Origin of the sequence: Pantoea sp. Cy-639 (assembly GCF_011752525.1) — a bacterium.
Taxonomy (GTDB): domain Bacteria; phylum Pseudomonadota; class Gammaproteobacteria; order Pseudomonadales; family Pseudomonadaceae; genus Aquipseudomonas.
This window is the reverse complement of sequence record NZ_VWXI01000003.1, coordinates 1-57,671: the sequence shown is the minus strand read 5'-3', so window position 1 is coordinate 57,671 and position 57,671 is coordinate 1. Positions and strand designations below refer to the sequence as shown.

Genomic DNA, 57,671 nt, shown 5'->3' with positions numbered 1-57,671 from the left:
GATGTTGGCCAGCAGTACCTGGGCGGTGCAGATGTTGCTGGTGGCTTTCTCGCGGCGAATATGCTGCTCGCGGGTCTGCATGGCCAGGCGCAGGGCACTCTTGCCGAAGCGGTCGATCGACACGCCGACCAGGCGCCCGGGCATGTCGCGCTTGAACGCGTCGCGGGTGGCGAAGTAGGCCGCGTGCGGGCCGCCGAAGCCCAGTGGCACGCCGAAGCGCTGGGCGCTGCCGATGGCCACGTCGGCGTCGAATTCGCCTGGCGGGGTCAGCAGGGTCAGCGCCAGCAGGTCGGCGGCCACGGCCACCAGGGCGTTGGCGGCGTGGAAGCGCTGCACCAGATCGCGGTAGTCGAACACGTCGCCATTGCTGGCTGGGTACTGCAGCAGGGCGCCGAAGAACGCGCCGACATCGTCCAGTTCGCGTTCGTCACCGACGATCACCTCGATGCCCAGCGGCTCGGCACGGGTGCGCAGCACGTCGAGGGTTTGCGGGTGGCAGTGGCTGGAAGCGAAGAAGGCGTGGCTGGCCTTGTTCCTCGACAGGCGCTTGCAGAAGGTCATGGCCTCGGCGGCAGCGGTGGCTTCGTCGAGCAGGGAGGCGTTGGCGATCGGCAGGCCGGTGAGGTCGCTGATCAGGGTCTGGAAGTTCAGCAGCGCTTCCAGGCGGCCCTGGGAGATTTCCGGTTGGTACGGGGTGTAGGCGGTATACCAGGCCGGGTTCTCCAGCAGGTTGCGCAGGATCGGCGCCGGGGTATGGGTGTTGTAGTAGCCCTGGCCGATGTAGTTCTTGCACAGTTGGTTCTGGCTGGCGATGGCTTTCAGCGCGGCGAGGGCGTCGGCCTCGCTCTGGCCGTCGGCGTTGCCGAGCACGCTGGTGCCCTTGATGCTGTCGGGGATGACCGCAGCGCTCATGGCGTCCAGCGAGTCGAAGCCGAGGGTGGCGAGCATGGCCTGCTCGTCGGCGGCGCGCGGGCCGATATGACGCGGGATGAATTCGTTGGCGGTGCCGAGGTTGATGGTCATGTCAGGTTCCTCAGGCGTCGTCGTTGGCTTTGAGCAGACGGTCGTAGGCGTCCTGGTCGAGCAGGGCGGCCACTTCGCTCATGTCGGCAGGAACGAAGCGGAAGAACCAGCCTTCGCCGAGAGGATCTTCGTTGACCCGTTCCGGGCTGTCGTTGAGGTCTTCGTTGACCGCGACCACCTCACCGGCCAGTGGCATGTACACGCCGCTGGCGGCCTTGACCGACTCCACGGTGGAGGCTTCGGCACCCTTGTCGTACTGCTGCAGCTCCGGCAGTTGCACGTAGACCACGTCGCCGAGGGCGTTCTGGGCGTAGGCGGTGATGCCCACGGTGACGCTGCCGTCGGCTTCGACGCGCAGCCATTCGTGATCTTCGGTGAAACGCAACTCGCTCATGGGAATTCCTCGGGAAGCAGGGGGCGTTGGGCGCGGTAGGTTCCGCGCTCTTAAGGTTGGGATTCCTTTAGCAATAATGCGGCCACTCTTATAAAAGCCTTATAAATCAATTAATTAATGTGTTTTATGGGTCGTTTTTTCATTTTATTGGAATGAAATCGATACAGGGCGAGGGCAATTCAAAAGCCCTGAGGGATCAAACCCTTGTGCATACGCATCCCAAAGAGTGTGTAGCGAAATCGTTACGACGTAATGATTTTATTACGACCAGCCTCTGGGGGACTATCAGGGGCAAGCCTGCTCCCACGTTGTGAAACGCAGAGCAAAGGTTGGAGGCACTTCGCAGGCAGGGCGTGGGAGTGGGCTTGTCCGGCGAAGCTGCATCAGACCTTGTTTGGAATACCGTACTTGCGCAGGCGTTGGGCTATCGCGGTATGCGAGGTCTGCAAGCGCCCGGCCAACTGTCGGGTCGAGGGGTAGCTGGCATACAGGCGTTGCAGCAACTCCCGCTCGAAGTCGCCGACCGCCTGTTCCAGGCTGGCCACCTCGCCATCCTGGCCGCGCGCCACCGAGGTGCCGGCGATATCCAGATCGTCGATATCCACCAGGTTGCTTTCACAGATGGCTGCGGCGCGGAAGATCACGTTCTGCAATTGGCGCACATTGCCTGGCCAGGGGTTGGCCAGCAGTGCCGGGTGCGTGGCCGGGGCCAGGCGGCAGGGCGGGCGCTGGATCTGCGTGCAGGCCTGCTGCATGAAGACGTGCGCGAGCGACAGGATGTCCTGGCCGCGCTCGCGCAGTGGCGGCACTTGCAGGTTGAGCACGTTGAGGCGGTAGAACAGGTCTTCGCGGAACGTGCCTTCGCCGACCATGCGTTCCAGGTCACGGTGAGTGGCGCTGATGATGCGTACGTCCACCTTCACCTCACGGTCGCCGCCGACCCGGCGGAAACTGCCGTCGCTGAGAAAACGCAGCAGCTTGGCCTGCAGGTACGGCGACATCTCGCCGATTTCGTCGAGGAATACCGTGCCTTGGTTGGCCAGTTCCATCAGCCCCGGCTTGCCGCCGCGTTGTGCGCCGGTGAAGGCGCCGGGGGCATAGCCGAACAGTTCGCTTTCGGCCAGGCTTTCGGGCAGTGCCGCGCAGTTGAGGGCGAGGAACGGTGCGGCATGGCGGCTGCTGGTGGCATGGCAGGCGCGGGCCACCAGTTCCTTGCCGGTACCGGTCTCGCCATGCACCAGCAAGGGGGCGTCGAGGGCAGCCACGCGCAGGGCTCGGGCCTTGAGGGTGCGGATCGCCGGGGAGTCGCCGAGCATGGCGTCGAAGCCATCGGCGTGGTCGTGGTGCAGCGCCGACAGGCGTTCGCCCATGCGGTTCGGTGGGTACAGGGTGAGCAGTCCGCCGGCGTGGGTGATCGGCGTGGCATCGAGCAGCAGGCTCTGGCCGTTGAGCTGCATCTCGCGCATGGGCAGGTGGAAATTGTTGTCCAGCAGGGCCTGGAGCAGCTCGGGGTCGCCGAACAGTTCGCCTACCGAGCGTCCGGCCGATTCGCGGCCGCACAGGGCGATCAGCGCCGGGTTGGCCAGCAGCACCAGGCCTGCACTGTCCACCGCCAGCACCGGGTCGCTCATGGCGGCGAGCAGGGCGTCGAGTTGAAGGTGGCGGCGCTGGCCGGGGAGGATGTCGACCACCTCCACCGACTGCACGCCGTGCACCTCGAACAGGGCGTCGTGCAGCTCTTCGAGCACGGCCGGGCTCAGGGTCGGGGCGTCGATGTAGACGTTCGGCGGGACCATCTCCACGGCATCGAGGTTGAGGTGACGGGCCCCGAGCAGGGCGAGGACTTCCTGGGTGATGCCGACGCGGTCGATGAAGCTTACGTGGATGCGCATGAGAAGATCGGGGCAGTGGCCAAGCGAGTGCGCCAGTATGCCTTGGGAACAGGGTCAAACCCAATCGCGGGGCAAGCCCGCGCCCACGAAGCGGCTCCTTGGGTCGACTGCGTGGGCGCGGACTTGCCCCGCGATTGCGCTCAACCCAGGTGTTCAGGCTTGATCGGATCGCCCGATTTCACATCGAGCTTCTGGCGGATGTCTTCGAACATGTAGTCGTAGAGCTTGTGCGGCGAGCCGAGATTCTCGAACTTCTTCGGGGCTGGCAGGTACGACTGGGCCTTGCGGCTGAGCTGCATGAGGAAGCTCGGCAGCACCTGGTCCTTGGCCAGGAAGAACTTTTCGTCGACGTTCTTGCCTTCGATGCTGCCGTGCATGCGGAACTGGATACCTCTGCCTTCGTTGGGATCCGACACGGCCTCGTAGTCGATGCTCAGGTCGTAGCTGTGGTCGTTGCTGTTCAGCGCGGTGCGCTCGATATGCACGTGACCGGATTGGTACTGGGCCATGGTGGCTCCTCCGGAAGGTTGAAAACGGCCGGCGCCAGGCACCGGCCAACTGCATTCAACGGTAGCTGATGCCGGGCTTCTGCGTGGAAACCCGCGTACCGGCGGTACCCTTGACGATGTCCTCGATGTTCTCCAGCGAGCTGATCACCGCGACCTTGCCGGTATGCCGGGCGAAGTCGCAGGCGGCCTGGACCTTCGGCCCCATGGAGCCGGCGGCGAAGCCCAGCTTCTCGAGCTCGTCGGGGTGGGCCTGGGCGATCGCCTTCTGCGTCGGCTTGCCGAAATCAATGTACGCCGCGTCGACGTCGGTGGCGATGATCAGAAGGTCGGCTTCCAGTTGCTCGGCCAGCAGGGCAGAGCACAGGTCCTTGTCGATCACTGCCTCGATACCCTTGAGCTGGCGGTTCTCGTCGTACATCGTGGGGATGCCGCCGCCACCGGCGCAGATCACGATGCTGCTCTTTTCCAGCAGCCACTTGATCGGGCGGATCTCGAAGATACGCTTGGGTTTCGGACTGGCCACCACGCGGCGGTACTTGTCGCCGTCGGGCTTGACCACCCAGCCTTTCTCCTTGGCCAGGCGCTCGGCCTCTTCCTTGGCGTAGACCGGGCCGATGAACTTGGTCGGGTCCTTGAACGCCGGGTCGTTGGCGTCCACTTCGACCTGGGTGAGCAGGGTGGCGAACGGCACCTCGAAGTCCAGCAGGTTGCCCAGCTCCTGTTCGATCATGTAGCCGATCATGCCTTCGGTCTCGGCGCCGAGCACATCCAGCGGGTAGGCTTCGTCGGGCTTGTAGGCCAGGCCCTGGAGCGACAGCAGGCCGACCTGAGGGCCGTTGCCGTGGGCGATCACCAGTTCGTTGCCAGGATGGATCTTGGCGATCTGCTCGGTGGCGGTGCGGATATTGGCGCGCTGGTTGCCGGCAGTCATCGGTTCGCCGCGGCGCAGCAGGGCGTTGCCGCCCAATGCAACAACGATACGCATGGGGAATGTCCTTCTGATGGGTGACGCGGTCCCTGTAGGAGGCGGCTTTGCCGGCGAATGCCACTGGCATCGGTGAACCGGATCGCCAGCAAGGCTGGCTCCTGCAGGGGAGCGCGGGCTTACAGGTCGGCCAGGGTCGACACCAGGATCGCCTTGATGGTGTGCATGCGGTTTTCCGCCTGCTCGAAGGCGATGCACGCTGGCGACTCGAACACGTCATCGGTCACTTCGATGCCGTTGGCCAGGTCCGGATACTGTTCGGCGATCTGCTTGCCGACCTTGGTCTCGGAGTTGTGGAAGGCCGGCAGGCAGTGCATGAACTTGGTCCGTGGGTTGCCGCTGGCCTTCATCAGCTCCTTGTTCACCTGGTAAGGCTTGAGCAGCTTGATGCGTTCGCCCCAGGCTTCGATCGGCTCGCCCATCGATACCCAGACGTCGGTGTGGATGAAGTCGACGCCCTTGACCGCGGCCTTGGCATCTTCGGTCAGGGTGATGCGTGCGCCGCTTTCCTCTGCGTACTTCTTGCAGCGCTCGACCAAGTCGTCATGGGGCCAAAGGTCCTTCGGCGCGGCGATGCGCACGTCCATGCCGAGCTTGGCGCCGATCAGCAGCAGCGAGTTGCCCATGTTGTTGCGGGCATCGCCCAGGTAGGCGTAGCTGATGTCGTGCAGCGGCTTGTCGCTGTGCTCGCGCATGGTCAGCACGTCGGCGATCATCTGGGTCGGGTGGTACTCGTCGGTCAGACCGTTGAACACCGGCACGCCGGCGAACTTGGCCAGTTCCTCGACAATCTCCTGCTTGAAACCACGGTACTCGATGGCATCGTACATGCGTCCGAGCACGCGGGCGGTGTCCTTCATGCTCTCCTTGTGGCCGATCTGCGAGGAGTTGGGGTCGATGTAGGTGACGTTGGCGCCCTGGTCATAGGCGGCGACTTCGAAGGCGCAGCGGGTGCGGGTCGAGGTCTTCTCGAAGATCAGCGCGATGTTGTTGCCTTTCAGGTGCTGCTGCTCGGTGCCGGTGTACTTGGCGCGCTTGAGGTCGCGGGACAGGTCGAGCAGGTAGCGCAGCTCGCGGGTGCTGTGGTGTTCGAGGCTGAGCAGGTTGCGGTTGTGGATGTTGAACGCCATGACGATGTCTCCTTGGATTCGGTGAGTGTCCCGGCCGGCACCGGGTGGGTGCGGCCGGGTAGGCAATGGGCGTTGCTCAGTAGTCGATTGGGTCGCGGATGATCGGGCAGGTCATGCAGTGGCCGCCGCCGCGGCCCCGGCCCAGTTCGCCGGCGCTGATGGTGATGACCTCGATCCCGGCCTTGCGCAGCAGGGTGTTGGTGTAGGTGTTGCGGTCGTAGCCGATGACCACGCCCGGCTCGATGGCCACCACGTTGTTGCCGTCATCCCACTGTTCGCGCTCGGCGGCGAAGCTGTTGCCGCCGGTCTCGACGACCCGCAGCTTGACCCCCAGCTGCTCGCCGACCACCTCGATGAACGACTTGTTCTCGCGGCGCACGTCCATGCCGTAGGGCTTGCTTTCGTCCGGGCGGATGATGAACGGCACGATTTCCCTGACCACTTCCGGGAAGACCGTGACCAGGTCGCGGTCGCAGAAGCTGAACACGGTGTCCAGGTGCATCGCGGCGCGGGACTTGGGCAGCCCGGCGACGATGACTTTCTCCACCGCGCCCTTGGCGAACAGGTTCTGTGCCAGTTGGCCGATGGCCTGGCGCGAGGTGCGCTCGCCCATGCCGATGAGCACGATGCCCTTGCCGATCGGCATCACGTCGCCACCCTCGAGGGTGGCGTTGCCGTGGTCCTTGTCCGGATCGCCGTACCAGACCTGGAAGTCGCCTTTTTCGGTGAACTCCTTGTGGAACTTGTAGATGGCAGTGGTCAGCAGGGTTTCCTGGCGTCGCGCTGGCCAGTACATCGGGTTGAGCGTCACGCCGCCGTAGATCCAGCAGGTGGTGTCGCGGGTGAACTGGGTGTTGGGCAGCGGCGGCAGGATGAAGCTGGAGTGGCCAAGGTAGTCGTTGTACATCTTGACCACGCTGGCGCCTTCGCTTTCCGGCAGGTCCTGGCCAGCCACGCCGCCGATCAGGAACTCGGCCAGATGGCGCGGGTCGAGGCCTTCGAGCCAGCTGCGCACTTCATTGGTGAGGCCGACGCCGACGGTGTCGGAGGTGATCTTGCGGTCGAGAATCCACTTCAGCGCTTCGGGCTGCTGGACGATGTCGGTCAGCAGGTTGTGCATTTCCAGCACATCGACGCCGCGCTCGCGCATCTTGGTGACGAAGTCGAAGTGGTCGCGCTTGGCCTGGTCGACCCAGATCACGTCGTCGAACAGCAGCTCGTCGCAGTTGCTCGGGGTCAGGCGCTTGTGCGCCAGGCCCGGGCTGCAGACCATCACTTTGCGCAGTTTGCCGGCTTCGGAATGGACGCCGTATTTCTGTTTCTCAGTGGACATGGTGAATCCTCCTGTAAAGCAAAGTCGTGGGGTTCAGAGAGTCAGGAAGCCGTCGTAGAGCCCGTAGGCCGCCACCAGGGCGCCTACCACCACGGCGGCGAAGATCAGTTTCTCGACGCTGGTGAAGATCGGTTGGCCGACCTCGCGCTTGGCCTTGGCGAACAGGATCACGCCGGGGGCATAGAGCAGGGCCGACAGCAGCAGGTATTTCACGCCCCCGGCGTACAGCAGCCAGATCGCGTACAACAGGGCGATGCCGCCGATGACCAGGTCCTTCTTGCGCTCGGCCAGGGCTTGCTCGTAGGTCTCGCTGCGCACCGCCAGCAACACCGCGTAGGCCGCCGACCACAGGTAAGGCACCAGGATCATCGAGGTGGCGAGGTAGATCAGTGACAGGTAGGTGCTGTTGGAGAACAGGGTGATGACCAGGAAGATCTGCACCATGGCGTTGGTCAGCCACAGGGCGTTGGCCGGCACATGGTTGGCGTTCTCGCGGCGCAGGAACTCCGGCATGGTGTGGTCCTTGGCGGCGGCGAACATGATCTCGGCGCACAGCAGCACCCAGGAGAGCAGCGCCCCGAGCAGCGAGATGATCAGGCCCACGCTGATCAGCACCGCGCCCCAGTGGCCGACCACGTGCTCGAGCACCGCGGCCATCGACGGGTTCTGCAGCTTGGCCAGCTCGGGCTGGGTCATCACGCCCAGCGACAGCACGTTGACCAGCACCAGGAACAGCAGCACGGTGACGAAGCCGATGACCGTGGCCTTGCCGACGTCGGAGCGTTTTTCCGCGCGGGAGGAGAAGATGCTCGCGCCCTCGATGCCGATGAACACCCACACGGTGACCAGCATCATGTTGCGCACCTGGTTCATCACGCTGCCCAGCTCGGGCGTGCCCACGCCCCAGATGTCGGCGGTGAAGATGTCGAGCTTGAAGGCGAACAGGCAGATCAGCGCGAACAGCGCCAGCGGCACGACCTTGGCCACGGTGGTGACCAGGTTGATGAAGGCCGCCTCCTTGATGCCGCGCAGGACCAGGAAGTGCACCGCCCACAGCAGCACCGAGGCGCCGATCACCGCCGCGGGGGTGTTGCCCTCGCCGAAGACCGGGAAGAAGTAGCCCAGGGTGCTGAACAGCAGCACGAAGTAGCCGACGTTGCCCAGCCAGGCACTGATCCAGTAGCCCCAGGCCGAGGAGAAGCCCATGTAGTCGCCGAAGCCGGCCTTGGCATAGGCGTACACACCGCCGTCAAGGTCAGGCTTGCGGTTGGCCAGGGTCTGGAATACGAAGGCGAGGGTGAGCATGCCCACCGCGGTGATGGCCCAGCCGATCAGCACGGCACCGACGCCGGCGCTGGCGGCCATGTTTTGTGGCAACGAGAAGATCCCGCCACCGATCATCGAGCCGACGACAAGTGCAACAAGCGCACCCAGTTTTAGTTTTCCGGGAGAATCAGACATTTAACGACTCCGTACCAGGAGAAAGTTGACCTCAGAATAAATCTGACGCCTTGACCATTCGCTGACTTAGATCAGTTCAAGCCTGCATGAAGATCAGAAAAATCCTTCACGCACCTCCTGGAGGATGCCGACAGCTCCTGCGCAGGCCTTGTGTGCTGGCACCTCCATGCCTTTACAGGGCAAACGCCCTGTTTCGCCTGCGAACTGTGAAGTTAGACTCTTTTAGGCTTTTCGCAAATTTTTCACACTAAATCGCGACAGGTTCTCGCTATCCCGCGAAGTGCCGAGCAACAGTGATTTTTAACGGGGGTTACCCATAGACAGCTCAGTTATGAGTGCTATAGCTTTAATGGCACTAATTAATAAAAAACTTGTAACATTTCTGTTGGTACATTCGTTTACGCGCGTCCGCGCACGAGGAACCCCATGAGCGAACCAGGACAGAAGCTGCGCCTTGGCGCGCTGATCGCGTTGGTGGTCGGTTCGATGATCGGCGGGGGGATCTTCTCGTTGCCGCAGAACATGGCCGCTCGCGCCGATGTCGGTGCCGTGCTGATCGGCTGGGCCATCACCGCGGTGGGCATGCTGGCGCTGGCCTTCGTGTTCCAGAGCCTGGCCAACCGCAAGCCGGAGCTGGACTCGGGCGTGTATGCCTACGCCAAGGCGGGTTTTGGCGAGTACATGGGCTTTTCCTCGGCCTGGGGCTACTGGATCAGTGCCTGGCTGGGCAACGTCGGCTACTTCGTGCTGCTGTTCAGCACCCTGGGCTTCTATTTCCCCGCGTTCGGCGAAGGCAACACGCCGCTGGCCATCGGTTGCGCCTCGGCGTTGTTGTGGGCGGTACATTTCCTGGTGTTGCGCGGCATCAAGGAGGCGGCGTTCATCAACCAGGTGACCACCGTGGCCAAGGTGGTGCCGCTGCTGATCTTCATCGTCATCGCCGCCGTCGCCTTTCGCGCCGATATCTTCACCCGTGACATCTGGGGGTTGAGCAACCCGCAGTTCGGCAGCGTGCTGGAGCAGGTGCGCAACATGATGCTGGTGACGGTGTTCGTGTTCATCGGTATCGAAGGCGCCAGCGTGTACTCCGGTCGTGCCCTGCACCGCTCGGATGTGGGCAAGGCCACCGTGGTGGGCTTTCTCGGCGTGCTGGCGTTGCTGGTGCTGGTCAACGTGCTGTCGCTGGGGGTGATGACCCAGCCGGAGCTGGCGGGGTTGCAGAATCCGTCGCTGGCGTCGGTGCTGGAGCATATCGTCGGGCCCTGGGGCGCGTTGCTGATCAGCATCGGCCTGGCGGTGTCGTTGCTGGGGGCCTTGCTGTCGTGGGCGCTGTTGTGCGCCGAGATTCTCTTTGCCACGGCCCGGGACAAGACCATGCCGCGTTTCCTGGCGCGGGAGAACGCCAACCAGGTACCGGCCAACGCCCTGTGGCTGACCAATGTGATGATCCAGGGCTTCCTGTTGATCACCCTGTTCTCGGCAGGCACCTACACCAGCCTGATCTACCTGGCTTCGTCGATGATCCTGGTGCCCTATTTCTGGTCGGCAGCCTATGCGGTGCTGCTGGCGCTGCGTGGCGAAACCTACCAGGGGCAGGCGGGACTGCGGCGCAAGGACCTGCTGGTCGCGGTGATCGCGCTGATCTATGCGATCTGGCTGCTGTATGCCGGCGGCCTCAAGTACGTGTTGCTGTCGGCACTGCTGTATGCGCCCGGGGTGATCCTGTTTGCCCGGGCCAAGCATGAGCAGGGGCAGGCACTGTTCACCGGGTGGGAGAAGCTGATCTTCGCAGCGGTGCTGGCGGGGGCAGGGTTGGCGGCGTATGCGCTGTATGCCGGGGTGCTGAGTCTGTAGTCCGTAGGGGCTGCTGGGTTCGAGGCCGCTCGCGCGGTGCTGGTGGGCGATCAGGCAGTGCCGTTGCGGCTTGCTCTGCGAGCACCGACAGCACCGTATCGTGGGGCAAGCCCGTAGTCAGGATCACCACCGCGCCGGCGCCGACCCCAGTTCCGAGGCCCCAGTCTCCCAGCCCATCAGTGCTTTGCCCACCTTCAACGGTGCCCTGATCCGCTGCGCCTCGCCCCAGGGCGTGCGTTCAATCGCAGGCTCGAGATCCTGCGTCGACTCCGCCGCCAATGGCAGGTCTTCTTCCACCGTTCCTCGTTCGACCATTAGCTTCGCGGTGCGCGCCAGCGAGAACCGGCTGCGGCATCCCTCGCCGCTGCGCAGGCGTTCGCCCAGCGCGCGGATCACCTCGGCAGCCATCAGGTGGCCGGTGGCCTGGTCCAGCGCCTGCACCGGCAAGGGCACTGGCCGTTGCGCCTGTTGCCAGCGCATGCCCTCGCGAGCGATGCCACAGCTCATCTGCACCAGGCTGTCGAAGCCGCGACGATCCTGCCAGGAGCCGCTCCAGCCATAGGCGTTGAGGCTCACGTCGACTAGTCCGGGGTTGAGCCGGCGGCGGTGTTCGGCGCCCAGTCCCAGGCGTTCGAGAGCATCGGCGCGGTAGCCGTGGACCAGCACGTCGCTCTCGGCCAGCAGATGCTCGAAAACTCGCCGGCCTTCGTCTGAGCGCAGGTCCAGGCGCGCGCAGCGCTTGCCCAGGGTCACTTCGGCGACCAGCGCGGGTTCGTCCCAGAGCAATGGGTCGATACGCAGCACCTGGGCACCGAAGCCGGCGAGCAGGCGAGTCGCGACGGGGCCGGCGAGGATCCGGGTCAGGTCGAGCACCTTGATCCCGGCCAGTGGCCGGGCCGCGCTGCCGGACCAGGGCCGAGGCGCTGCGCTGAAGTGTTCGCGCAGGACCAATGGCTCGCGGTTGACCGCCTGGCCCTGGGGATGGGCGCACCAGTCCAGCCAGCCACGCATCCGTGCCGCGCAGCCACCGGCTTGCACCACCGCGCTTTCCAGCGCGTCGGCCGAGCAGTGCCGGATATGCCGGGCAACCTCGGTCCGCTCAGCGGCGCAGCCGAGCACCTTCAAGGCGGCGGCGCGATGGTGAGGGGCATTGGTATGCAGGCGGATCCAGCCGTCGCGCGCCAGGTAGTCGCCCGCGATGGCATCCCATGGCGAGGGCACTTCCCAGCCATGCGGGCGCAAGCTGCCGGCGAACCACAGTGACGCCAGGCGCCGGTCGACATGGATCGGCGGGCGGTCGCCGAGCTGGCCCTGGAGCAGGCTGGCCAGGGCCAGGCCGTTGGCGGCGACGCTGGCGGCGGCCAGTTCGCTGACGGCGAAGACCGAGGGTAGGGCGCCGATGCCGTGCCAGTGCACGCGGGCGCCTTCGAGGTTGAGTGAGCGGGTGATGGTGTCGAGCAAAGGTTGCATGCCGGATCCTCCTGCGTGGATCCCATTGCAGTACATCCGGCGCCGCGGCGCAAATCGCTCAGCGTTGCAGTTCGGCGGAGCCTGGCGTGGTCGGGCGTTCCGGGCGCGACCAGATCCACAGGTTGCCCAGGGCCATGCCGCCGATGGCGAGGAACACCGGCCAGTGGTGCTCGAGGAAGGTCAGCATCACACCGGCACACAGCAACATGCTCAGGGTCGCGCTGACCTTGGCCCGACGCTGGATCACCTTGCCGTTGCGCCAGTTGTACAGGATCGGGCCGAACAGCCGATGGTTCTCCAGCCAGGCGGACAGGCGTGGCGAGCTGCGGGTCGCGGCCCAGGCGGCGAGGAGGATGAACTCGGTGGTCGGCAGGCCGGGAATGACGATGGCGACCAGGCCTATCCCCAAGCTGACATAGGCCAGGATCGCGTACAGCAGGCGGGACAGTTTCGAGCGGGCGATTCGGGTCATGGTCTCACTGCAACGGTGCGGCCGCCCGCAGGCGGCCGGGTAAAGCGTCTCAGGCCAGCGCAGCGTCGGCGGCGTAGGCGTGCTTGAGCAGTTCGGTGAAGCGCTCGAAGGCGGCGACGGCGCCGCGCTCGGCGGCGGCTTCCTCTTCGGCCGACAGCGCGAGGCCGTCGAGGATACGGGTGAACTGCTTCCAGCCTTCGGCACGGCCACCGGCCGGCTCGCCGAGGTGACGGGCGCCGAAGCTGTCGGACAGCTCAAGGGCCACGGCACGCTTGATCAGGAAGGCGGCGCCCAGTTTGGAGCCTTCGGAGACGAAGATCCAGCCCATGGCTTCACCCAGGCTCGGATTGCGCAGGGCGCCGACGACCGGCGCGGGGACTTCGGTGTCGAGGTCGGCCAGGTCCAGGCGTGCCTGTTCGGCGCGGCAACGTTCGGCCAGGTCAGGGACGATGGCGATCAGTTGCGGGTCGTTGTACAGCGCCTGCAGCTCGGACTGGAACAGGTACTGGGCGACGACGAAGCGGGCGAAGCTCTCGCGGCTGTCGAACGGCTTGTGCGATTTGACCAGGGCGTCCAGCTCGGTGTGCGGGGCATGGGTGACCTGGTTCAGGCGTTGGGAGCGCAGGGCGGCGCGTTCGGAGGAAGGGGCGGTCATGGGGGCATCCTTGGAAAATGGGGCTGTCTAGTGACAAGACGATCAAGAAGACGCGGAACAGTAAAAAAACCTCACCTGCGAAGTTAAATCATTCTCATGGGGTGGCGCAGTGCTCCCACAGGCCCCATTTCGGGGCTGTGGGAGCGGGCTTGCCCCGCGAGGACGATCTCGATCGGTCAGATGTCCCACACCAGGTTGATGGCGAAGTTGCGGCCCGGCATGGTCAGGCGGTCGAGGTTGGCGGGCTGGGTCACGCCGGCTTCGCCCAGGGCGTCGTAGCCACGCACGTCATCCCACTGCCAGTATTTCTTGTCGGTCAGGTTGTAGAGGCCGGCGTTGACGGTGATGTCGTTCGTCACCTTGTAGTAGCCGGTCAGGTCCAGAACGCCGTAGCCAGGCGTGCGGAACTGCTTGCTGGCGCCATCGGGGGCGAAGAAGGTGGTGTCGTCCACCCGGTCCTTGCGCTTGACCAGGGTCCAGCTCAGCAGCCCGCCATAGTTCTGCTGCTCGTAGCCCAGGCCGAGGACCGCGGTCAGCGGGTTGACGCTGTTCAGCGGCTGGCCGTTGTCGTCGTTGCGGCCGCGGGCATAGGCCAGCGAGCCCTGGGTGTACAGGCCCTGGGCGGCACCGAAGTGATCGAGGTTCAGGCGGCCCTTGAACTCCGCGCCCTTGATGGTGGCGTGCTTGATGTTGTTGGCCTGGAAGGTCGAGCCGAGGTTGGCTGACTGCACGGCGTCTTCGTTGATGAAATCGCGGTACTTGTTGTAGAACACCGCCACATCGAAGTTGCCCGCCTCGAAGTTGCCGCGCAGGCCGGTTTCGTAGCTCTTGCTCTTCTCTGGCTCGAGGTCCGGGTTGGGCTTGACGCTGTAGCCCAGGCTCGGGTTGTCGAAGCGGCCGAACATGGCCTTGGCGGTTGGTGTGCGGAAGCCTTCGGCGTACTGGCCGTACCAGGTGTAGTGGTCGTTGAAGGCATAGGTCACGCCGAGTTTCGGCGAGACGCGGTGCCACTTCTTGTCGGCGTCGTCGATGTCGACCGGCGCGCTGCCGTTGCCCTGCACGCCACGCAGGAACTCGTTGGTCATCTTCGGTTCCATGCGCGTGTAGTCGTAGCGCGCGCCTGGCAGGAAGGTCCAGTTGTTCCAGCGGATTTCATCCTGGGCGAACAGGCTGTAGGTGTTGACCGTCGGATCGGGGAAGTCGCTGACCCGCACCTGGCCGTCGTTCGGGCTGTTCTGGCCGATCGCCCGGCAACTGCCGCCGACGTTCAGGCAAGTACCGGTACCGCTGCGCGAGCCGGTGATCTTTTCATGCTTGAGGGTGGTGCCGTAGGTCAGCAGGTGGTCGGTGGCACCGATGCTGAAGGCCTTGTCCAGCTGGGCGTCGAAGACCCACTGGCGATCCTTGTAGGTGGTCTGGCGGTCGCGGAACACCTGGCGGCCGCTGGCGTAGTACAGCTCGTCGGTGCGTTGGTCGGTCTTGGCGATCTGGTAGTTCAGGCTCCACTTCACATGGTCGGCGACCAGGCTGTCGAGGCCGAACTCGTGGTTGATGCCGAAACGCTCGCGGGTGATGGTGTCGTTGCCCTGGCGCATGCGGTACATGTTCGAGGCGCCACGACCGGGAATGAACGGTCCGCCCACGGCACTGAGGATGTTCTGGTCGCGGTCGTCCTTGTAGTGCTCGTAGGTGAGGCCGAAGCGGGCATCGTCGGCGTAGTTCCAGCCGAGCTTGGCCAGGACGTTGGTGGTGCGCACATCCTCGGGGTTGGCTTCGCTGCGGTTCAGGCCGGTGCCGCCGTGGCTGCCGTACGACTCGGTCTCGTGGCCATTGCGCTGGCTCAGGTGCAGCAGGCCGTCGAAGTCGCCCTGGCGACCGGCGACGGTAGCCGAGGTCAGCCAGCTTTCGTCGGCGGAGCTGTAGCCGGTCTTCAGGCGTGCGCCGACGTCCTTGCCGGGCTTGATGATGTCGTCGGGGTCGAGGGTGAAGTAGCTGACCGCGCCGCCAATGGCGTTGCTGCCATAGAGCACCGAGGCCGGGCCGCGGAGGATCTCGACGCGCTTGACGATCTCTGGATCGACATAGTTGCGCTGGGTCTGGGCGTAGGGGCCGTAGAAGAAACTGTCGGGAATCGACACACCGTCGACCTGGGTCAGGATACGCTCGCCGTCGATCCCACGGATGTTGTAGCCGTTCAGGCCGCTGCGCTGGCCGACGCCGCCGACCGACACGCCGGGCTCGTAGCGCACCAGCTGCTTGATGTCGTTGACGTTCTGCCGGTCCAGTTGCTCACGGGTCTGCACGCTCACGGTGCTTGGCACCTGGCTGACGTCCTGGGCGCTGCGGGTGGCGCTGACGGTCACCTGCTGCAGGGCGATGGCGTTGCCCGCCGACTGGCGCTCGAGGACCACATTGGCGTTGCCGATCTTGCGGTAGGCCAGGCCGGTGCCGCGCAGCAGGCGTTGCAGCGCCGCTTCCGGCGCCAATGCGCCCTGCACGCCCGGCGAAGCCACGCCTTCGGCCAGTTCTGCGCTGAAGCCGACCTGCCATCCGGTGACCTGGCTGAACGCGTTGATGGCCGACACCAGCGGCTGCTGGCCAATGGCAAAACGATAGTCGCCCATGCGCGGGCTGCTGGCCTGGGCCGGCTCCGCGGCCAGCGCCGGCAGGCTGCACGCACCGCTGGCGAGCAGCGCCAGGGTCAGCAGGGACAGTTGGCCGCGGCGGCGGGAAGAGGAGGACGGGCGAGGTTGACCTGTGGACATCGAAAGCGCTCCCTGTCGCGCGAATAGTTATAGTCGATAGATGTTCTCGTTTTCTAACGAGAATCAATCGTATTGGCTATGACGAGACGAACGAGGAGCGCCGATCGCGTAAAAAAACTTTCAGCTCAGTTGAGAATCACCAGCGCGGGGTACTCGTGCAGCTGTGCCGAGGTGATGTGGGCCAGGGCGCGCAGGGTTTCCAGCGGTTGATCGAGGCGGTAGTTGCCGGTGACCGCGACCTGGTCGAGGTGTGCGTTGCGGCTGATGATCCAGCCTGGGTAGTAGCGGCGGACCTCGGCCAGCACCTGGTTCAGCGGGCAGTTCTCGAACACCAGGCGGCCTTCGATCCAGGCCAGGTCCTTGTGCAGGTCGGGGCGCTGGCGCTGGCCGAAACCGCCGGGGCCGACGCTGATGCTGTCGCCGGCGCTGAGGCGGATGCGCTGGTCGCGGCCGCCCTGCAGGTCGATATCGCCCCGTTGCACACGGACCTGGGCCTCGCCGTCGAGGTAACGCACGGCGAAGTCGGTATCGCGCACGCTGGCGCGCAGCGGCCCGGCCTGGACCTCCAGCGGTGGCTGGCTGCCGGCCACGACCTGGAAATACGCCTCGCCCTGCAGCAGTCGGGCAACCTGGCGGCCGTCACGGATATCGCTGGCGAACGCCGAGTTGGTGTTGAGCAGCACTTTGGCGCCGCCGTCCAGTTGCAGGCGCTGGCGTTCGCCGACCACGGTCAGGTGATCGGCCTGTAGGCGCAGCGGCAGGTTGCCGAAGGTGAACAAGCCGACCAGCAGCACGGCGGCGGTGGCCAGGGGTTTCCAATGACTGCGCAGGCGCCCGCCGAACGAGTGGCGCCGCCGCTGCTGCAGCGAGCCGGCGGCCTGGCGTAGCGCTGCACCGTTCCACAGCGCTTCGGCTTCGACATAGGCTTCGGCGTTTTCCGGCTCGGCGCCGAGCCAGTGTTCGAAGGCGCGGGTGTCGTCCTCGTCGGCGCACTGCAGGCGGATCAGCCAGTCCAGGGCCTCTTCGCGGGCACGGGCGCGGGCGTCAGGCGCGGCGGGTGACGGGCGAGGGGGCAGGTGGTCGGTCACGAGGGATCCTTGCGGGGCATTTCTTGCGCATGATCAGCGCAGGCCCGGCCCATGGCAAGGGCTTTGCGGAGCGGGCGCGTCACTGGTGACGGTCGGCCACGCCGATGCAGATGGCCATGATCAGCTTCAGTTCCTTCTGCACGGTGCTGGCCGAGACCTTCAACTGCTCGGCGATTTCCAGGTAGCTGGCGCCGTGCAGGCGGCTGAGGATGAAAATCCGCTGCTGGCGCTCGGTCAACTGGCCCAGGCTTGCGCTCAGGTGCTTGAGCAGTTGTTCGGCGTGGGCGGCGTCTTCGCTGCTGGCGGCAGGTGCGGCGACGTTGTGCAGGACCTGCTCGGGCACATCGTCCACCAGCGTGCGGGCTTGTACCCGGCGGGCGCGCAAGTGATCCAGGGCGAGGTTGCGGGCAGTCTGGAAGACGAAGGGCTCGAGGTGTTCGATGGGGCGCTCGCCCAGGGCGCGAGTGACCCGCAGGTAGGTTTCCTGCAGCAGGTCCTCGGCGGTGCTGGGGTTGCCCACCATGCGCTGCAGGGTGCGCAACAGAGGGAGGCGCTGGGTGAGGAACACTGAGTTGAACCGGGACTGACTCACGGGGGGACCTGGCCATCGAAGGGTGAATGATAATGCTTATCATCACCGTGCCAGGTCAAGTGCGCAAATGTCATGAATGGGTAAAGCTTGTGGAGTGGCCCTGTGGGAACAGGCTTTCGTGGGCGCGGGCTTGCCCCACGAAACTACCCACTGCAAAACCAGCTACGCACCTATTTCCACAAGCCTGTGCCCATGAATGCCTGGTTCCTGCCTGGCGTGGTTCCTGTCTCAACGGGCGTTGAACAGCGCCAGGCAGTTGTCCAGCATACGGTTGGAGAAGCCCCATTCGTTGTCGTACCAGGCCAGTACCTTGAGCATGCGTCCGCTGGCACGGGTGTGGTTGGCGTCGAAGATCGACGACAGCGGGTTGTGGTTGAAGTCGCAGGACACCAGCGGCAGGGTGTTGTAGCCCAGCACCCGCGAGTGGCGGCTGGCTTCGAGGAACAGCTGGTTGACCTCTTCGGCGCTGGTTTCGCGCTGCAGGTTGACGGTCAGGTCGACCAGCGACACGTTGATCACCGGCACGCGCACGGCCATGCCGGTGAGCTTGCCGGCCAGCTCGGGCAACACCAGACCCACGGCCTCGGCGGCGCCGGTCTTGCTCGGGATCATCGACTGGGTGGCCGAGCGGGCGCGGTATGGGTCGCTGTGGTAGACGTCGGTGAGCACCTGGTCGTTGGTGTAGGCGTGGATGGTGGTCATCAGCCCCTGTTCGATGCCGAATTCGCGATGCAGCACCTGGGCGACCGGCGCCAGGCAGTTGGTGGTGCACGAGGCATTGGAGATGATCTGGTGCGAGGCGCGCAGCACGTCGTGGTTGACCCCGTACACCACAGTGGCGTCGGCACCCTTGGCCGGCGCGCTGACGATCACCTTGGCGGCGCCGGCGGCCAGGTGCGCGGCGGCCTTGGCGCGCTCGGTGAACAGCCCGGTGCACTCGAACACCACGTCGATGGCCAGGGTTTTCCATGGCAGTTCGGCGGGGTTGCGGATGGCGCTGACGGCGATGCGGTCGCCGTTGACGGTGAGGCTTTCGTGGTCGGCCTCGATTGTGGCGTCGAAGGTGCCGTGGACGCTGTCGAACTTGAGCAGGTGGGCGTTCATCGCGCTGTCGCCCAGGTCGTTGATGGCGACGACTTGCAGGTCCTGACGGTAGCCGTGCGTGTAGAGTGCGCGCAGGACGTTGCGTCCGATGCGGCCGAATCCGTTGATGGCGATGCGAAGGGTCATGGCTTTACCTCTGGCAGTCGGGTGAAGGCTGTGGCACAAAGAGCAACTTCACTGAAACGGTTTTGTTATTGGAATTACAAGATTATTCACTGGCAGATAGAAAACAAGCCTTTTTGCTGGCAGTATTTTGTTAAATCTACAACGAGTGGTCGGGCAGGCCGCTTCACGAACGCGCTGGGCATCTTCACTTCAAGCCTAGGTCGCAATCGTTTGGAGGCAAAACGCCCGGTAAAACCGCCCCTACAGTTAGCCTGGAGTCCAGTACATGCATCCGCGCATCCTTGAGGTCACCGAACGGCTGATCGCCCGCAGCCGCCGCACCCGTGAACGCTACCTTGAGCTGATCCGCGGCGCGGCCAGCGATGGCCCCATGCGCGCCAGCCTGCAGTGCGCCAACTTCGCCCACGGCGTGGCCGGCTGCGGTACCCAGGACAAACAGGCCCTGCGCTTGATGAACGCGGCCAACGTGGCCATCGTCTCGGCCTACAACGACATGCTTTCGGCGCACCAGCCGTACCAGCACTTTCCCGAACAGATCAAGCAGGCCCTGCGCGAGATCGGCTCGGTCGGCCAGTTCGCCGGTGGCGTGCCGGCCATGTGCGACGGCGTGACCCAGGGCGAGCCGGGCATGGAGCTGGCCATCGCCAGCCGCGAGGTGATCGCCATGTCCACCGCCATCGCCCTGTCGCACAACATGTTCGATGCCGCGCTGATGCTGGGCATCTGCGACAAGATCGTGCCGGGCCTGATGATGGGGGCGTTGCGCTTTGGCCACCTGCCGACCGTCTTCGTCCCCGGCGGGCCGATGGTCTCGGGGATCTCCAACAAGGAGAAGGCCGATGTGCGCCAGCGCTACGCCGAGGGCAAGGCGACCCGTGAGGAACTGCTCGAATCGGAGATGAAGAGCTACCACAGCCCTGGCACCTGCACCTTCTACGGTACCGCCAACACCAACCAGCTGGTGATGGAGGTGATGGGCCTGCACCTGCCGGGCGCCTCGTTCGTCAACCCTTATACCCCGCTGCGCGATGCCCTGACCGCCGAGGCTGCGCGCCAGGTCACGCGCATGACCAAGGCCAGCGGCGATTTCATGCCGATCGGCGAGATCGTCGACGAGAAAGCGCTGGTCAATGCCATCGTCGCCCTGCACGCGACGGGCGGTTCGACCAACCACACCCTGCATATTCCGGCCATCGCCCAGGCTGCCGGTATCCAGCTGACCTGGCAGGACATGGCCGACCTGTCCGAAGTGGTGCCGACGCTGTCCCACGTCTATCCCAACGGCAAGGCCGACATCAACCACTTCCAGGCCTCCGGCGGCATGGCCTTCCTGATCCGCGAACTGCTCGATGCCGGCCTGCTGCACGAGGATGTCAACACCGTGGCCGGCCATGGCCTGCGCCGCTATACCCAGGAGCCATTCCTCGAGGATGGCCGGTTGGTCTGGCGCGACGGTCCGCGCGAAAGCCTCGACGAGAGCATCCTGCGCCCGGTGGCGCGGCCGTTCTCCGCCGAGGGCGGTCTGCGGGTGATGGAAGGCAACCTGGGCCGCGGAGTGATGAAGGTCTCCGCCGTGGCCCCCGAGCACCGTGTGGTCGAAGCGCCGGCCCGGGTGTTCCACGACCAGCAGGCGCTGGCCGATGCGTTCAAGGCCGGCGAGCTGGAGCGCGACTTCGTCGCCGTGGTGCGCTTCCAGGGCCCGCGCTGCAACGGCATGCCAGAGTTGCACAAGCTGACGCCGTTCCTCGGTGTGTTGCAGGACCGCGGCTACAAGGTGGCGTTGGTCACCGATGGGCGCATGTCCGGCGCCTCGGGCAAGATTCCCGCGGCCATCCATGTGTGCCCCGAGGCCTTCGACGGTGGTCCGCTGGCGCGGGTGCGCGATGGCGATATCGTGCGTGTCGATGGCGCCGAAGGCACGTTGCGCATCAGCGTGTCGGCCGAGGAGCTGGCCAGCCGCGAGCTGCCCGCGCCGCCCCAGGGCAACGACCTGGGTTGCGGGCGTGAGCTGTTCGGGTTCATGCGCGTGGCGTTCAGTTCGGCCGAGAAGGGCGCCAGCGCCTTCACCTCGGCTCTGGAGCACCTTGCATGAAGGCCTTGCTGGTAGGCGACATCGGTGGCACCAATGCGCGCCTGGCGCTGTGGCGCGACAACGCGTTGCAGGCCGTGCAGGTATTCGCCACCGCCGACTACAGCAGCCCCGAGCAGGCCATCGAGGCCTACCTGGCCGACCAGGGCCTGGCCCGTGGCGACTTGGCGGCGGTGTGCCTGGCGGTGGCCGGGCCGGTGGATGGCGATGACTTCCGCTTCACCAACAGCCACTGGCGGCTGAGCCGCACGGCGTTCTGCCAGACGTTGCAGGTCGAGCGCCTGCTGCTGATCAACGATTTCACCGCCATGGCCCTGGGCATGACCCGCCTGGGCCAGGGCGAGTGTCGCGAAGTGTGCGCAGGTAGAGCCGACCCGACGCGCCCGGCACTGGTGATCGGCCCGGGCACTGGCCTCGGGGTCGGCAGCCTGCTGCGCCTGGGCGAGCACTGGCATGCGTTGCCGGGGGAAGGCGGGCATGTCGACCTGCCGGTGGGCAACGCTCGCGAGGCGGCGATCCACCAGCAGATCCATCGGCAGATCGGCCATGTCAGTGCCGAAACCGTGCTCAGCGGTGGTGGCCTGGTGCGCTTGTACCAGGCCATGTGCGCGCTGGATGGCGACACCCCCAGGCACAAGAGTCCGGCGCAGATCACCGATGCCGCGCTGGGCGGTGAGCCGCGGGCGCTGGCGGTGGTCGAGCAGTTCAGCCGCTTCCTCGGGCGGGTGGCAGGCAACGCCGTGCTGACCCTGGGCGCGCGGGGCGGGGTCTACATTGTCGGAGGCGTGATCCCGCGCTTTGCCGAACTGTTCCTGCGCAGCGGTTTTGCCGCGAGCTTCGCCGACAAGGGGTGCATGAGCGGTTACTTCGCTGGGGTGCCGGTATGGCTGGTGACGGCGGAATTTTCCGGGTTGCTGGGAGCCGGGGTGGCTTTGCAGCAGTCACAGGAGTATTGATCGACATCGCTCCCACGGGAATGCACAGCAGGCAGCAAGACCTGCTTTATCGAAGAGGACTGACCATTGTGAGCACTGCCGGCAAATCGATCCTGATGGTCGACGACGACCAGGACATCCGCGAACTGTTGCAGACCTACCTTGCCCGCTGCGGCCTGCACGTGCACGCCGAACCTGACGGCCAGGGTTTTCGCCGTGCCCTGGACGCCACTTCCTACGACCTGGTGATCCTCGATGTGATGCTGCCCGACGAGGACGGCTTCAGCTTGTGCCGTTGGGTGCGTCAGCATCCGCGCCAGGCGCGGGTGCCGATCATCATGCTCACCGCCAGCTCGGACGAAGCCGATCGGGTCATCGGCCTGGAGCTGGGCGCCGACGACTATCTGGGCAAGCCGTTCAGTCCCCGTGAACTGCAGGCGCGGATCAAGGCCCTGCTGCGTCGCGCCGAATTCGGCCAGGCGGCGCCGGCCAGTGCCGTACTGGCCTTCGATGACTGGCGCCTGGACACGGTCAGTCACCGCCTGTTCCACCGCGACGGCGAGGAGGTGATCCTTTCGGGCGCCGACTTCGCCTTGCTCAAGCTGTTCCTCGACAAGCCACAGCAGATCCTCGACCGCGATACCATCGGCAATGCCACCCGGGGGCGTGAGCCGATGCCGCTGGACCGCATCGTCGACATGGCGGTCAGCCGCCTGCGCCAGCGCCTGCGCGACACCGACAAGCCGCCACGGCTGATCCGCACCGTGCGGGGCAGCGGCTACCTGCTGGCGGCCCATGTCTGCCCGGCCTAGCGAACGGCGCTGGCGCCTGCTGCCGCGTTCGCTGCTGGGGCGCATGCTGCTGCTGACCCTGCTGGTGGTGGTGCTGGCCCAGGGGCTGTCGAGCCTGATCTGGGTGGCGCAGTTGCGCGCCAGCCAACTGCAGGGCCTGCGCGCCAGTGCCAGCAGCCTGGCCCATTCGATGAGCGCCAGCGTCAGCTACTTCCGCTCGTTGCCGGTGGCCTACCGGCCGATGGTCCTCGACCAACTGCGCAGCATGGGCGGCACGCGCTTCTTCGTCTCGCTCAACGTCAAGCCATTGGACATGCCGGTGCTGCCGGTGACCCCGCGCAAGCAGGCGGTGATCGAGGTGTTCCAGCAGGTGCTGCACGAACGCCTCGGCGCACAGATGGAGATCTCCGTCGCCTTCGTCCACCCGGACGAGCTGCGCATCTTCAACAGCGGCCTGAAACTCGACGAACTGCCGCGCTCGTGGGCGCACTATTCGCTGACCCTGGAGCCACTCAAGCCGCCGGTGCTGGTGACCCAGATCCGCCTGGACGAAGGCGAGTGGCTGTACATCGCTTCGTTGCTGCCCGAGCCTTACACCAGCCTCGAGGCCGAGCGCCTGCCGCGCCAGCAGATCGGCTTCATCGCGCTGACCACGGTCATGCTGCTGTTGTTCATCGGGCTGCTGGTGCATTGGCAGAGCCGACCGCTCAAGCGCCTGGCGCGGGCGGCGCGGGAGATGTCGCTGGGGGCCGATGTGGCGCCGGTGGCCGAAGGCGGTGGCAGCGAGGTGGTGGAGGTAGGGCGAGCGTTCAACAGCATGCGTGAGCGCATCAGCCGCTACCTGACCGAACGCGCCCAGTTGTTCAGCGCGGTGTCCCATGACCTGCGCACCCCCATCACGCGCTTGCGCCTGCGGGTCGAACTGCTCGAGGACGAGGCGTTGCAGGCCAGGTTCAGCCGTGACCTCGACGAGCTGGAACTGCTGGTCAAGGGCGCCTTGCAGTGCGTGAAAGACACCGACATCCACGAGAACATCGAGCCGGTCGACCTCAACCAGGTCCTGGAAATTCTCGCCGAGCCCTACCTGGGCGACGGCCGCGTCAGCGTCGAGGGGCGGGCGCTGGCGCCTTACCCGGGCAAGTCGCTGGCGCTGCGCCGTTGCATCGGCAACCTGGTGGACAACGCCATCAAGTACGGCGAGCGGGCGCACCTGCGGATTCTCGACAGCGCCGAGAGTTTTGTCCTGCAGGTCGACGACCGTGGGCCTGGGGTGCCGGCGCAACGCCTGGAGCAGGTGTTCGAGCCGCATTTTCGCTTGGCCGGGCAGCAGCAGGGGTACGGGCTGGGGTTGGGGATCGCGCGTAACATCGCCCATAGCCATGGCGGCGAGGTGAGTCTGCTGAACCTGCGTGAGGGCGGATTGCGGGTGACCCTGTACCTGCCACGTAGCATCGAGTGAAGCGCCTCTGGCAGGCGTGACACCAGGCCGCTCCTACAGGGGGAGTTAAGTCACCCAGTGGTGACAATTATGCCGGCCTTCGTGACATGCCCGCCCGGATGGCTGGCTAGAATCGGCTGACAACAACAAGGATGACGCCCATGACCCACCGCTGGCTCGATTCCCTCGCCCATCAGGCCTGGCTCGCCAGTGAGGCCCGTCGCCTGCTCGCCTTCGCCCGGGCCGCGCGCCTGCCCGACGGGTTCGGCAGCCTTGACGATCAGGGGCGCCTGCCCCGAGGCGCCCTCGCCGAAACCCTGAACACCGCGCGCATGACCCATTGCTTCGCCCTGGCCCACCTGCTGGGCCTGCCTGGCTACCGCAGCCTGGCCGAGCATGGTGTCGCCGCCCTGCGGGGGCCGCTGCGCGATGCACGGCATGGAGGGTGGTTCGCCCGCCCCGAAGGGCATGGCGATGCTGGCAAGGCGGCCTACCTGCATGCCTTCGTCGCCCTGGCCGCCAGCTCGGCGCAGGTGGCGGGCATCGACTCGGCGCAGGGCCTGTTGCAGGACGCGATCGGGATCATCGAGGGATATTTCTGGAGCGAGGAGCAGGGCGCCTTGCACGAGTCTTTCAGTCGCGACTGGCAGCACACCGAGGCCTATCGCGGCGCCAACAGCAACATGCACGCTGTCGAGGCCTTTCTCGCCCTGGCGGACGTGACGGGCGACCCGCGCTGGTTGACGCGCGCGCTGCGGATCGTCGAGCGACTCATCCTCAATCAGGCCGCCCCCAAGGGGTTCAGGGTCGTCGAGCACTTTGACCCGGTTTGGCAGGCGCTGCCGGATTACAACCAGGACAACCCCGCCGACGGTTTTCGCCCCTATGGCACCACCCCCGGCCACGCTTTCGAATGGGCACGCCTGGTGCTGCACCTGGAGGCCGCCCTGCAACGCATCGGCCTGAGTACGCCGGCAGGCCTGCTGCCGGCCGCCAGGGGGCTGTTCGACAGCGCGTGCCGACATGCCTGGCATGTCGATGGCGCGCCTGGCCTGGTCTACACCCTCGACTGGGATGACCGCCCGCTGGTGCGTGAGCGCCTGCACTGGGTCCATGCCGAGGCCAGCGCCACTGCCGCGGCCTTGCTCCGGCGTACCGGCGAGGCTGGCTACGAGCGCTGGTATCGCTGCTTCTGGGAGTTCATCGGCGAGCATTTCATCGACCCGGTCCACGGCAGTTGGCACCACGAGCTCGACATGCACAACCAGCCCAGCGCACGCATCTGGAGCGGCAAGCCTGACCTCTATCACGCCCTCCAGGCCTTGCTGCTGCCAGGCCTGCCGCTGGCGCCAAGCCTGGCCAGCGCCCTGGCCATGTAACCAACCGATGACAATTGCCCATCCGTTCGTTACCTGGTGACGGCGGTGCGCTCCTTACACTCGATGCAACGCAGGCTTCGTCTTGCCACGCATAACAACAAGAAAGGTATTCGCATGAACTCTTCGATGCTTCGTCTCGCCGCCGCGATTTCCCTCGCCTCCCTGTTCTCCCTGAGTACCCAGGCCGCCGACAGCAAAGGCAGCGTGGAAGTCGTCCACTGGTGGACGTCGGGGGGTGAAAAGGCCGCAGTGGATGTGCTCAAGGCCCAGGTCGAGAAAGATGGCTTCACCTGGAAGGACGGCGCGGTGGCCGGTGGCGGTGGCGCTACCGCCATGACCGTGCTCAAGAGCCGCGCGGTGGCCGGCAACCCGCCGGGCGTGGCGCAGATCAAGGGGCCGGATATCCAGGACTGGGCCGCCACCGGGCTGCTCGATCCCGACGTGCTCAAGGGCGTGGCCAAGGACGAGCAGTGGGACAACCTGCTCGACAAGAAGGTGGCCGACACCGTGAAGTACGACGGTGACTATGTGGCCGTGCCGGTCAACATCCACCGCATCAACTGGCTGTGGATCAACCCGGAGGTGTTCAGGAAGGCTGGCATCGACAAGGCCCCGACCACCCTCGACGAATTCTACGCCGCCGCCGACAAGCTCAAGGCTGCCGGCTTCATCCCGCTGGCCCACGGTGGCCAGCCTTGGCAGGACAGCACCGTGTTCGAAAGCGTGGTGCTCTCGGTCATGGGCGCCGAGGGTTACAAGAAGGCCCTGGTCGATCTTGACGAAAAAGCCCTGACCGGCCCCGAGATGGTCAAGGCCCTCACCGAGCTCAAGCGCGTCGCCACCTACATGGACCCGGACGGCAAGGGCCAGGACTGGAACCTGGAGGCGGCCAAGGTCATCAACGGCAAGGCCGGCATGCAGATCATGGGCGACTGGGCCAAGAGCGAATGGACCCTGGCGAAGAAGACCGCCGGCAAGGACTACCAGTGCGTGCCGTTCCCCGGCACCGACAAGGCCTTCCTCTACAACATCGACTCGCTGGTGGTGTTCAAGCAGAAGGACAAGGGCACCGCAGCCGGCCAGCAGGATATCGCGCGCAAGGTGCTGGGCGAGGACTTCCAGAAGCTCTTCAGCATCAACAAGGGCTCGATCCCGGTCCGCAACGACATGCTCGCCGACATGGGCAAGTACGGCTTCGACAGCTGTGCCCAGACGGCGGCCAAGGACTTCCTGGCCGATGCGAAGAACGGCGGCCTGCAGCCGAGCATGGCGCACAACATGGCCACCAGCCTGGCGGTGCAGGGCGCGTTCTTCGATGTGGTGACCAACTACATCAACGATCCCAAGGCCGACCCTGCCGATGCGGCGAAGAAGCTCTACGCCGCCATCAACGCTGCCAAGTAAGCCGACGCCCGTGTAGGAGCGGCCTTGTGTCGCGAAAGGGCTGCAAGGCAGCCCCGGCAATCGCGGCATCAGCCAGGGGTCGCTTCGCGACCCTTTCGCGACACAAGACTGCTCCTGCAAGGGCGTGTCGATCATCTTTGGGTATCCGACCATGACCACGACAACCGCCCGCCTGCGGGCTTCCCCCCTGGACGCACTGCAGCGCTGGCTACCGAAACTGGTACTGGCGCCGAGCATGTTTATCGTCCTGGTGGGCTTCTACGGCTATATCCTGTGGACCTTCGTCCTGTCCTTCACCACCTCGACTTTCCTGCCTACCTACAAGTGGGCGGGGCTGGCGCAGTACGCACGACTGCTGGACAACGACCGCTGGTGGGTGGCGAGCAAGAATCTTCTGCTGTTCGGCGGCCTGTTCATCGCCATCACCCTGGCCGTCGGCGTGTTTCTCGCCGTGCTGCTTGACCAGCGCATCCGTCGCGAGGGCTTCATCCGCACCATCTACCTGTACCCGATGGCGCTGTCGATGATCGTCACCGGCACCGCCTGGAAGTGGCTGCTCAACCCGGGCATGGGCCTGGACAAGCTGCTGCGCGACTGGGGGTGGGAGGGCTTTCGCCTGGACTGGCTGATCGATCCGGACCGGGTGGTCTACTGCCTGGTGATCGCCGCGGTGTGGCAGGCCTCGGGCTTCATCATGGCGATGTTCCTCGCTGGCCTGCGCGGGGTCGACCCGTCGATCATCCGCGCCGCCCAGCTCGACGGCGCCAGCCTGCCGCGCATCTACTGGACCGTGGTGTTGCCCAGCCTGCGTCCGGTGTTCTTCAGCGCGCTGATGATCCTCGCGCACATCGCCATCAAGAGCTTCGACCTGGTGGCGGCGATGACCGCTGGCGGACCGGGCTATTCATCCGACCTGCCGGCCATGTTCATGTACTCGTTCACCTTCAGTCGCGGGCAGATGGGCATGGGCTCGGCCAGTGCGATCCTGATGCTCGGCGCGATCCTGGCGATCCTCGTGCCTTACCTGTATTCCGAACTGCGGGGCAAGCGCCATGACTGATCTTGTCGACAAACCGGCGCTGGGCCTCGGCCGCATCGCCATCCACGCCGTGCTGCTGCTGGCGGTGCTGCTGTACCTGGTGCCGCTGGTGGTGATGCTGCTGACCAGCTTCAAGACCCCCGAGGACATCGGCACCGGCAACCTGCTGAGCTGGCCGGCCGAGTTCAGCGCGATCGGCTGGAGCAAGGCCTGGGCCACGGTCAGCGGCTATTTCGTCAACTCGGTCCTGATCACCGTGCCGGCAGTGCTGATTTCCACCGCCATCGGCGCGCTCAACGGCTACGTGCTGTCGATGTGGCGCTTTCGCGGCTCGCAGCTGTTCTTCGGCCTGTTGCTGTTCGGCTGCTTCCTGCCGTTCCAGACCGTGCTGCTGCCGGCCTCGTTCACCCTCGGCAAGCTCGGCCTGGCCAGCACCACCGGTGGCCTGGTGCTGGTGCACGTGGTCTATGGCCTGGCTTTCACCACGCTGTTCTTTCGCAACTACTACGTGAGCATCCCCGAAGCGCTGGTCAAGGCCGCGCGCCTGGATGGCGCCGGGTTCTTCACCATCTTCGGGCGGATCATCCTGCCGATGTCGACGCCGATCATCATGGTCTGCCTGATCTGGCAGTTCACCCAGATCTGGAACGACTTCCTGTTCGGCGTGGTGTTCTCCAGCGGCGATTCGCAACCGATCACCGTGGCCCTCAACAACCTGGTCAACACCAGCACCGGGGCCAAGGAATACAACGTCGACATGGCCGCGGCGATGATCGCCGGGCTACCGACGCTGCTGGTCTATGTGGTGGCGGGCAAGTATTTCGTGCGCGGGCTGACGGCCGGCGCGGTCAAGGGGTAAGTGATGGCAACACTCGAACTGCGTAACGTGCACAAGACCTACGGGGCCGGTCTGCCGGACACCCTCAAGGATATCCAGCTGGCGATCGGCGACGGTGAGTTCCTGATCCTGGTCGGCCCCTCGGGCTGCGGCAAGTCGACGCTGATGAACTGCATCGCCGGGCTCGAACGCATCAGTGGCGGGGCGATCCTGATCGACGACGAAGATGTCAGTGGCATGAGCCCCAAGGACCGGGACATCGCCATGGTGTTCCAGTCCTACGCGCTGTACCCGACCATGAGCGTGCGCGAGAACATCGCCTTTGGCCTGAAGATCCGCAAGCTGCCCCGGGCGGCCATCGACGAGGAGGTGGCGCGGGTGGCCAGGCTGCTGCAGATCGAGCACCTGCTCGAACGCAGGCCCGGCCAACTGTCCGGTGGCCAGCAGCAGCGGGTGGCCATGGGCCGGGCGCTGGCGCGGCGGCCGAAGATCTACCTGTTCGACGAGCCGTTGTCGAACCTCGACGCCAAGCTGCGGGTGGAGATGCGTACCGAGATCAAGCTGATGCACCAGCGCTTGAAGACCACCACGGTGTATGTCACCCACGACCAGATCGAGGCCATGACCCTGGGCGACAAGGTGGCGGTGATGAAGGACGGGATCATCCAGCAGTTCGGTACGCCGCAGCAGATCTACAACGATCCGGCCAACCTGTTCGTCGCCAGTTTCATCGGGTCGCCGCCGATGAACTTCATTCCGACGCGCCTGGCCAAGCAGGAAGGGCGCCTGTTGGCCCTGCTCGACAGCGGCCAGGCGCGCTGCGAGCTGCCGCTGGGCGTGCAGGGCGATGGCCTGGAAGGGCGTGAGCTGATCCTCGGCGTGCGCCCGGAGCAGATCAGCCTGGGCATGCCGCAGGGCAACGGCCTGCCGGGCATTCGCGCCGAGGTGCAGGTCACCGAGCCCACCGGGCCTGACTTGCTGGTGTTCGTCACCCTCAACCAGACCAAGGTCTGCTGCCGCCTGGCGCCGGATGTTGCGTGTCGGGTCGGCGACAGCCTCGACCTGCAGTTCGATCCGGCGCGGGTGCTGCTGTTCGACGCCGCCAGCGGTGAACGGCTCGACCTGGCCACTGGCCAGGGCGCGGTAAAGGACAACGTGACTCGCTTCAAGGGCCGTTGAATCGTCTACAACAATTGATAACAAAAAAATGAGGACGTAAAGGGATGGAACAGCGCAATCGCATCAGGACGTTGGGCTCGCTGGCGTTGCTGGCCGTGGTCGGCAGCAGCGGTGCCCAGGCCGCCGAGGCTTTTTCGTCGGAGTCGAAATGGATGACTGGCGACTGGGGCGGCACCCGCACCGAGTTGCTGGAGAAGGGCTACGACTTCACCCTCGACTACGTCGGTGAGGCCGCCGCCAACCTGAAGGGGGGCTACAACAACGACAAGACCGCGCGCTATAGCGACCAGTTCGGCCTTGGCGCGCACCTGGACCTGGAGAAGATCCTCGGCTGGAAGGACACCGAGTTCAAGCTGGCGATCACCGAGCGCAGTGGGCGCAACCTGTCCAACGACCGCATCAGCGACCCGCGTGCCGGGCAGTTCAGCTCGGTGCAGGAGGTCTGGGGCCGGGGCCAGACCTGGCGCCTGACCCAGATGTGGATCAAGCAGAAGTACTTCGACGGTGCCCTGGACGTGAAATTCGGCCGCTTCGGCGAAGGCGAGGACTTCAACAGCTTCCCCTGCGACTTCCAGAACCTGGCGTTCTGTGGCTCCCAGGTCGGCAACTGGGTCGGAGGCATCTGGTACAACTGGCCGGTCAGCCAGTGGGCGCTGCGGGTCAAGTACAACATCACCCCGGAATTCTTCGTCCAGGTCGGGGCCTTCGAGCAGAACCCGTCGAACCTGGAGACCGGCAACGGCTTCAAGCTCAGCGGCAGCGGCACCAAGGGCGCGATCCTGCCGGTGGAGGCCGTGTGGTCGCCGAAGGTCAACGGCCTGCCGGGCGAGTACCGGCTGGGCTACTACTACAGCACCGCCAAGGCCGACGATGTCTACGAGGATGTCAACGGCAATCCGCAGGCGCTCACCGGCGCGGCGTTCAAGTCGCACTCGAGCAAGCACGGCTGGTGGGTGGTGGCGCAGCAGCAGGTCACTGCCCAGGGCGGCGACGTCAATCGCGGCCTGAGCCTGTTCGCCAACTTCACCGTGCATGACAAGGCGACCAACGTGGTCGACAACTACCAGCAGGTCGGCCTGGTCTACAAGGGTGCGTTCGATGCCCGGCCCAAGGACGACATCGGCTTCGGCATCGCCCGCATCCACGTCAATGACGACGTGAAGAAGCGTGCCGAGCTGCTTAACGCCCAATCCGGCATCAACGACTACGACAACCCAGGCTTCGTCCCGCTGCAGCGCACCGAGTACAACGCCGAGCTCTACTACGGTGTCCATGTCACCAACTGGCTGACCGTGCGGCCCAACCTGCAGTACATCAAGAGCCCGGGTGGGGTGGATCAGGTGGACAACGCGCTGGTCGCGGGGCTGAAGATTCAGTCGTCATTCTGAGAGAAATTGTTGTAAATTTACGCCATCCATTTTCGGCCTTCCGCTAACCACTGGTCTGCAGTGGTTAGCGGGCACAGGTCGAGACAGCGCTATCTCGAACAACAAAAGAGCTTGGAACCATGCCCGAACATCCGCTACATCGCTTCTTCGCGTCGCAACGGCCCAGGCCGACTTTCGAGTGGGAGCGTTACCAGCAGCGCGATGTCCTGATCATCGATCATCCTCGCTGCCAGGCCGTTTTCAGCCGCCAGGGCGCGCAGTTGCTGCACTTTCAGCCCGCAGGTGAAAAGCCTTGGCTATGGTGCGCCGAGCAGTGGCCGCAGGTGGGGGCCATCCGCGGTGGCGTGCCGGTGTGCTGGCCCTGGTACGGGCGCCATCCCAGCGAGGACTTGTGGCCGTCCCACGGCTGGGCCCGGTTGCTGGACTGGAAACTGGTGGACAGCTTCGAGGACGAGGAGGGCGTGACCCTGAAGTGGCGCCTTGACCTGTGCGACTGGCAGGTCGACTTGCATGCCCGGCTAGGGGCGAGCATGGAACTGAGCCTGAGTACCGAGCACCAGGACAGCGAACCTTGCCAGTTGAGCCATGCGCTGCTGGCCTACTGGCGAATCAGCGACGTGTCGAAGATAGCGCTGTCTGGGCTTGAGGACATCGAGGGCTATGACCGCCTGAATCGCCAGGCGTGCCGTGAAGAAGGGCTGTTGAAGCTGCGCGGCGGCTGCCAGAAGGTCTACCCGGGGACGCCGCGGGTGCAGTTGCAGGACCCGGCCTGGGAGCGCGAACTGTGCATCGACACCAGCGACAGCGACGATACCGTGGTCTGGCACCCGGGCAATCGACCGCTGATGGGGGTGAGCGGGCGCGAGTGCCTGGGGTTCGTCTGCGTCGAGGCCGCCAGCGGCAGTGGCGAGGAACTGAGCCTGGCGCCGGGCGAGCGTGCGCAACTGCGCTTGCAGGCGCACCGCCTCAGTTGAGGTCGTCGTCCTCGATCGGGTAGCGGCTGGCGTTGAGGCTTTCCTTGATCTTGCGCAGGTGCGGCTGGAAGTCCACGCCGCGGCGCAGGGTCATGCCGGTGGCCAGTACGTCGAGCACGGTCAGCTGGATGATCCGCGAGGTCATCGGCATGTAGATGTCGGTGTCTTCCGGCAGCGGGATGTGCAGGGCCAGGCTGCAGGCCTGGGCCAGCGGCGAGCCGGCGGCGGTCAGGCCGAGCACCGAGGCGCCGTTTTCCCGCGCCAGGCGTGCGACCTCGACCAGTTCGCGGGTGCGCCCGGTGTAGGAAATGATCACGAACAGGTCGCCGGTGTGGGCCACCGAGGCCAGCATGCGCTGCATCAGCACGTCGGCATGGGCCGACACGGCGAGGTTGAAGCGGAAGAACTTGTGCTGCGCATCGAGGGCCACCGGGGCCGAGGCGCCGAGGCCGAAGAAGTGGATCTGCCGGGCCTGGATCATCATGTCCACGGCGCGGCTGACCTGCTGCGGGTCGAGCTGCTGGCAGGCGCTGTCGAGCGAGGCGATGGCGCTGCCGAAGATCTTCTGGGTGTAGGCCGCCGGATCATCGTCGGCTTCCACCGCGCGGCTGACGTAGGCGGCGCCGCTGGCCAGGCTCTGCGCCAGCTGCAGCTTGAGCTCGGGGTAGCCGCTGACACCGAACGAGCGGCAGAAACGGTTGACGGTCGGTTCGCTGACCTTGGCCGCCTGGGCCAGCGCGGCGATGCTGAAACGGGTGGCCTGTTGCGGATTGAGCAGGATGACTTCGGCGACTTTGCGCTCGGCCTTGTTCAGTTCATCGAGGCGGCCCTGGATCTGTTCCAGGAGGTTTCGCACGCGGTCCATGGTGGGTCCTTGGGTCGGGAAGCAGGCTTTGGGCGGTGGCGTGTATCCTACTGTCGGCAGGGGTGTCACACCACTTGTCTGTAATAGGGGTGGTTGATGTTGTGGTTTTTACTACATTGACCCTTGAAAATCAGGTTTGGAAGCGGTATTCCTAGCTCAACTTTATAAAAGAACCAACATCATGGCTGCTCTCAGTGTCGAACCTTGCACCTTTGCCCTGTTTGGCGCCCTTGGCGACCTGGCACTGCGCAAGCTGTTTCCCGCGCTCTATCAGCTTGATCGCGCCGATCTCCTGCACCCGGACACCCGCCTGCTGGCCCTGGCTCGCGAGTCGGGCAGCGTGCAGGAGCACCTGGACACCATCGAATCCCACCTGCGCCGCCATGTGCCCGACGCCGAGATCGACGCGGTGTCGCTGGCGCGGTTCCTCGGCCGCCTGAGCTACCTGCACCTGGACTTCGCCCAGGCCGAGGGCTACCAGGCCCTGGCCGGGCTGGCGCCAGCCGAATTGCCATTGATCGCCTACTTCGCCACGGCGGCGGCGGTCTACGGTGCGATCTGCGAGAACCTCGACAAGGCCGGCCTGGCCGCCCGTACCCGGGTGGTGCTGGAAAAGCCCATCGGCCATGATCTGGAGTCGTCGCGTCGGGTCAACGACGCCGTGGCGTGCTTCTTCCCCGAGAGTCGGGTCTATCGCATCGACCACTACCTGGGCAAGGAGACGGTACAGAACCTGATTGCCCTGCGTTTCGCCAACAGCCTGTTCGAAACCCAGTGGAACCAGAACTCCATCTCCCACGTGGAGATCACTGTCGCCGAGAAGGTCGGCATCGAAGGCCGTTGGGGCTATTTCGACAAGGCCGGCCAGTTGCGCGACATGATCCAGAACCACCTGCTGCAGTTGCTCTGCCTGATCGCCATGGACCCGCCCAGCGACCTCTCGGCCGACAGCATCCGCGACGAGAAGGTCAAGGTGCTCAAGGCCCTGGCGCCGATCACCGGCGATGGCCTGAGCACCCGGGTGGTGCGTGGCCAGTACATCGCCGGCTACAGCGACGGCAGCCCGGTGCCGGGCTACCTCGAGGAAGACAACGCCAACGCCCAGAGCGACACCGAGACCTTCGTCGCCCTGCGTGCCGACATCCGCAACTGGCGCTGGTCGGGCGTGCCGTTCTACCTGCGCACCGGCAAGCGCATGCCGCAGAAGCTGTCGCAGATCGTCATCCACTTCAAGGAAACCCCGCACTACATCTTCGCCCCCGAGCAGCGCCTGCAGATCGGCAACAAGCTGATCATCCGCCTGCAGCCTGACGAAGGCATCTCGCTGCGGGTGATGACCAAGGAGCAGGGCCTGGACAAGGGCATGCAACTGCGCAGTGGCCCGCTGCAACTGAATTTTTCCGACACCTGGCGCAGTGCGCGGATTCCGGATGCCTACGAGCGCCTGCTGCTCGAAGTGATGCGTGGCAACCAGAACCTGTTCGTGCGCAAGGACGAGATCGAGTACGCCTGGAAGTGGTGCGACCAGTTGATCGCCGGCTGGAAGGCCAGCGGCGATGCGCCCAAGCCCTATGCGGCCGGGTCCTGGGGGCCGATGAGCTCGATCGCACTGATCACACGTGATGGGAGGGCCTGGTATGGCGATATCTGACTTGCACTTGCCGGCGACTGCGACGCTGCATCAGTTGGCTGACCCGAAGAAACTCGCGGCAACGCTCGCTGCCGATGTTGCCGAGCGCCTGCGCCAGGCCATCGCGGCCAAGGGCCAGGCGTGCCTGGTGTTGTCCGGTGGGCGTAGCCCAGTGCCGTTTCTCGAGAAGCTGGCCGGCGAGGCGCTGGACTGGACGAAAGTCGTCGTGAGCCTGGCCGACGAGCGTTGGGTGCCGATCGCGCACGACGACAGCAATGCCGGCCTGCTGGCCCGTCATCTGTTCAAGGGCGGTGCGGCCAAGGCGCGTTTCATCGGCTTGTACCAGCGCGCCGCGACCCTGGAGGCCGCCGCCGAGCAGGCCGACCAGGTACTCGCCGACCTGCCGCCGATCGATGTGCTGGTGTTGGGCATGGGCGATGACGGCCACACGGCTTCGCTGTTCCCGGCCAGCCCCAACCTGCGCCAGGGCCTGGCCAAGGTCGGTGAGCGTCGTTGCCTGCCGATGCTGGCGCCCAGCGTGCCGCACCAGCGCCTGAGCATGACCCGGGCGCTGCTGACCAGCGCCGGCTTCATCGCGTTGTCGGTGCAGGGGCCGGGCAAGCTCGCCACCCTGCGCGCCGCGCTGGCGGCCGAAGACCCAACCGAAATGCCGATTCGCGCCTTTCTTCACGACCCCCTGGACATCTACTGGTGCCCATGAGCCAAGGATCCACTGTCATGACCACCCTTGAACGCCCCCAGCCTTTGCTCTCGATGGCCGAGAAAGCTGCGCGCATCGATGCGATCTGCGCCAAGGCGCGCATCCTGCCGGTAATCACCATCGCCCGTGAGGAAGACATCCTGCCCCTGGCCGATGCCCTGGCCGCTGGCGGCATTCGCACGCTGGAAGTGACCTTGCGCTCGCAGCATGGCCTGAAGGCCATCGAGGTCCTGCGTGAGCAGCGTCCGCAGTTGTGCGTCGGCGCCGGCACCGTGCTCGATCGCGGCATGTTTGCCGCGGTGCAGGCTGCCGGTGCGCAGTTCGTCGTTACTCCAGGCATCACCCAGGACATTCTCGAAGCCGGCGTGGAAAGCGATATTCCGCTGCTGCCGGGCATCAGCACGCCTTCGGAAATCATGATGGGCTATGCCCTCGGTTACCGCCGCTTCAAGCTGTTCCCGGCAGAGATCAGCGGTGGCGTGGCCGCGATCAAGGCGTTCGCCGGCCCGTTCGGCGATATCCGTTTCTGCCCCACTGGCGGAGTGAATCCGGCCAACGTGCGCAATTACATGGCCCTGCCCAACGTGATGTGCGTGGGGGGTACCTGGATGCTCGACAGCAGCTGGATCAAGAACGGTGACTGGGCGCGGATCGAGGCCTGCAGCGCCGAGGCGATGGCGCTGCTGGACTGACTGATTTCGTTGTGTGCTACACCGCTTGTGGGGGCGCTTGGTCGGCGCCCCTTTTTTTGCCTGCGGTTTCGTGGTGATCGGGATCCGCGCATTCCCCTGCAGGGGCGCAGGACAAAGAAACAGGCAACAAAAAGCCCGCATCAGGGATGCGGGCTTCGGTCATCAAGCGAGCGTCTACGCCGCCTTGGCCTGCTGCTGGCTAAGCGAGCGGTTCAGCGCGCTGAACAGCGCCTTGAAGCTGGCGGTGGTGATGTTCTCGTCGATTCCCACGCCGTGCACCGGACGACCACCGGCCACGCGCAGCTCGATGTAGGCGGCCGCCTTGGCGTTGGTGCCGGCACCGATGGCGTGTTCGTTGTAGTCCATGATTTCCACTGCGACCGGCAGGCCGGCGACCAGTGCCTCGAGGGCACCGTTGCCCTTGCCGCGCCAGTGCAGGGTGGTCTCGCCTTCACCGGCGACTTCCACTTCCACGGCACTGTGGCCGTTCTCTTCCTGCAGGCGGTGGCTGACCAGTGCGTACGGCGCGTTGGCCTGCAGGTACTCGCGGTGCAGCAGGGTGTAGATCTGCTGGGCGGTCATTTCCAGGCCGAGACGGTCGGTCTCGCCCTGCACCACCTGGCTGAACTCGATCTGCATGCGGCGCGGCAGGCTGATGCCGTATTCCTGCTCGAGCAGGTAGGTGATGCCGCCCTTGCCCGACTGGCTGTTGACGCGAATCACCGCCTCGTAGCTGCGGCCGATGTCGGCCGGGTCGATCGGCAGGTAGGGCACTTCCCACAGCTGGTCGTCCTTCTGCTGGGCGAAGCCCTTGCGGATGGCGTCCTGGTGCGAGCCGGAGAACGCGGTGTGGACCAGGTCGCCAACGTACGGATGACGCGGGTGTACCGGCAACTGGTTGCACTCCTCGACGACCTTGCGCACGCCGTCGATGTCGGAGAAGTCCAGTTGCGGGTCGATACCCTGGGTGTAGAGGTTCAGCGCCAGGGTCACCAGGTCGACGTTGCCGGTACGCTCGCCGTTGCCGAACAGGCAGCCTTCGGCACGGTCGGCGCCGGCCATCAGGCCCAGCTCGGTGGCAGCGATACCGGTGCCGCGGTCATTGTGGGTGTGCAGGCTGATGATCACGCTGTCGCGACGGTTGACGTTGCGGCAGAACCATTCGATCTGGTCGGCGTAGACGTTCGGCGTGGCGACTTCGACGGTGGCCGGCAGGTTGAGGATGATCTTGTGTTCGGGGGTCGGGTTCCACACCTCGATCACCGCGTCGCACACCTCCTTGGCGAAGGCCAGCTCGGTGGCGCTGAAGGTTTCCGGCGAGTACTGGAAGGTCCACTGGGTTTCCGGCTGCTGCGCGGCGTACTTGACGAACAGCTTGGCGGCGTTGACCGCGATGTCCTTGACGCCCTGCTTGTCCTGGTTGAAGACGATGCGGCGGAACGACGGGCAGGTGGCGTTGTACAGGTGGACGATGGCCTTTTTGGCGCCGCGCAGGGATTCGAAGGTGCGGGCGATCAGGTCTTCACGGGCCTGGGTGAGCACCTGGATGGTGGTGTCGTCCGGGATGTGGCCGTCTTCGATCAGGCTGCGCACGAAGTCGAAGTCGGTCTGCGAGGCCGACGGGAACGCGGCTTCGATTTCCTTCACGCCCACCTGCACCAAGGTCTTCCAGAACCGCAGCTTCTTCTCCGCGTCCATCGGCTCGATCAGCGACTGGTTGCCATCGCGCAGGTCGGAGCTGCACCAGATCGGCGCCTGGGTGATGGTCTTCGACGGCCAGGTACGGTCGGGCAGGTCGATGGTCGGGAACGCGCGATATTTCTTCGAAGGGTCTTTGAGCATGGTCATGGAAGCAATCCTTTTATGTGCGGCCGTGATCGGGCCTGCCGAACGAGTACCAGGGAGAACGCGGGATGACGCGATTCACCTTGGTAGTCGGGCGCTGACCAGGCAGAGGCTGCGATGTTGTCGGAGCAGGGTGCTGAAGATGTTCATGCGCTCAACCCTAACCAGTGGGTTGGGGGATGGCAAGTACTGCGGAAAAATTGAGAGGAATGCTTAAAAAAGTAAGTTTCGCGAGATTTTGTGGCGGGTTTGTTTTTTTATTTGAGGTTTGCTTGCGGTCAATGTTTTCGATGCGCAAGCCGTGTGGTTGTCAGGTCCGGCTGCGTGGGCTTGGGCCAGGGGGCCGTTTCACGGCCCATCGCTGGCTTCGCCAACGCCCATGGTGGGGCGGCCTGTTTCAAGGCTGGAATGCGCCGATGAAGATCGCCGGGTCGACCCGGGCGTCGTTCAGGCTGACGTTCCAGTGCATGTGCGGCCCGGTGGCGCGTCCGGTCGAGCCGACGCGTCCCACCACCTCGCCGCGGCGCAGCACCTGGCCTGGTTGCACGTCGATCTTCGACATGTGGCAGAACATGCTGATGAAGCCTTGGCCGTGGTCGACGAACACCGTGCGGCCATTGAAGAAGTAGTCGCCGACCAGGATCACCTTGCCGTTGGCCGGGGTCTTGATCGGCGTGCCGGCGGGCACGGCGAAGTCCAGTCCGGCATGGGGGTTGCGTTCCTCGCCGTTGAAGAAGCGGCGTACGCCGAACTTGCTCGACAGCGGGCCGTTGACCGGTTTGTCGAGGATCAGGTTGCTGGGCAGCGTCGGGCTGAAGCTGCGGTAGGCCTTGATCTGCTCGGCCAGTTCGCGCTCGATGCGCTTGAGGTCCTGGGGCTCGGGGTTGACCTGGCGCTTGTTCTTCAGGGTGATGTGCTGCTCGGGGTACTTTTTGCTGCCCACGCTGAACGGCACGTTGCGTGAGCCCTGGCTCAGCACGGCGGCTCCGGGCTTCTGGGTGAGGGGGATGCCGACGATGGCCAGCCAGGTGTCCTGCTCCTTCACCACCAGCACCGGCTTGCCGTCGAAACGGGCGCTCGGGGCGCTGGCGGCTGGCCCCAGGTCGACCACCGCCACACCGCCGGGCACCGGCTTGTCGAGGATGCGGGTGATATAGCTGGCCTGGGCCGCAGTGAGCGGCAGCAGCAGGGCGAGGGCGAGCAGGGGCGCGAACAGGCGTGGCATGTGTCAGTCCAGTAGCGAGAGGGTGACCGGGGTCTGGTGGTTGTCCTCGACCCGCACCTTGAGCTCGCCTTCGTTGAGGCGTGCGGTCAGGCGCTGGCCGTTGTGGGTCTGGGTGGCGCTGCGGATGGCCTGGCCGCGTTCGTCGAGCAGGATGCTGTAGCCTCGGGCGAGGGTGGCCAGCGGGCTGACCACCTGCAGTGTCTGCAACTGGGCGTGGAAGCGCTGGCGGCGGTCCTTGAGCACCTCGCGCATGGCGCGTGGCAGGCGTTCGGCGAGGCTGTCCAGGCGTTGCTTGATCAGCGCCAGGCTACGGCCGGGGTGCTGCGCGGCCAGGCGCGTGTCGAGACGACCGAGGCGCTCGTGACGCTGGTGCATGGCGTGCATGAAGGCGCGGCGCAGGCGCATGTCCAGATCGTCCAGGCGCTGGGCCTGCTGGCGCAGGCGCTCGCCTGGATGGCGCAGGCGCCGGGCCAGGCCATCGAGGCGCAGGCGGTCGTGGGCCAGGCGGTTCTGCATGCGCAGCAGCAAGCGGCGTTGCAGGCTGTCGAGGCGCTGCTGCAAGCCGCTGCTGTCGGGGGCGAGCAGTTCGGCGGCGGCGGATGGCGTGGGCGCACGCACGTCGGCGACGAAGTCGCTGATCGACACGTCGGTTTCATGGCCGACGGCACTGACGATCGGTGTCACGCAGGCGGCCACAGCGCGGGCCACCGCTTCTTCGTTGAAGCACCAGAGGTCTTCCAGCGAGCCGCCGCCACGGGCCAGGATCAACGCGTCGAAGCCTTGGCGGTCGGCCATCTGCAAGGCGCGGACGATCTGCGCGATGGCCTCGCGGCCTTGCACGGCGGTGGGGATCAGGTTCAGCTCGACCTGTGGCGCGCGGCGGTGGAACACGCTGATGATGTCGCGGATCACCGCGCCGGTGGGCGAGGTGATGATGCCGACACGCTGCGGATGGGCCGGTAATGGCTGCTTGCGCTCGGTGCTGAACAGGCCCTCGGCGCCAAGCTTCTCCTTCAGCGCCTCGAAGGCCAGGCGCAGGGCGCCGTCACCGGCTGGCTCGACGGTGTCGAGGATCAGTTGGTAGTCACCCCGGCCCTCGAACAGCGAGACCTTGCCGCGCACCTTCACGGCCAGGCCGTCGCGCAGGGCCTGGCGCACGCGCAGGGCGTTCTGGCGGAACAGCGCGCAACGGATCTGCGCGCCGCTGTCCTTGAGGGTGAAATACAGGTGGCCGGAGGCCGGGCGGGCGAGGTTGGAAATCTCGCCTTCCACCCAGACGCTGCGGAACACGTCCTCGAGCAGCACGCGGGCGCGGCCGTTGAGCTGGCTGACGGTGAGGACCTCGCGGTCCAGGCCGAGTCGTTCGAAAGGGTCTCTGATCATGGCCGGCATCATAAAGGACATCGGTCCCGGTTGTCTGTTCCGGCCCGGCCGCTCCTATCAAGAAGGGGCGCGGCGAGATCTCAATTCATCATCGCTGCCGCAAACTGCTGTACCAGCTCCCCGGCACCGCGCCGGCAGGCCAGCGCCACGGTGCTCTGGCAGGCTTCGGCCAGCGGCACGAAGCACACCGAGGGCGGTGCGATCTCGCGCATGCTGGCTGGCAGCAGCGCCACCCCGAATCCCGCCTGGATCAACTGCAACTGGGTGGTCTTGCGCGACACCACCTGTGCCGCCTGCGGGAAGAACCCTGCGTCCATGCACAGGGATGCCGACAGATAACTCAAGCCGCCGCGCTGGCGATGCGGTATGGAGATGAAGCGCGCTTCGCGCAACTGGGCAAGCCGTACGCTGGCCGCCGTGGCCAATGGATGCCCTGTCGCCACCGCCAGCAACAAGGGCTCATCGAACAGCGCGTGCAGTTCCACGCCCTCATGCTGGCGCAGCACCGGCAGGCGCAGCAGACCGATCTCCAGGCGGCCTTCGGCAATGTCCTCCAGTTGCGCCTCCGACGATTGCTGGGCGATCTCCAGCGATACCCCGGGGTTGCTGCCAAGGTAGCCGCCGAGGCGCTCGAGCAGCTGCCCGGTCAGCGGCACGGTGCTGGAGTGATTCAGGCGCAGGCTGCCACGCACGCCCTGGCCGACCTCGCGGGCCAGGCGTTCGGCCTTGTCGAGGTCGGCCAGCAGGCGCCGGGCACGGTCGAGGAAGGCCGATCCGGCGGCGGTCAGGCGTGGCTGGCGTGCGGTGCGTTCGAACAGTGGCGTCTCGAGTCGCAGCTCCAGTTCCTTGATCTGCCGGCTCAGGGCCGATTGAGCGATGTACAGGCGTTCGGCGGCGGCACTGAAGCTGCCGCTCTCGGCGATCTCGACGAAGTAACGCAGTTGGCGGATCGAAGTCATGTCATGCCTTTTCAAGATGGCTTGTGGCGCAAAGTCATATTAGTCGGCATGGCTCCTGGCTGGCTAACCTTCGGCTGTCTTTCCAGGAAACCGCCACGATGCTCGCTCAACTGTCGTTCTCCGCCCTCGACTGGCTGCCGATCATGCTCGGTGTGGCGCTGGCCTACATCGTCTTCGGTATCGCCGGCTTCGGCACTGCACTGGTCGCCGGCCCGGTACTGATCCACTTCATGCCGCTGTCGCGGATCATCCCGCTGCTGGTGCTGCTGGACTTCGTCGCGGCCTTCGGCAACCTGTTGCCATCGCGGCGGGACGTGGTGCGCGGGGAGTTGCTGCGGCTGCTGCCGTGCATGGCCCTGGGCTGCACCCTGGGGGTGGTGTTCCTGTTGCACCTGAAGTCCGACCTGCTGTTGTTGCTGATGGGCGTGTTCGTCACCGCCTACGCGATCTACGGTCTGGCGATCAAGGTGCGGCCTGCGCACCTTTCGCGTCTGTGGGCACTGCCGATCGGGACCCTGGGTGGGCTGTTCGGCGCCCTGTTCGGCAGTGGCGGCTTTCTGTATGCGCTCTACCTCAGTGCGCGGCTGGGGTCCAAGGAACAGGCGCGGGCGACCCAGGTCGCGCTGATCAGCTGCAGCACCGTGGTGCGCCTGTCGCTGTTCCTGATCGCCGGGGTGTACGCCGACAGCAGCTTGCTGATACTGGCGGCTTGCCTGTTGCCGGTGATGTTCATCGGTTCGTGGCTTGGAAGGCGGTTGACCCTGAAACTGTCCCGCGAAGCGTTCATCCGCCTGGTCACCTGGCTGGTGCTGGCCAGCGGCCTGGCGTTGATCGGTCGCTACCTGAGCGCCTGAGCAGGCGGTAGAATTGCGCGATTACCGCAGTCCGCAGGCCCGCCTCAAGCATGAACACCCAGAGCATCATCGTCCCCAAACTGTCCACCGTGCCGGTCCACGAAGCCCGGGCCCGTGCCATCCTGCGCTGGCTGGTGCGCGAGAAGATCGTCGAGGAGCAACTGAGCACCTGCGGTCGCACCGGCAACCGCATGGGCTACGCCCTGGCCGAGGGGGCGCGCAAGATCGCCCTGCACCCCGGGAAACTGCCGTTCGGCGAGCAGGTCAATGGCCTGGAGGTGATGCTCAAGCGGTGCATCTATACCCCCACCGAAGGTTTTCTCGAGGAGGCCGGTTGCCCGGAGTGCCGGCGCGAGGTCGGCGAGCCGCTGTTCGAGAGCCTGGAGGAGTGGATGCCGGGGGTGAGCGACAACTTCACCTGCCCGCTGTGCGGCTTCGAGGATGACATCAACGGCTTCCTCTACCTGCAGCCGTGTGCCTTTTCCAACCTGGGGTTCATCTTCAACAACTGGGGCGAGGCCGGTTTCACCCAGGCCTTCCTTGCCAGTTTTGCCGACTGGCTCGACCAGCCGGTGGCGGTCGTACAGGTCAAGGTCGATTGATGAAAGGTCCTGAGCCTTGTCGCGGGGGGCCAGCCCGCTTCCACGGATATGGCCCTGGGCTTTGTGGCAGCGGGTTTGCCCCATGATGGCGCGAGTGTCGATCTTTAGACCGAAGGCCCCTTTTTTGCATTGAGCGGCGCGCCATGGATGGGTATAATGGCGCGCTTCCATTTTTCCCTCCCGGGAGCCCCCGCGATGCTGCGTATCAGCCAAGAAGCCCTGACTTTCGACGATATCCTCCTTGTACCTGGCTACTCCGAGGTACTGCCCAATGAAGTCAGTCTCAAGACCCGTTTGACTCGTGGCATCGAGCTGAACATTCCCCTGGTTTCCGCCGCCATGGATACCGTGACCGAAGCGCGTCTGGCCATCGCCATGGCCCAGGAAGGCGGTATCGGCATCATCCACAAGAACATGACCATCGAGCAGCAGGCCGGCGAAGTCCGCAAGGTCAAGAAGTTCGAGGCTGGCGTGGTCAAGGACCCGATCACCATCGAAGCCGACGCCACCGTGCGCGACCTGTTCGACCTGACCCGCCTGAACAACATTTCCGGTGTACCGGTGCTGGAGAACGGCGACCTGGTCGGTATCGTCACTTCCCGTGACGTGCGCTTCGAAACCCGCCTGGACGCCAAGGTCCGCGACGTGATGACCCCCAAAGAGCGTCTGGTCACCGTCCGCGAAGGCGCCGACAAGAACGAAGTCCGCGAGCTGCTGCACAAGCACCGCCTGGAAAAAGTCCTGATCGTCGACGACAAGTTCGCCCTCAAGGGCATGATGACCGTCAAGGACATCGAGAAGGCCAAGGCCTACCCGCTGGCCAGCAAGGACGACCAGGGCCGCCTGCGCGTCGGCGCCGCGGTCGGCACCGGCAAGGATACCGGCGAGCGCGTTGCCGCCCTGGTCGCCGCCGGCGTTGACGTGGTCGTCGTCGACACCGCCCACGGTCACTCCAAAGGCGTTATCGATCGTGTTCGCTGGGTGAAAGAGACCTACCCGCAAGTCCAGGTGATCGGCGGCAACATCGCCACCGGCGCTGCCGCCAAGGCCCTGGCCGAAGCGGGTGCCGACGCGGTCAAGGTCGGTATCGGCCCTGGCTCGATCTGCACCACCCGTATCGTCGCCGGTGTCGGCGTGCCGCAGATCAGCGCCATCGCCAATGTCGCCGAGGCGCTGGAAGGCACTGGCGTGCCACTGATCGCCGACGGTGGTATCCGCTTCTCGGGTGACCTGTCCAAGGCCATCGTCGCCGGTGCTTCCTGCGTGATGATGGGCTCGATGTTCGCCGGTACCGAAGAGGCGCCGGGTGAAGTCGAACTGTTCCAGGGCCGTTCCTACAAGGCCTACCGCGGCATGGGCTCGCTGGGTGCCATGGCGCAGGCGCAAGGCTCCTCCGACCGTTACTTCCAGGACTCCTCGGCGGGTGCCGAGAAGCTGGTACCGGAAGGTATCGAAGGCCGCGTTCCCTACAAGGGCGCCCTGGCCGCGATCATCCACCAGCTGATGGGCGGCCTGCGTTCGTCCATGGGCTACACCGGCAGCGCGACCATCGAAGAGATGCGTACCAAGCCGGAGTTCGTGCGCATCACCGGTGCCGGCATGGCCGAGTCCCACGTGCATGATGTGCAGATCACCAAAGAAGCCCCTAACTACCGCGTAGGCTGAGGCTTCCAGCAATAACCGAAAGCGGGGCTGTCACGAACAGCCCCGCGTCGTTTCCGATTTCCACTGACGAGATTGAGTCATGGCCCTCGACATTCACGCTCACCGTATCCTGATCCTCGATTTCGGTTCCCAGTACACCCAGCTGATCGCCCGCCGCGTGCGCGAGATCGGTGTGTACTGCGAACTGCACCCGTTCGACATGGCCGATGAAGCGATCCGCGAATTCAACCCGCGCGGCATCATCCTGGCCGGTGGCCCCGAGTCGGTCCACGAAGCCAACAGCCCGCGCGCGCCACAGGCCGTGTTCGACCTGAAGGTGCCGCTGCTGGGCATCTGCTACGGCATGCAGACCATGGCCGAGCAACTGGGTGGCAAGGTCGAAGGTTCCGACCTGCGCGAGTTCGGCTACGCCCGTGTCGACGTGGTCGGCAAGAGCCGCCTGCTCGATGGCATCGAAGACCACGTCGACGATGACGGCGTACTGGGCCTGGACGTGTGGATGAGCCACGGCGACAAGGTCACCCAGATGCCGGGCAACTTCCATGTGCTGGCCAGCACCCCGAGCTGCCCGATCGCCGGCATGTTCGACGATGCCCTGGGCTACTACGGCGTGCAGTTCCACCCGGAAGTGACCCACACCAAGCAGGGCGGTCGCATCCTGTCGCGCTTCGTCCAGGACATCTGTGGCTGCGAAGCCCTGTGGACTCCGTCCAACATCGTCGAAGACGCCATCGCCCAGGTGCGTGAGCAAGTCGGTTCGGCCAACGTCCTGCTGGGCCTGTCCGGTGGCGTCGACTCCTCCGTGGTTGCCGCGCTGCTGCACCGTGCCATCGGCGACCAGCTGACCTGCGTCTTCGTCGACAACGGCCTGCTGCGCCTGCACGAGGGCGACCAGGTGATGGCCATGTTCAAGGAGAACATGGGCGTCAAGGTGATCCGTGCCGACGCCGAGAAGCAGTTCCTCGACAACCTGGCCGGCGAAGCCGACCCGGAGAAGAAGCGCAAGATCATCGGTCGCACCTTCATCGACGTGTTCGATGCCGAGGCCAGCAAGCTGGACAACATCCAGTTCCTCGCCCAGGGCACCATCTACCCGGACGTGATCGAGTCGGCCGGCGCCAAGAGCGGCAAGGCCCACGTGATCAAGTCGCACCACAACGTCGGTGGCCTGCCTGAGGAAATGAACCTCAAGCTGGTCGAGCCGCTGCGTGAACTGTTCAAGGACGAAGTGCGCAAGATCGGCCTGGAGCTGGGCCTGCCGTACGACATGGTCTACCGCCACCCGTTCCCGGGCCCGGGCCTGGGCGTGCGTATCCTCGGTGAAGTGAAGAAGGAATACGCCGACATCCTGCGTCGCGCCGACCATATCTTCATCGAGGAACTGCGCAAGGCTGACTGGTACCACAAGACCAGCCAGGCATTCGTGGTGTTCCAGCCGGTCAAGTCGGTTGGCGTCGTCGGCGATGGCCGCCGCTACGCCTGGGTCGTTGCCCTGCGTGCCGTCGAGACCGTGGACTTCATGACCGCGCGTTGGGCGCACCTGCCGTACGAGCTGCTGGAAACCGTCAGCGGTCGTATCATCAACGAAATCGACGGCATCTCCCGCGTCACCTACGACGTGTCGAGCAAGCCGCCGGCCACCATCGAGTGGGAATGATCGGGTTGCCGGCCCAGGTCGGCACTTGATGCACGCAAAAGCCCGCCTTATGGCGGGCTTTTGCGCTTTCAGCAACTGGCGCCGGCCCTGATGCGCTGTCGTGCGCCAAGGGCCAGTAGCAGTGCCATCGTGAAGACCGCTGCTGCCAGCCACAGCAGTGGGGCCAGGGCGAAGCCATCGACGATGCGTCCGCCCGCCCACGAGCCCAGGGCAATACCCGTGTTGAACACGGCAATGAACAGGGCGCTGGCAACCCCCACGGCAGCCGGTGCCGCCTTGATCATCCAGCTCATCAGAACCACCGACACCCCGCCATAGGCCAGACCCCAGGCCAACAAGGCAATGCTGCCGCCGGCCGGCGTCTGGCCGATGCCGATGAACAACCGCGGCACCAGCAACAGGCCCAGCGCGATCATGCACAAGCTCATGCCCGGGCGTTTCGCCGCCATCAGCCCCACTGGCAGCATTTCCGTGGTCACCACCGAGAAGGTGGCAAGCCCTGTCGCGCCGACCGCCAGCCAGGGATGGCGGAGGGTAGACGTCGGGCCGGACGGGAAGGCGCTCATGATTCGGTCCCTTGTCACTGTGGATGGGCTTGTGGAGAATACGTGCAGTACGTATGAATGAATCATATACATACGCTTTGAATGTAAGTAATCATGCAATCCGTAGGTAAAGGAGAGGCTGGATGGTCCGACGCACCCGCGCCGAGATGGAAGAAACCCGAGCCACGCTGCTGTCGACGGCGCGCCAGGTGTTCAGTGAGCATGGTTATGCCGGTACCTCGATGGACGACCTGACTGCCCGCGCGGGGCTGACCCGGGGGGCGCTCTACCATCATTTCGGCGACAAGCAAGGCTTGCTGGCGGCAGTGGTGGAACAGATCGATGGCGAGTTGGACCTGCGCCTGAACCGCATCACCGACAGCACCGATGATGTCTGGGACGGTTTCCGGCGTCGTTGCCGGGCCTACCTGGAGATGGCGCTGGAACCGGATATCCAGCGCATCGTGCTGCGCGATGCGCGTGCGGTGCTCGGTGGAGCCTCGCAGGCGTCGCACCTGCACTGCCTGGCGACGATGCAGCGCGTGGTTCAGCGCTTGGTCGAGGAGGGTGTCATGGTCCAGGCCGAGCCGCAGGCGTTGACGGCGTTGATCTATGGCAGCCTGGCCGAAGCCGCGGTATGGATCGCCGCGGGGGAGGATGGCGATGCACGGTTGGCGCAGGGCCTGCAAGCGCTGGACCTGATGCTGAACGGGTTGCTGGCCGCCAACTGAGCGTGACTGCCTGGGGCCTGGGCGCGTGTCTGGGCTCTCCAGGGGTACGACTTCGCTACGATTGTTCACAGATGCCCTTGCCATTTTTGCGCACACTGCGATTTTGGCGGGCATGCAAGGACATTTGGCGATGGCGGGCAACTCTCTTCATGTAGTGGTGGTGGGCGCGGGCGTGCTCGGCGCTTCCACCGCTTGGCATCTCGCCCGCCAAGGGGCCAGGGTCACCGTGCTCGAACGCGAAGCTGGCCTGGCTCAGGGCGTCACTGGCCATTCCTATGGCTGGGTCGGTACGGCCAGCCGGCTGCCGTCGGCAGACCCCGAACGTTTTTCACTGGAGCAGCAGGCATTGGCCGAGTACGCCCGTCTGGGGCGAACCCTTGGGCCGCTACCCGTGGCGGCGCAGGGGGCCTTGGTCTGGCTCGACAGTGAGCAGGAAACCCTGGCCTTGCTTGCCGAACAGCAGGCCGCTGGTGTGAGGATGTGCGCTGTGGCGCGTGAACGGATCGGTGAGCTGGAGCCAGCGTTGGTCCGGGCGCCGGAACTGGCGCTCTGGGCACCCGATGAGTTCGCGCTGGAGCCGGATCTGCTGGCTCGCCAACTGCTAGCCGCAGCCCAGGCGCATGGCGCGCGGCTTGTCGTCGACTGCGAGGTGCAGGCGTTGAGCCTGCGTGGGGCGCGTATCTGTGGGGTGCGTACGGCGGAGGCTGTCATCACGGCTGACGTGGTGGTGCTGGCCAACGCGATAGGGGCCGGGAAACTGAGTGCTGCGCTGGACATGCGGCTGCCTGTGTTCGAGGATCCGGCCGTACTGCTGCGCTTCGATGCCAGGCCGGTGCCGTTGCGCCATCTGCTTTACGGCCAGTCGCTGGAGTTGCGTCCCGGATTGGGCGCAGGGCTGGTATCAGCTGCCGATTTTCCCGGGCAGGATCGGCTGCAGGCACTGGGGCAGGCTTGCCTGGATGAGATCCGCCGACTGCTGCACCCGAGCCTTGAACTGTCTTTGCGTTCGTTGCATGCGGTGTCTCGTCCCAAGACTGTCGACGGCTTGCCGCTGCGGCGCTTCCTGCCTGGGGTCGAGGGGCTGTACGTCAATGTCGCCCATCCAGGCGTCATTCTGGCGCCGCTGCTGGGACGCCTGGCCAGCGAGGAGATTCTGGGGGCGTACCGATGATCAGCGAGTACGACCTGCCCAATGGCTGGCGCGAGGCCCATGGCATCCTCGCGCTGGAGGCCCAGGCCCTTGGCCAGTCGGGCGCAACCGTGCTGCGCGCGCGTCGAGAGGCTGGAGCGGATCTGTTCGTGAAAGCCGAGCCAGTGACGACGCTGGCCGAGCTTCCGGGGGAAGTCTGCCGCCTGCGCTGGATGGCAGGCCAGGGCCAGTTGGTGCCGCAGGTCATCGATGCCCTCACCGAACAGGGCTGGCACTGGCTGCTGATGAGCGCCGTGCCAGGGCGCTGCCTGGACGAGACAGTGACGCATGCGCCACGGGTCACGATGGTGCTGATGGCCGAAGCGCTGCGTCAGCTCCACCGCTTGCCGATCGCCCAGTGTCCGTTCGATCACGCGCTGGCGGCGCGGGTGCGGCTGGCGCAGGCGCGGATGCAGGAGGGCCTGGTCGACGAGGGCGATTTCGATTCGCTGCGCCTGGGCCGCAGTGCCGCCGATGTGTTCGCCGAACTGCTCGCGGCGCGGCCAGCGAACGAGGACCGGGTGGTCACCCACGGCGATGCCTGCCTGGCGAACCTGATGGCCGAGAACGGGCGCTTCAGCGGCTTCATCGACTGCGGTCGTCTGGGGATCGCCGACCGTTGGCAGGACCTGGCCCTGGCCACCCGCGACATTGCGGCCGACCTGGGCGAGCAATGGGTGTCGCCATTCCTGGCGGCCTACGGCATTCAGGACGACCCACGCAAGACCCGGTTCTATCGGTTGCTGGACGAGTTCTTCTGAGGCGCCCCTGCGGCAAGACTTCACTTAATATTTCTCAATTGCAGGTGTATCGTATTCGCCCTTCATCGCCAGCCCCGCTGGCAGGCTGATTGCGCAACGCGAGGTTTCTGCACCGATGTCCTTCTCCCGTCGACAAATGCTCAAGGGCCTCACCGGCCTGGTTGTGGTAGGCCTGGGCGCCGGAGGCGCGGCGCGTTACTGGCTGGGCAAGGTCGAGGACGACAACGCCGGGCACGACTATGAACTGATCGCCGCGCCACTGGATGTCGAACTGGTGCCGGGCTTCAAGACCGAGGCCTGGGCCTTCGGCCCGTCGGCGCCAGGCACTGAGTTGCGGGTGCGCCAGGGGACCTGGCTGCGGGTGCGCTTCATCAACCACCTGCCGGTCGAGACCACCATTCACTGGCACGGCATCCGTCTGCCGCTGGAAATGGACGGCGTGCCCTATGTGTCGCAGTTACCGGTCAAGCCCGGCGAGTACTTCGACTACAAGTTCCGCGTGCCGGACGCCGGTAGCTATTGGTACCACCCGCACGTCAGCAGCTCCGAGGAGCTGGGGCGCGGCCTGGTCGGCCCGCTGATCGTCGAGGAGCGCGAACCGACCGGTTTTCGCCACGAACGCACCCTCAGCCTGAAGAACTGGCACGTGGACGAGGAGGGGGCCTGGCTGCCCTTCAGCATCCCGCGCGAGGCCGCGCGCAACGGCACGGCTGGGCGGCTGATCACCATCAACGGCCAGGCCGACTCGGTCACCGAGCTGCCGGCCGGCCAGGTGGTGCGGGTGCGCCTGCTGAACCTGGACAATACCTGGACCTATCGCCTCAACCTCAAGGGCAACTGCGAGGCGATGATCTATGCGCTGGACGGCAACCCGGTGACGCCACGGCCGCTGGACGATGAATACTGGCTCGGCCCGGGCATGCGTATCTGCCTGGCCATCCGTATTCCCCAGGCCGGCGAAGAGGTTTCCCTGCGCGATGGCTTCGTGCGCCTGGGCACCCTGCGTTCGGTCACCAGCAGCGAGGCCCCGGGCGACTGGCCCAAGGCCCTGCCGGCCAACCCCATTGCCGAGCCCGACCTGGAAAAGGCCGAGAAGCTCAACTTCAATTTCGAATGGGTCGGCAAGGTCTCGGTGGACGCCGACAATGGCAAGCCGCCCAGCCTGTGGCAGATCAACGGGCAGGCCTGGGACATCACCGACAAGACCTGCGCCGACCGGCCGATCGCCACCTTGAAGAAGGGCAACAGCTACATCTTCGAGTTGAAGAACATGACCCAGTACCAGCACCCGGTCCACCTGCATGGCATGAGTTTCAAGGTGATCGGCTCCAATCGCCGCAAGATCGCCGAACCGTACTTCACCGATACCTACCTGCTGGGCAAGAACGAACGTGCCCAGGTGGCGCTGGTGGCCGACAACCCCGGCACCTGGATGTTCCACTGCCACGTCATCGACCACATGGAAACCGGCCTGATGGCCGCGATCGCGGTGGTCTGATGCGTGCGCAGATCATCGATCGCAGCCGCGACCAGGAATTCATGCGCCTGGCCCTGGACCTGGCCGCCGAAGGCGCGGCCATGGGCGAGGTGCCGGTGGGCGCGGTGCTGGTGCAGCATGGCCAGGTGATCGGCCAGGGTTTCAACCGGCCGATCATCGACAGCGACCCCAGCGCCCATGCCGAGATGGTGGCGATTCGCGCGGCAGCCCGCTCTGCCTGCAACTACCGGCTACCGGGCAGCACCCTGTACGTGACCCTGGAGCCGTGCAGCATGTGCGCCGGGTTGATCGTTCATTCGCGGGTGGCGCGGGTGGTGTTCGGGGCGCTGGAACCCAAGGCCGGCATCGTGCAGAGCCAGGGGCAGTTCTTCATGCAGGGCTTTCTCAATCATCGGGTGATGGTCGAGGGAGGGGTGCTGGCAGAGGAGTGTGGGGCGATCCTGAGCGAATTTTTCAAGGCGCGGCGGGCGAAAGCGCAATGATCGATCGCTGGGCAAGCCCGCGCCCACGAGTATCTGTGGGAGCGGGCTTGCCCAGCGATGGCATCACATCGGCGCTGCCTGCTCCGCCGGTTTGTCCTTGTTGACCCCCGGCACCTGCAGGTTGCCGGTCGGTGTCTGGCCCTCGAGCTGCGGCTGCGTGACCCAGGTGAGGATGTCGTAGTAGCGGCGGATGTTGGCCACGAAGTGCACCGGCTCGCCGCCACGGGCATAGCCGTACTTGGTCTTGCTGTACCACTGCTTCTGCGACAGGCGCGGCAGCATCTTCTTCACGTCCAGCCACTTGTTGGGGTTCAGGCCCTCGCGCTTGGCCAGGGTGCGGGCGTCTTCCAGATGGCCGCTGCCGACGTTGTAGCCGGCCAGGGCGAACCAGGTGCGGTCCGGCTCCTTGATGCTGTCGTCGAGCTGATCCTTGACCACCATGAAATACTTGGCGCCGCCCATGATGCTCTGGCGCGGGTCGAGCCGGTTGGACACGCCCATGGCCTGGGCGGTGCGCTGGGTCAGCATCATCAGGCCGCGCACGCCGGTCTTGGAGGTGACTTCCGGTTGCCACATCGATTCCTGGTAGCCGATCGCCGCCAGCAGGCGCCAGTCGACCTTCTCGGTCTTGGCGGTGGTCTTGAAGTGCTTCTCGTATTTGGGCAGGCGCTGCTGCAGGTGCTGGGCGAAGGTGTAGGCGCCGACATAGCCGAGCACGTCGACATGCCCATAGTAGCGGTCCTTCAGGCGCTGCAGGGTGCCGTTCTTCTGCGCCTTGTCGAGGAATTCGTTGACCTCGTTGAGCAGGCTGTTGTCCTCGCCGGCGGCCACCGCCCAGCGCTGGTCACGATTGTCACCGAGGTCGAAGGCGACCCGCACGTTGGGGAAGTAGACCTGGTTCATCGCCAGTTCGTTGGAGTCGACCAGGGTCAGGTCGATCTGGCCTTCGTCGACCATGCGCAGCAGGTCGACTACTTCAACGGCGTCGGACTCTTCGTATTCGAGCTTCGGATACTGCTTTTTCAGCTCGGCGAGCTGGTCGGCGTGGCTGCTGCCCTTGAGCACCATGATCTTCTTGCCGACCAGGTCCTTGGCGTCGGTGGGGCGCGAGCGGCCGTTACGGTAGATGACCTGGGGAGTGACCTGCAGGTACGGGTGGGAGAACTTCGCCTGGCTGGTACGGCGTTCGCTGCTGACCAGACCGGCGGCAGCCAGTACCGGGCCGGAGGGCTTGCCCAACTGTGTGAAAAGGTCGTCGAGGTTGTCGGCGGTCTCGATCTCCAGCTTCACGCCCAGGTCATCGGCAAAGCGCTTGACCAGTTCGTATTCGAAGCCGGTTTCGCCGTTGCGGTCCTGGAAATAGGTGGCCGGGCTGTTGCGGGTGATCACGCGCAGCACGCCATCCTCCTTGACGCGCTCCAGTGTGCTGGGTTTTTCAACGCAGGCACCGAGCAGCAGGAAGAGACCGGTTGCGAAGAGCCATCTGGCGCAACGCTGGCGCAAAGCAGTGTGGGCGGACATAGCGTGCAGTATACGCAAAGGACCGGTCCCGCCATATCTCGACAATAGGTGGGTTGTCTGGTAGCTGCGGCGAGCTGCAAGCCTGGAGCCTTGAGTTGCAAGCAAAATCAGCAGGGAAGCGACGGGCTTTTACTGGCAGCTTGAAGCGTGCGGCAGGCAACTGTTTTTTTGACTCGCGGGTCCGGTTCCACCGCCCGGCAGCACTGGCGTAGAGCGGGTGCCGCAAGCCATCGAATTAGGCTAGAATGCACGGCCTCTAAGCACACCCCTTCTTGAGGCTGTCCCGACGATGTTGATCCTGCGCGGCGCTCCTGCCCTTTCTGCCTTTCGCCACGGTAAATTACTCGAGCAACTGAGCCAGAAAGTCCCCGCTGTTACTGGTTTGTATGCCGAATTCGCCCATTTCGCCGACGTCGACGGCGAGCTGACCGCCGACCAGCAGCAGGTGCTGGGCCGTCTGCTCAAGTACGGCCCGAGCGTTCCGGTGCAGGAGCCGACCGGCCGCCTGTTCCTGGTGGTGCCACGCCTGGGCACCATCTCGCCCTGGGCATCCAAGGCCAGCGACATCGCCCACAACTGCGGCCTGCAGTCGATCCAGCGCCTGGAGCGCGGTATCGCCTACTACGTCGCCGGCAGCCTCAGCGACGCCGATGCTCAAGTGATCGCCGCCGAGCTGCACGATCGCATGACTCAGCGCGTGCTGGCCCGCCTGGAAGACGCCGCCGACCTGTTCAGCCACGCCCAGCCCAAGCCGATGACTTCGGTCGACGTGCTCGGCGGTGGCCGTGCCGCCCTGGCCCAGGCCAACATCGACCTGGGCCTGGCCCTGGCCGAGGATGAGATCGACTACCTGGTCGCCGCCTTCCAGGGGCTCAAGCGCAACCCGAACGACATCGAGCTGATGATGTTCGCCCAGGCCAACTCCGAGCACTGCCGCCACAAGATCTTCAACGCCAGCTGGGACATCGACGGCCAGGCGCAGGAGAAGAGCCTGTTCGGCATGATCAAGAACACCTACCAGATGCACAGCGATGGCGTGCTGTCGGCCTACAAGGACAACGCCTCGGTGATCGTCGGCAGCGTCGCCGGCCGCTTCTTCCCGAACCCTGAGACCCGCCAGTACGGCGCGGTGCAGGAGCCGGTGCACATCCTGATGAAGGTCGAGACGCACAACCACCCGACCGCCATCGCCCCGTTCTCCGGCGCCTCCACCGGCTCCGGCGGCGAGATCCGCGACGAAGGCGCCACCGGTCGCGGGGCCAAGCCCAAGGCCGGCCTGACCGGCTTCACCGTATCCAACCTGCGCATCCCGGGCTTCGAACAGCCATGGGAGCAGGCCTACGGCAAGCCCGAGCGTATCGTCGATGCCCTCGACATCATGATCGAAGGCCCGCTGGGTGGCGCCGCGTTCAACAACGAATTCGGCCGTCCGGCGCTGACCGGCTACTTCCGTACCTTCGAACAAAGCATCAACACCCCCCACGGCGAAGAAGTGCGCGGCTACCACAAGCCGATCATGCTCGCCGGCGGCATGGGCAACATCCGTGAAGACCACGTGCAGAAGGGCGAGATCACTGTCGGCGCCAAGCTGATCGTGCTCGGCGGCCCGGCCATGCTGATCGGCCTGGGCGGCGGCGCCGCCTCGTCGGTGGCCACCGGTGCCAGTTCCGCCGACCTCGACTTCGCCTCGGTACAGCGTGAAAACCCCGAGATGGAGCGCCGTTGCCAGGAAGTCATCGACCGCTGCTGGCAGCTGGGTGACGCCAACCCGATCGCCTTCATCCACGATGTCGGTGCCGGTGGTATCTCCAACGCCTTCCCCGAGCTGGTCAACGACGGTGGCCGCGGTGGCCGCTTCGAGCTGCGCAACGTGCCCAACGACGAGCCGGGCATGGCCCCGCACGAGATCTGGTCCAACGAATCCCAGGAGCGCTACGTGCTGGCCGTCAGCGCCAAGGACTTCGAGCGTTTCCAGGCTATCTGCGAACGTGAGCGCTGCCCGTTCGCCGTGGTTGGCGAGGCCACCGAAGAGAAGCACCTGACCGTCACCGACAGCCACTTCGACAACACCCCGGTGGACATGCCGCTCGATGTGCTGCTGGGCAAGCCGCCGCGCATGCACCGTTCGGTCACCCGCGAAGCCGAGCTGGGCGATGACTTCGACCCGAGCCAGATCGACCTGGACCAGGCCGTGCAGCGCGTGCTGAACCACCCGGCGGTGGCCAGCAAGAGCTTCCTGATCACCATCGGCGACCGCACCATCACCGGCCTGGTCGCCCGCGACCAGATGGTCGGCCCGTGGCAGGTCCCGGTCGCCGACTGCGCCGTCACCGCCACCAGCTTCGATGTCTACACCGGCGAAGCCATGGCCATGGGCGAGCGTACCCCGCTGGCCCTGCTCGACGCCCCGGCCTCCGGGCGCATGGCGATCGGCGAGACCATCACCAACCTGGCCGCCTCGCGCATCGCCAAGCTGTCCGACATCAAGCTGTCGGCCAACTGGATGTCCGCTGCCGGTCACCCGGGTGAAGATGCGCGCCTGTACGACACCGTCAAGGCCGTCGGCATGGAGCTGTGTCCTGAGCTGGGCATCACCATTCCGGTCGGCAAGGACTCGATGTCGATGAAGACCCAGTGGCGCGAAGAGGGCGTCGACAAGAGCGTCACCTCGCCCCTGTCGCTGATCATCACCGGCTTCGCCCCGGTCACCGACATCCGCCAGACCCTGACCCCGCAGCTGCGTCTGGACAAGGGTGAGACCGACCTGGTCCTGATCGACCTGGGCCGTGGCAAGAACCGCATGGGCGCCTCGATCCTGGCCCAGACCTACGGCAAGATCGCCGCCCAGGCACCGGACCTCGACGATGCCGAAGACCTCAAGGCGTTCTTCGCCGTGATCCAGGGCCTGAATGCCGATGGTCACCTGCTGGCCTACCACGACCGTTCCGACGGCGGCCTGCTGACCACCGTGCTGGAAATGGCCTTCGCCGGCCACTGCGGTCTCGACCTGCAGCTCGATCCGCTGACCGACAGCCGCGCCGAAGTGCCGGCGATCCTGTTCAACGAAGAGCTCGGCGCGGTGATCCAGGTACGTCAGGATGCCACCCCGGACGTGCTCGCCCAGTTCAGTGCCGCAGGTCTGGAAGACTGCGTCGCGGTGATCGGCAAGCCGATCAACAACGGTGAAGTGGCCATCAGCCTCAACGGTGAAGTGCTGTTCGACGACGACCGTCGCATGCTGCAGCGCCAGTGGGCCGAGACCAGCTATCAGGTCCAGCGCCTGCGTGACAACGCCGACTGCGCCGACCAGGAATTCGACCTGCTGCTCGAGGAAGAGAACCCGGGCCTGTCGGTCAAGCTGGGCTATGACGTCAACCAAGACATTGCCGCGCCATACATCAAGAAAGGCGTGCGCCCACAAGTGGCGATCCTGCGCGAGCAGGGCGTCAATGGCCAGGTCGAGATGGCTGCGGCCTTCGACCGTGCCGGCTTCGCCGCCGTCGACGTGCACATGAGCGACATCCTCTCGGGTCGTGTCGACTTCGAAGCGTTCAAGGGCCTGGTTGCCTGCGGCGGCTTCTCCTATGGCGACGTGCTCGGTGCTGGCGAAGGCTGGGCCAAGTCGGCGCTGTTCAACGCCCGCGCCCGCGATGCCTTCCAGGCCTTCTTCGAGCGTACCGACAGCTTCGCCCTGGGCGTGTGCAACGGTTGCCAGATGATGTCCAACCTGCACGAGCTGATCCCGGGCTCCGAATACTGGCCGCACTTCGTGCGCAACCGTTCGGAGCAGTTCGAGGCGCGTGTGGCCATGGTCGAGGTACAGAAGTCCAACTCGATCTTCCTGCAGGGCATGGCCGGTTCGCGCATGCCGATCGCCATCGCCCACGGTGAAGGCCATGCCGAATTCGCCAGCGAAGAAGCGCTGCTTGAGGCAGATCTGTCCGGTTGCGTGGCCCTGCGCTACGTCGACAACCACGGCAAGGTCACCGAGGCCTATCCGGCCAACCCGAACGGCTCGCCGCGCGGGATCACTGGCCTGACCAGCCGCGATGGCCGCGTGACCATCATGATGCCGCACCCAGAGCGCATGTTCCGTGCCGTGCAGAATTCCTGGCGCCCGGACGAGTGGCAGGAAGACGCGGCGCTGATGCGCATGTTCCGCAACGCACGGGTGTGGGTGAACTAAGGCGTGTACAAGCTCGCCTTCTTCGTCCCCGACAGCCATGTCGAAGTGGTCAAGGCCGCTGTGTTTGCCGCTGGTGGCGGGCGCATCGGCGACTATGACCACTGCGCCTGGCAGACCCTCGGCCAAGGCCAGTTCCGCCCGTTGGATGGCAGCCAGCCGTTCCTCGGGCAGACTGGCCAGGTCGAGGTGGTCGAGGAGTGGAAGGTAGAGTTGGTGGTGGCGGATGACCTGATCGCTCAGGTCGTTGCCGCGCTCAAGCACAGCCATCCCTATGAAACACCGGCCTACGAGGTCTGGCAGTTGCTGGACATTTGAAAGGCGCGGATTCAGTTGCACGAGAAAGGTGGGCAGAT

47 protein-coding genes and 1 pseudogene (1 of these 48 running past the window's edge) are annotated in these 57,671 nt (G+C 65.3%); 26 read left to right on the top strand and 22 right to left on the bottom strand.

Annotation, left to right across the window (positions count from 1 at the left end; translation table 11 throughout):
* The 8 genes from gcvP to arcD (F3J43_RS04620) form a co-directional block, all read right to left on the bottom strand.
* Positions 1-1,023, bottom strand: partial view of an aminomethyl-transferring glycine dehydrogenase gene (gene gcvP, locus F3J43_RS04655; RefSeq protein WP_166883652.1) — the beginning only. 1,833 nt of this gene lie to the left of the window's left edge; only the first 1,023 of its 2,856 coding nucleotides appear in the window; its start codon is at positions 1,021-1,023; the stop codon falls past the left edge of the window.
* 10 nt (positions 1,024-1,033) lie between these two features.
* Positions 1,034-1,417, bottom strand: coding sequence for a glycine cleavage system protein GcvH (gene gcvH, locus F3J43_RS04650; RefSeq protein ID WP_166883651.1), 384 nt, complete (start codon positions 1,415-1,417; stop codon positions 1,034-1,036).
* A 383-nt stretch (positions 1,418-1,800) separates the two neighbouring features.
* Positions 1,801-3,309 (bottom strand): transcriptional regulator GcsR, encoded by a 1,509-nt coding sequence (gene gcsR / locus F3J43_RS04645; protein WP_166883650.1) that lies wholly within the window; start codon positions 3,307-3,309, stop codon positions 1,801-1,803.
* A 140-nt stretch (positions 3,310-3,449) separates the two neighbouring features.
* Positions 3,450-3,818 (bottom strand): DUF5064 family protein, encoded by a 369-nt coding sequence (locus tag F3J43_RS04640; protein ID WP_166883649.1) that lies wholly within the window; start codon positions 3,816-3,818, stop codon positions 3,450-3,452.
* Between the two features lie 55 nt (positions 3,819-3,873).
* Entirely contained in the window at positions 3,874-4,803 is a 930-nt protein-coding gene (arcC, locus tag F3J43_RS04635) for a carbamate kinase (protein WP_166883648.1), read from the bottom strand.
* A gap of 119 nt (positions 4,804-4,922) precedes the next feature.
* Positions 4,923-5,933 carry an ornithine carbamoyltransferase gene (locus F3J43_RS04630; RefSeq protein ID WP_166883647.1) on the bottom strand — a complete coding sequence of 337 codons (1,011 nt, stop codon included), beginning with the start codon at positions 5,931-5,933 and terminating at the stop codon, positions 4,923-4,925.
* A gap of 76 nt (positions 5,934-6,009) precedes the next feature.
* Positions 6,010-7,266: an arginine deiminase gene (arcA, locus tag F3J43_RS04625; protein WP_166883646.1), complete on the bottom strand. Its 1,257-nt coding sequence runs from the start codon at positions 7,264-7,266 to the stop codon at positions 6,010-6,012.
* Between the two features lie 33 nt (positions 7,267-7,299).
* Positions 7,300-8,727, bottom strand: coding sequence for an arginine-ornithine antiporter (gene arcD, locus F3J43_RS04620; RefSeq protein WP_166883645.1), 1,428 nt, complete (start codon positions 8,725-8,727; stop codon positions 7,300-7,302).
* 426 nt (positions 8,728-9,153) lie between these two features.
* Between arcD (F3J43_RS04620) and arcD (F3J43_RS04615) the strand changes: the two genes are divergently transcribed.
* The gene (gene arcD, locus F3J43_RS04615; RefSeq protein ID WP_166883644.1) at positions 9,154-10,581 is read left to right on the top strand and encodes an arginine-ornithine antiporter; all 1,428 of its coding nucleotides are present in this window, start codon (positions 9,154-9,156) and stop codon (positions 10,579-10,581) included.
* A 123-nt stretch (positions 10,582-10,704) separates the two neighbouring features.
* Here arcD (F3J43_RS04615) and F3J43_RS04610 read toward each other — a convergent pair whose 3' ends face one another.
* From F3J43_RS04610 to gap, 7 genes are all read right to left on the bottom strand, one after another.
* The gene (locus F3J43_RS04610; protein ID WP_166883643.1) at positions 10,705-12,051 is read right to left on the bottom strand and encodes a CoA transferase; all 1,347 of its coding nucleotides are present in this window, start codon (positions 12,049-12,051) and stop codon (positions 10,705-10,707) included.
* A 58-nt stretch (positions 12,052-12,109) separates the two neighbouring features.
* Complete coding sequence (locus tag F3J43_RS04605) at positions 12,110-12,523, bottom strand: YbaN family protein (RefSeq protein ID WP_166883642.1); 414 nt, start codon at positions 12,521-12,523, stop codon at positions 12,110-12,112.
* 49 nt (positions 12,524-12,572) lie between these two features.
* The gene (locus F3J43_RS04600; protein WP_166883641.1) at positions 12,573-13,178 is read right to left on the bottom strand and encodes a biliverdin-producing heme oxygenase; all 606 of its coding nucleotides are present in this window, start codon (positions 13,176-13,178) and stop codon (positions 12,573-12,575) included.
* A 176-nt stretch (positions 13,179-13,354) separates the two neighbouring features.
* A complete protein-coding gene (locus tag F3J43_RS04595) occupies positions 13,355-15,943 on the bottom strand; it encodes a TonB-dependent receptor (RefSeq protein WP_166883640.1) in 2,589 nt (862 codons plus the stop codon).
* Positions 15,944-16,068: 125 nt separating this feature from the next.
* Positions 16,069-17,031, bottom strand: coding sequence for a FecR family protein (locus F3J43_RS04590; RefSeq protein WP_166883639.1), 963 nt, complete (start codon positions 17,029-17,031; stop codon positions 16,069-16,071).
* A gap of 79 nt (positions 17,032-17,110) precedes the next feature.
* Entirely contained in the window at positions 17,111-17,623 is a 513-nt protein-coding gene (locus F3J43_RS04585) for an RNA polymerase sigma factor (RefSeq protein WP_166883638.1), read from the bottom strand.
* 228 nt (positions 17,624-17,851) lie between these two features.
* Positions 17,852-18,853, bottom strand: a complete 1,002-nt coding sequence (gene gap / locus F3J43_RS04580) for a type I glyceraldehyde-3-phosphate dehydrogenase (protein ID WP_166883637.1) — start codon at positions 18,851-18,853, stop codon at positions 17,852-17,854.
* Positions 18,854-19,118: 265 nt separating this feature from the next.
* Here gap and edd point away from each other — a divergent pair, with 265 nt between their 5' ends.
* The 11 genes from edd to F3J43_RS04525 all read left to right on the top strand — a co-directional run bounded on the left by edd (position 19,119) and on the right by F3J43_RS04525 (position 32,307).
* The gene (gene edd, locus F3J43_RS04575) at positions 19,119-20,945 is read left to right on the top strand and encodes a phosphogluconate dehydratase (RefSeq protein WP_166883636.1); all 1,827 of its coding nucleotides are present in this window, start codon (positions 19,119-19,121) and stop codon (positions 20,943-20,945) included.
* The gene (locus F3J43_RS04570) at positions 20,942-21,898 is read left to right on the top strand and encodes a glucokinase (protein WP_166883635.1); all 957 of its coding nucleotides are present in this window, start codon (positions 20,942-20,944) and stop codon (positions 21,896-21,898) included. Before edd ends, F3J43_RS04570 begins: the two co-directional genes overlap by 4 nt.
* 68 nt (positions 21,899-21,966) lie before the next feature.
* Positions 21,967-22,689 (top strand): response regulator, encoded by a 723-nt coding sequence (locus F3J43_RS04565; RefSeq protein WP_166883634.1) that lies wholly within the window; start codon positions 21,967-21,969, stop codon positions 22,687-22,689.
* Positions 22,673-24,127, top strand: a complete 1,455-nt coding sequence (locus F3J43_RS04560; RefSeq protein WP_166883633.1) for an ATP-binding protein — start codon at positions 22,673-22,675, stop codon at positions 24,125-24,127. The genes F3J43_RS04565 and F3J43_RS04560 overlap by 17 nt, the downstream gene beginning before the upstream one ends.
* Before the next feature lie 140 nt (positions 24,128-24,267).
* Positions 24,268-25,485 (top strand): D-mannose isomerase, encoded by a 1,218-nt coding sequence (locus F3J43_RS04555; protein WP_205297637.1) that lies wholly within the window; start codon positions 24,268-24,270, stop codon positions 25,483-25,485.
* Positions 25,486-25,611: 126 nt separating this feature from the next.
* Positions 25,612-26,889, top strand: coding sequence for an ABC transporter substrate-binding protein (locus tag F3J43_RS04550; RefSeq protein WP_205297636.1), 1,278 nt, complete (start codon positions 25,612-25,614; stop codon positions 26,887-26,889).
* Positions 26,890-27,040: 151 nt separating this feature from the next.
* Entirely contained in the window at positions 27,041-27,949 is a 909-nt protein-coding gene (locus F3J43_RS04545) for a carbohydrate ABC transporter permease (RefSeq protein ID WP_166883630.1), read from the top strand.
* A complete protein-coding gene (locus F3J43_RS04540) occupies positions 27,942-28,787 on the top strand; it encodes a carbohydrate ABC transporter permease (RefSeq protein WP_166883629.1) in 846 nt (281 codons plus the stop codon). Before F3J43_RS04545 ends, F3J43_RS04540 begins: the two co-directional genes overlap by 8 nt.
* A gap of 3 nt (positions 28,788-28,790) precedes the next feature.
* Complete coding sequence (locus F3J43_RS04535; protein ID WP_166883628.1) at positions 28,791-29,945, top strand: ABC transporter ATP-binding protein; 1,155 nt, start codon at positions 28,791-28,793, stop codon at positions 29,943-29,945.
* 44 nt (positions 29,946-29,989) lie between these two features.
* Positions 29,990-31,333, top strand: a complete 1,344-nt coding sequence (locus F3J43_RS04530) for a carbohydrate porin (protein WP_166883627.1) — start codon at positions 29,990-29,992, stop codon at positions 31,331-31,333.
* Positions 31,334-31,452: 119 nt separating this feature from the next.
* Positions 31,453-32,307: a D-hexose-6-phosphate mutarotase gene (locus F3J43_RS04525; protein ID WP_166883626.1), complete on the top strand. Its 855-nt coding sequence runs from the start codon at positions 31,453-31,455 to the stop codon at positions 32,305-32,307.
* Here the strand turns inward: F3J43_RS04525 and hexR are convergent.
* Positions 32,300-33,172 carry a DNA-binding transcriptional regulator HexR gene (hexR, locus tag F3J43_RS04520; protein WP_166883625.1) on the bottom strand — a complete coding sequence of 291 codons (873 nt, stop codon included), beginning with the start codon at positions 33,170-33,172 and terminating at the stop codon, positions 32,300-32,302. The two genes, F3J43_RS04525 and hexR, sit on opposite strands and share 8 nt — an antisense overlap.
* A 181-nt stretch (positions 33,173-33,353) precedes the next feature.
* Here hexR and zwf point away from each other — a divergent pair, with 181 nt between their 5' ends.
* The 3 genes from zwf to F3J43_RS04505 are packed head-to-tail and all read left to right on the top strand — an operon-like array spanning position 33,354 to position 36,215.
* Complete coding sequence (gene zwf / locus F3J43_RS04515) at positions 33,354-34,823, top strand: glucose-6-phosphate dehydrogenase (RefSeq protein WP_166883624.1); 1,470 nt, start codon at positions 33,354-33,356, stop codon at positions 34,821-34,823.
* Positions 34,810-35,523, top strand: coding sequence for a 6-phosphogluconolactonase (pgl, locus tag F3J43_RS04510; RefSeq protein ID WP_166883623.1), 714 nt, complete (start codon positions 34,810-34,812; stop codon positions 35,521-35,523). Before zwf ends, pgl begins: the two co-directional genes overlap by 14 nt.
* 17 nt (positions 35,524-35,540) lie before the next feature.
* A complete protein-coding gene (locus tag F3J43_RS04505; RefSeq protein ID WP_166883622.1) occupies positions 35,541-36,215 on the top strand; it encodes a bifunctional 4-hydroxy-2-oxoglutarate aldolase/2-dehydro-3-deoxy-phosphogluconate aldolase in 675 nt (224 codons plus the stop codon).
* 174 nt (positions 36,216-36,389) lie between these two features.
* Here the strand turns inward: F3J43_RS04505 and leuA are convergent, their stop codons facing one another.
* From leuA to F3J43_RS04485, 4 genes are all read right to left on the bottom strand, one after another.
* Positions 36,390-38,057, bottom strand: coding sequence for a 2-isopropylmalate synthase (leuA, locus tag F3J43_RS04500; RefSeq protein ID WP_205297664.1), 1,668 nt, complete (start codon positions 38,055-38,057; stop codon positions 36,390-36,392).
* Between the two features lie 400 nt (positions 38,058-38,457).
* Complete coding sequence (locus tag F3J43_RS04495) at positions 38,458-39,285, bottom strand: peptidoglycan DD-metalloendopeptidase family protein (RefSeq protein WP_166883620.1); 828 nt, start codon at positions 39,283-39,285, stop codon at positions 38,458-38,460.
* A gap of 3 nt (positions 39,286-39,288) precedes the next feature.
* Positions 39,289-40,668, bottom strand: coding sequence for an exodeoxyribonuclease VII large subunit (gene xseA / locus F3J43_RS04490; protein ID WP_166883619.1), 1,380 nt, complete (start codon positions 40,666-40,668; stop codon positions 39,289-39,291).
* Between the two features lie 80 nt (positions 40,669-40,748).
* Positions 40,749-41,627 (bottom strand): LysR family transcriptional regulator, encoded by an 879-nt coding sequence (locus tag F3J43_RS04485; RefSeq protein WP_166883618.1) that lies wholly within the window; start codon positions 41,625-41,627, stop codon positions 40,749-40,751.
* 98 nt (positions 41,628-41,725) lie between these two features.
* Here F3J43_RS04485 and F3J43_RS04480 point away from each other — a divergent pair, with 98 nt between their 5' ends.
* From F3J43_RS04480 to guaA, 4 genes are all read left to right on the top strand, one after another.
* Complete coding sequence (locus F3J43_RS04480; protein WP_166883617.1) at positions 41,726-42,481, top strand: sulfite exporter TauE/SafE family protein; 756 nt, start codon at positions 41,726-41,728, stop codon at positions 42,479-42,481.
* A gap of 50 nt (positions 42,482-42,531) precedes the next feature.
* Positions 42,532-43,083, top strand: a complete 552-nt coding sequence (locus F3J43_RS04475; protein WP_166883616.1) for a sugar ABC transporter ATPase — start codon at positions 42,532-42,534, stop codon at positions 43,081-43,083.
* Between the two features lie 195 nt (positions 43,084-43,278).
* The gene (gene guaB / locus F3J43_RS04470) at positions 43,279-44,748 is read left to right on the top strand and encodes an IMP dehydrogenase (protein ID WP_166883615.1); all 1,470 of its coding nucleotides are present in this window, start codon (positions 43,279-43,281) and stop codon (positions 44,746-44,748) included.
* Between the two features lie 79 nt (positions 44,749-44,827).
* On the top strand, positions 44,828-46,405 hold the full coding sequence (guaA, locus tag F3J43_RS04465; RefSeq protein ID WP_166883614.1) for a glutamine-hydrolyzing GMP synthase: 1,578 nt from the start codon (positions 44,828-44,830) through the stop codon (positions 46,403-46,405).
* Positions 46,406-46,473: 68 nt separating this feature from the next.
* Here the strand turns inward: guaA and F3J43_RS04460 are convergent, their stop codons facing one another.
* Positions 46,474-46,971 (bottom strand): MFS transporter, encoded by a 498-nt coding sequence (locus tag F3J43_RS04460; protein ID WP_166883613.1) that lies wholly within the window; start codon positions 46,969-46,971, stop codon positions 46,474-46,476.
* Positions 46,972-47,093: 122 nt separating this feature from the next.
* Here F3J43_RS04460 and F3J43_RS04455 point away from each other — a divergent pair, with 122 nt between their 5' ends.
* From F3J43_RS04455 to tadA, 5 genes and pseudogenes are all read left to right on the top strand, one after another.
* Complete coding sequence (locus F3J43_RS04455; protein WP_166883612.1) at positions 47,094-47,681, top strand: TetR/AcrR family transcriptional regulator; 588 nt, start codon at positions 47,094-47,096, stop codon at positions 47,679-47,681.
* 61 nt (positions 47,682-47,742) lie between these two features.
* On the top strand, positions 47,743-48,852 hold the full coding sequence (locus F3J43_RS04450; RefSeq protein ID WP_166883611.1) for an NAD(P)/FAD-dependent oxidoreductase: 1,110 nt from the start codon (positions 47,743-47,745) through the stop codon (positions 48,850-48,852).
* A 21-nt stretch (positions 48,853-48,873) separates the two neighbouring features.
* A pseudogene (locus F3J43_RS04445) lies at positions 48,874-49,631 on the top strand (APH(3') family aminoglycoside O-phosphotransferase).
* Between the two features lie 115 nt (positions 49,632-49,746).
* Positions 49,747-51,129 carry a multicopper oxidase family protein gene (locus F3J43_RS04440; protein ID WP_166883609.1) on the top strand — a complete coding sequence of 461 codons (1,383 nt, stop codon included), beginning with the start codon at positions 49,747-49,749 and terminating at the stop codon, positions 51,127-51,129.
* Positions 51,129-51,611 (top strand): tRNA adenosine(34) deaminase TadA, encoded by a 483-nt coding sequence (gene tadA, locus F3J43_RS04435; protein ID WP_166883608.1) that lies wholly within the window; start codon positions 51,129-51,131, stop codon positions 51,609-51,611. Before F3J43_RS04440 ends, tadA begins: the two co-directional genes overlap by 1 nt.
* Before the next feature lie 63 nt (positions 51,612-51,674).
* On the opposite strand, the gene mltF is transcribed toward tadA, so the two are convergent.
* Positions 51,675-53,132, bottom strand: coding sequence for a membrane-bound lytic murein transglycosylase MltF (gene mltF, locus F3J43_RS04430; RefSeq protein WP_166883607.1), 1,458 nt, complete (start codon positions 53,130-53,132; stop codon positions 51,675-51,677).
* Between the two features lie 289 nt (positions 53,133-53,421).
* Here mltF and purL point away from each other — a divergent pair, with 289 nt between their 5' ends.
* Both purL and F3J43_RS04420 read left to right on the top strand, forming a co-directional pair.
* A complete protein-coding gene (purL, locus tag F3J43_RS04425) occupies positions 53,422-57,318 on the top strand; it encodes a phosphoribosylformylglycinamidine synthase (protein WP_166883606.1) in 3,897 nt (1,298 codons plus the stop codon).
* 3 nt (positions 57,319-57,321) lie between these two features.
* Positions 57,322-57,633 (top strand): YqfO family protein, encoded by a 312-nt coding sequence (locus F3J43_RS04420; protein ID WP_166883605.1) that lies wholly within the window; start codon positions 57,322-57,324, stop codon positions 57,631-57,633.
* Positions 57,634-57,671: the final 38 nt, after the last annotated feature.

Excerpts from the sequence above, each read along its gene's own strand:
- purL (WP_166883606.1), top strand. The coding sequence starts at position 53,422 with ATGTTGATCCTGCGCGGCGCTCCTGCCCTTTCTGCCTTTCGCCACGGT.
- tadA (WP_166883608.1), top strand. The coding sequence starts at position 51,129 with ATGCGTGCGCAGATCATCGATCGCAGCCGCGACCAGGAATTCATGCGC.
- leuA (WP_205297664.1), bottom strand. The coding sequence starts at position 38,057 with ATGCTCAAAGACCCTTCGAAGAAATATCGCGCGTTCCCGACCATCGAC.
- F3J43_RS04440 (WP_166883609.1), top strand. The coding sequence starts at position 49,747 with ATGTCCTTCTCCCGTCGACAAATGCTCAAGGGCCTCACCGGCCTGGTT.
- gcvH (WP_166883651.1), bottom strand. The coding sequence starts at position 1,417 with ATGAGCGAGTTGCGTTTCACCGAAGATCACGAATGGCTGCGCGTCGAA.
- zwf (WP_166883624.1), top strand. The coding sequence starts at position 33,354 with ATGGCTGCTCTCAGTGTCGAACCTTGCACCTTTGCCCTGTTTGGCGCC.
- hexR (WP_166883625.1), bottom strand. The coding sequence starts at position 33,172 with ATGGACCGCGTGCGAAACCTCCTGGAACAGATCCAGGGCCGCCTCGAT.
- F3J43_RS04560 (WP_166883633.1), top strand. The coding sequence starts at position 22,673 with ATGTCTGCCCGGCCTAGCGAACGGCGCTGGCGCCTGCTGCCGCGTTCG.
- mltF (WP_166883607.1), bottom strand. The coding sequence starts at position 53,132 with ATGTCCGCCCACACTGCTTTGCGCCAGCGTTGCGCCAGATGGCTCTTC.
- arcD (WP_166883645.1), bottom strand. The coding sequence starts at position 8,727 with ATGTCTGATTCTCCCGGAAAACTAAAACTGGGTGCGCTTGTTGCACTT.
- xseA (WP_166883619.1), bottom strand. The coding sequence starts at position 40,668 with ATGATCAGAGACCCTTTCGAACGACTCGGCCTGGACCGCGAGGTCCTC.
- F3J43_RS04570 (WP_166883635.1), top strand. The coding sequence starts at position 20,942 with ATGAAGGCCTTGCTGGTAGGCGACATCGGTGGCACCAATGCGCGCCTG.
- arcC (WP_166883648.1), bottom strand. The coding sequence starts at position 4,803 with ATGCGTATCGTTGTTGCATTGGGCGGCAACGCCCTGCTGCGCCGCGGC.
- F3J43_RS04530 (WP_166883627.1), top strand. The coding sequence starts at position 29,990 with ATGGAACAGCGCAATCGCATCAGGACGTTGGGCTCGCTGGCGTTGCTG.
- F3J43_RS04630 (WP_166883647.1), bottom strand. The coding sequence starts at position 5,933 with ATGGCGTTCAACATCCACAACCGCAACCTGCTCAGCCTCGAACACCAC.
- F3J43_RS04610 (WP_166883643.1), bottom strand. The coding sequence starts at position 12,051 with ATGCAACCTTTGCTCGACACCATCACCCGCTCACTCAACCTCGAAGGC.
- F3J43_RS04475 (WP_166883616.1), top strand. The coding sequence starts at position 42,532 with ATGAACACCCAGAGCATCATCGTCCCCAAACTGTCCACCGTGCCGGTC.
- F3J43_RS04480 (WP_166883617.1), top strand. The coding sequence starts at position 41,726 with ATGCTCGCTCAACTGTCGTTCTCCGCCCTCGACTGGCTGCCGATCATG.
- guaA (WP_166883614.1), top strand. The coding sequence starts at position 44,828 with ATGGCCCTCGACATTCACGCTCACCGTATCCTGATCCTCGATTTCGGT.
- arcD (WP_166883644.1), top strand. The coding sequence starts at position 9,154 with ATGAGCGAACCAGGACAGAAGCTGCGCCTTGGCGCGCTGATCGCGTTG.
- pgl (WP_166883623.1), top strand. The coding sequence starts at position 34,810 with ATGGCGATATCTGACTTGCACTTGCCGGCGACTGCGACGCTGCATCAG.
- F3J43_RS04455 (WP_166883612.1), top strand. The coding sequence starts at position 47,094 with ATGGTCCGACGCACCCGCGCCGAGATGGAAGAAACCCGAGCCACGCTG.
- F3J43_RS04600 (WP_166883641.1), bottom strand. The coding sequence starts at position 13,178 with ATGACCGCCCCTTCCTCCGAACGCGCCGCCCTGCGCTCCCAACGCCTG.
- F3J43_RS04550 (WP_205297636.1), top strand. The coding sequence starts at position 25,612 with ATGCTTCGTCTCGCCGCCGCGATTTCCCTCGCCTCCCTGTTCTCCCTG.
- F3J43_RS04595 (WP_166883640.1), bottom strand. The coding sequence starts at position 15,943 with ATGTCCACAGGTCAACCTCGCCCGTCCTCCTCTTCCCGCCGCCGCGGC.
- F3J43_RS04535 (WP_166883628.1), top strand. The coding sequence starts at position 28,791 with ATGGCAACACTCGAACTGCGTAACGTGCACAAGACCTACGGGGCCGGT.
- F3J43_RS04460 (WP_166883613.1), bottom strand. The coding sequence starts at position 46,971 with ATGAGCGCCTTCCCGTCCGGCCCGACGTCTACCCTCCGCCATCCCTGG.
- F3J43_RS04485 (WP_166883618.1), bottom strand. The coding sequence starts at position 41,627 with ATGACTTCGATCCGCCAACTGCGTTACTTCGTCGAGATCGCCGAGAGC.
- F3J43_RS04555 (WP_205297637.1), top strand. The coding sequence starts at position 24,268 with ATGACCCACCGCTGGCTCGATTCCCTCGCCCATCAGGCCTGGCTCGCC.
- F3J43_RS04525 (WP_166883626.1), top strand. The coding sequence starts at position 31,453 with ATGCCCGAACATCCGCTACATCGCTTCTTCGCGTCGCAACGGCCCAGG.
- arcA (WP_166883646.1), bottom strand. The coding sequence starts at position 7,266 with ATGTCCACTGAGAAACAGAAATACGGCGTCCATTCCGAAGCCGGCAAA.
- F3J43_RS04545 (WP_166883630.1), top strand. The coding sequence starts at position 27,041 with ATGACCACGACAACCGCCCGCCTGCGGGCTTCCCCCCTGGACGCACTG.
- F3J43_RS04495 (WP_166883620.1), bottom strand. The coding sequence starts at position 39,285 with ATGCCACGCCTGTTCGCGCCCCTGCTCGCCCTCGCCCTGCTGCTGCCG.
- gcsR (WP_166883650.1), bottom strand. The coding sequence starts at position 3,309 with ATGCGCATCCACGTAAGCTTCATCGACCGCGTCGGCATCACCCAGGAA.
- F3J43_RS04640 (WP_166883649.1), bottom strand. The coding sequence starts at position 3,818 with ATGGCCCAGTACCAATCCGGTCACGTGCATATCGAGCGCACCGCGCTG.
- guaB (WP_166883615.1), top strand. The coding sequence starts at position 43,279 with ATGCTGCGTATCAGCCAAGAAGCCCTGACTTTCGACGATATCCTCCTT.
- F3J43_RS04540 (WP_166883629.1), top strand. The coding sequence starts at position 27,942 with ATGACTGATCTTGTCGACAAACCGGCGCTGGGCCTCGGCCGCATCGCC.
- F3J43_RS04605 (WP_166883642.1), bottom strand. The coding sequence starts at position 12,523 with ATGACCCGAATCGCCCGCTCGAAACTGTCCCGCCTGCTGTACGCGATC.
- edd (WP_166883636.1), top strand. The coding sequence starts at position 19,119 with ATGCATCCGCGCATCCTTGAGGTCACCGAACGGCTGATCGCCCGCAGC.
- F3J43_RS04505 (WP_166883622.1), top strand. The coding sequence starts at position 35,541 with ATGACCACCCTTGAACGCCCCCAGCCTTTGCTCTCGATGGCCGAGAAA.
- gap (WP_166883637.1), bottom strand. The coding sequence starts at position 18,853 with ATGACCCTTCGCATCGCCATCAACGGATTCGGCCGCATCGGACGCAAC.